This is a genomic window from Aureimonas altamirensis (assembly GCF_001463885.1).
Lineage (GTDB): Bacteria > Pseudomonadota > Alphaproteobacteria > Rhizobiales > Rhizobiaceae > Aureimonas > Aureimonas altamirensis.
Map to the genome: position 1 here is coordinate 167,580 of NZ_BBWQ01000012.1, position 57,671 is coordinate 225,250.

56 protein-coding genes and 1 pseudogene (2 of these 57 cut by a window edge) are annotated in these 57,671 nt (G+C 61.2%); 38 read left to right on the plus strand and 19 right to left on the minus strand.

Translation table 11 applies throughout. The features are described from left to right. The 7 genes from AUL31_RS10860 to AUL31_RS10890 form a co-directional block, all read left to right on the plus strand. On the plus strand, positions 1-146 hold the 3' portion of the coding sequence (locus tag AUL31_RS10860; protein WP_060605889.1) for a hypothetical protein. It extends 70 nt beyond the left edge of the window; only the last 146 of its 216 coding nucleotides appear in the window; the start codon falls outside the window, past its left edge; its stop codon occupies positions 144-146. A 339-nt stretch (positions 147-485) separates the two neighbouring features. After that, a complete protein-coding gene (locus AUL31_RS10865) occupies positions 486-1,208 on the plus strand; it encodes a hypothetical protein (protein ID WP_060605892.1) in 723 nt (240 codons plus the stop codon). Between the two features lie 319 nt (positions 1,209-1,527). Beyond that, a complete protein-coding gene (locus tag AUL31_RS10870) occupies positions 1,528-2,058 on the plus strand; it encodes a hypothetical protein (RefSeq protein ID WP_143190167.1) in 531 nt (176 codons plus the stop codon). Between the two features lie 733 nt (positions 2,059-2,791). After that, complete coding sequence (locus tag AUL31_RS20310; protein WP_143190166.1) at positions 2,792-4,147, plus strand: hypothetical protein; 1,356 nt, start codon at positions 2,792-2,794, stop codon at positions 4,145-4,147. 151 nt (positions 4,148-4,298) lie between these two features. Next, a complete protein-coding gene (locus AUL31_RS10880; RefSeq protein ID WP_060605901.1) occupies positions 4,299-5,141 on the plus strand; it encodes a type IV toxin-antitoxin system AbiEi family antitoxin domain-containing protein in 843 nt (280 codons plus the stop codon). Further along, on the plus strand, positions 5,141-6,055 hold the full coding sequence (locus tag AUL31_RS10885; RefSeq protein WP_060605904.1) for a nucleotidyl transferase AbiEii/AbiGii toxin family protein: 915 nt from the start codon (positions 5,141-5,143) through the stop codon (positions 6,053-6,055). The genes AUL31_RS10880 and AUL31_RS10885 overlap by 1 nt, the downstream gene beginning before the upstream one ends. A gap of 8 nt (positions 6,056-6,063) precedes the next feature. Then, positions 6,064-6,912 carry a protein NO VEIN domain-containing protein gene (locus tag AUL31_RS10890; protein ID WP_082646901.1) on the plus strand — a complete coding sequence of 283 codons (849 nt, stop codon included), beginning with the start codon at positions 6,064-6,066 and terminating at the stop codon, positions 6,910-6,912. 56 nt (positions 6,913-6,968) lie between these two features. Here the strand turns inward: AUL31_RS10890 and AUL31_RS10895 are convergent, their stop codons facing one another. The 6 genes and pseudogenes from AUL31_RS10895 to AUL31_RS10915 all read right to left on the minus strand — a co-directional run bounded on the left by AUL31_RS10895 (position 6,969) and on the right by AUL31_RS10915 (position 14,709). Beyond that, positions 6,969-8,117 carry a pyridoxal-phosphate dependent enzyme gene (locus AUL31_RS10895; RefSeq protein ID WP_060605909.1) on the minus strand — a complete coding sequence of 383 codons (1,149 nt, stop codon included), beginning with the start codon at positions 8,115-8,117 and terminating at the stop codon, positions 6,969-6,971. Between the two features lie 8 nt (positions 8,118-8,125). Continuing rightward, entirely contained in the window at positions 8,126-9,751 is a 1,626-nt protein-coding gene (locus tag AUL31_RS10900) for a GMC family oxidoreductase (RefSeq protein WP_060605912.1), read from the minus strand. A 210-nt stretch (positions 9,752-9,961) separates the two neighbouring features. After that, entirely contained in the window at positions 9,962-10,105 is a 144-nt protein-coding gene (locus AUL31_RS20495) for a hypothetical protein (RefSeq protein ID WP_159439791.1), read from the minus strand. Between the two features lie 16 nt (positions 10,106-10,121). Then, positions 10,122-11,768 carry an aldehyde dehydrogenase family protein gene (locus AUL31_RS10905; RefSeq protein WP_244489380.1) on the minus strand — a complete coding sequence of 549 codons (1,647 nt, stop codon included), beginning with the start codon at positions 11,766-11,768 and terminating at the stop codon, positions 10,122-10,124. 14 nt (positions 11,769-11,782) lie between these two features. Continuing rightward, positions 11,783-12,652: pseudogene (locus tag AUL31_RS10910) on the minus strand (amidohydrolase/deacetylase family metallohydrolase); the annotation flags it as partial. Positions 12,653-12,879: 227 nt separating this feature from the next. Beyond that, positions 12,880-14,709 carry an SLC13 family permease gene (locus tag AUL31_RS10915; protein WP_060605915.1) on the minus strand — a complete coding sequence of 610 codons (1,830 nt, stop codon included), beginning with the start codon at positions 14,707-14,709 and terminating at the stop codon, positions 12,880-12,882. Between the two features lie 290 nt (positions 14,710-14,999). On the opposite strand from AUL31_RS10915, the gene AUL31_RS20320 reads away from it, so the two are divergent. Together AUL31_RS20320 and AUL31_RS10920 are read left to right on the plus strand one after the other, a co-directional pair. Then, entirely contained in the window at positions 15,000-15,503 is a 504-nt protein-coding gene (locus AUL31_RS20320; RefSeq protein ID WP_143190165.1) for a hypothetical protein, read from the plus strand. A 765-nt stretch (positions 15,504-16,268) separates the two neighbouring features. Beyond that, on the plus strand, positions 16,269-16,736 hold the full coding sequence (locus AUL31_RS10920; RefSeq protein ID WP_060605918.1) for a MarR family winged helix-turn-helix transcriptional regulator: 468 nt from the start codon (positions 16,269-16,271) through the stop codon (positions 16,734-16,736). Between the two features lie 288 nt (positions 16,737-17,024). Here AUL31_RS10920 and AUL31_RS10925 read toward each other — a convergent pair whose 3' ends face one another. The 3 genes from AUL31_RS10925 to AUL31_RS10935 form a co-directional block, all read right to left on the minus strand. Next, entirely contained in the window at positions 17,025-18,506 is a 1,482-nt protein-coding gene (locus AUL31_RS10925; protein ID WP_082646902.1) for a Fic family protein, read from the minus strand. Positions 18,507-19,065: 559 nt separating this feature from the next. After that, a complete protein-coding gene (gene dmeF, locus AUL31_RS10930; RefSeq protein WP_060605924.1) occupies positions 19,066-20,013 on the minus strand; it encodes a CDF family Co(II)/Ni(II) efflux transporter DmeF in 948 nt (315 codons plus the stop codon). Between the two features lie 11 nt (positions 20,014-20,024). Beyond that, positions 20,025-20,303, minus strand: a complete 279-nt coding sequence (locus AUL31_RS10935) for a metal/formaldehyde-sensitive transcriptional repressor (protein ID WP_060605927.1) — start codon at positions 20,301-20,303, stop codon at positions 20,025-20,027. 83 nt (positions 20,304-20,386) lie between these two features. Between AUL31_RS10935 and AUL31_RS20000 the strand changes: the two genes are divergently transcribed. From AUL31_RS20000 to arsK, 8 genes are all read left to right on the plus strand, one after another. Next, a complete protein-coding gene (locus tag AUL31_RS20000; protein ID WP_073469106.1) occupies positions 20,387-20,578 on the plus strand; it encodes a DUF1289 domain-containing protein in 192 nt (63 codons plus the stop codon). A 308-nt stretch (positions 20,579-20,886) separates the two neighbouring features. Further along, a complete protein-coding gene (locus AUL31_RS10940) occupies positions 20,887-21,555 on the plus strand; it encodes a hypothetical protein (RefSeq protein ID WP_060605930.1) in 669 nt (222 codons plus the stop codon). Between the two features lie 127 nt (positions 21,556-21,682). After that, positions 21,683-22,033, plus strand: a complete 351-nt coding sequence (locus AUL31_RS10945) for an ArsR/SmtB family transcription factor (protein WP_060605934.1) — start codon at positions 21,683-21,685, stop codon at positions 22,031-22,033. Continuing rightward, positions 22,030-22,557, plus strand: coding sequence for an arsenate reductase ArsC (locus AUL31_RS10950; RefSeq protein WP_060605941.1), 528 nt, complete (start codon positions 22,030-22,032; stop codon positions 22,555-22,557). Before AUL31_RS10945 ends, AUL31_RS10950 begins: the two co-directional genes overlap by 4 nt. Before the next feature lie 10 nt (positions 22,558-22,567). Further along, positions 22,568-22,981, plus strand: coding sequence for an arsenate reductase (glutaredoxin) (gene arsC, locus AUL31_RS10955; protein ID WP_060605945.1), 414 nt, complete (start codon positions 22,568-22,570; stop codon positions 22,979-22,981). After that, the gene (gene arsH / locus AUL31_RS10960; RefSeq protein WP_060605948.1) at positions 22,978-23,703 is read left to right on the plus strand and encodes an arsenical resistance protein ArsH; all 726 of its coding nucleotides are present in this window, start codon (positions 22,978-22,980) and stop codon (positions 23,701-23,703) included. The genes arsC and arsH overlap by 4 nt, the downstream gene beginning before the upstream one ends. A 22-nt stretch (positions 23,704-23,725) precedes the next feature. Continuing rightward, positions 23,726-25,036, plus strand: a complete 1,311-nt coding sequence (locus AUL31_RS10965; RefSeq protein WP_060605951.1) for an arsenic transporter — start codon at positions 23,726-23,728, stop codon at positions 25,034-25,036. Continuing rightward, positions 25,033-26,280: an arsenite efflux MFS transporter ArsK gene (arsK, locus tag AUL31_RS10970; RefSeq protein WP_060605955.1), complete on the plus strand. Its 1,248-nt coding sequence runs from the start codon at positions 25,033-25,035 to the stop codon at positions 26,278-26,280. Before AUL31_RS10965 ends, arsK begins: the two co-directional genes overlap by 4 nt. 212 nt (positions 26,281-26,492) lie before the next feature. Here arsK and AUL31_RS10975 read toward each other — a convergent pair whose 3' ends face one another. Then, entirely contained in the window at positions 26,493-27,119 is a 627-nt protein-coding gene (locus tag AUL31_RS10975) for a hypothetical protein (protein ID WP_060605958.1), read from the minus strand. Between the two features lie 64 nt (positions 27,120-27,183). Between AUL31_RS10975 and AUL31_RS10980 the strand changes: the two genes are divergently transcribed. The 14 genes from AUL31_RS10980 (at position 27,184) to mnhG (ending at position 39,638) form a co-directional block, all read left to right on the plus strand. Next, on the plus strand, positions 27,184-27,816 hold the full coding sequence (locus tag AUL31_RS10980) for an undecaprenyl-diphosphatase (RefSeq protein WP_060605962.1): 633 nt from the start codon (positions 27,184-27,186) through the stop codon (positions 27,814-27,816). Next, the gene (locus tag AUL31_RS10985; protein ID WP_060605965.1) at positions 27,813-28,658 is read left to right on the plus strand and encodes a potassium channel family protein; all 846 of its coding nucleotides are present in this window, start codon (positions 27,813-27,815) and stop codon (positions 28,656-28,658) included. Before AUL31_RS10980 ends, AUL31_RS10985 begins: the two co-directional genes overlap by 4 nt. A 118-nt stretch (positions 28,659-28,776) precedes the next feature. Continuing rightward, positions 28,777-29,355, plus strand: coding sequence for a YqaA family protein (locus AUL31_RS10990; protein ID WP_060605968.1), 579 nt, complete (start codon positions 28,777-28,779; stop codon positions 29,353-29,355). Between the two features lie 171 nt (positions 29,356-29,526). Next, on the plus strand, positions 29,527-31,203 hold the full coding sequence (locus AUL31_RS10995) for a carbon starvation CstA family protein (RefSeq protein ID WP_060605971.1): 1,677 nt from the start codon (positions 29,527-29,529) through the stop codon (positions 31,201-31,203). Continuing rightward, positions 31,200-31,460: a cory-CC-star protein gene (locus AUL31_RS11000; RefSeq protein WP_060605973.1), complete on the plus strand. Its 261-nt coding sequence runs from the start codon at positions 31,200-31,202 to the stop codon at positions 31,458-31,460. Before AUL31_RS10995 ends, AUL31_RS11000 begins: the two co-directional genes overlap by 4 nt. Further along, positions 31,451-32,419 carry an ArsA family ATPase gene (locus AUL31_RS11005; protein ID WP_060605975.1) on the plus strand — a complete coding sequence of 323 codons (969 nt, stop codon included), beginning with the start codon at positions 31,451-31,453 and terminating at the stop codon, positions 32,417-32,419. The genes AUL31_RS11000 and AUL31_RS11005 overlap by 10 nt, the downstream gene beginning before the upstream one ends. Before the next feature lie 72 nt (positions 32,420-32,491). Further along, the gene (locus AUL31_RS11010) at positions 32,492-33,907 is read left to right on the plus strand and encodes an alanine/glycine:cation symporter family protein (RefSeq protein ID WP_060605977.1); all 1,416 of its coding nucleotides are present in this window, start codon (positions 32,492-32,494) and stop codon (positions 33,905-33,907) included. 130 nt (positions 33,908-34,037) lie between these two features. Beyond that, positions 34,038-36,353, plus strand: coding sequence for a hydrogen gas-evolving membrane-bound hydrogenase subunit E (gene mbhE, locus AUL31_RS11015; RefSeq protein WP_060605979.1), 2,316 nt, complete (start codon positions 34,038-34,040; stop codon positions 36,351-36,353). After that, a complete protein-coding gene (locus tag AUL31_RS11020; RefSeq protein WP_060605982.1) occupies positions 36,350-36,757 on the plus strand; it encodes an MnhB domain-containing protein in 408 nt (135 codons plus the stop codon). The genes mbhE and AUL31_RS11020 overlap by 4 nt, the downstream gene beginning before the upstream one ends. Further along, positions 36,754-37,134: a sodium:proton antiporter gene (locus tag AUL31_RS11025; RefSeq protein ID WP_060605985.1), complete on the plus strand. Its 381-nt coding sequence runs from the start codon at positions 36,754-36,756 to the stop codon at positions 37,132-37,134. The genes AUL31_RS11020 and AUL31_RS11025 overlap by 4 nt, the downstream gene beginning before the upstream one ends. A 14-nt stretch (positions 37,135-37,148) precedes the next feature. Next, positions 37,149-38,639, plus strand: coding sequence for a Na+/H+ antiporter subunit D (locus AUL31_RS11030; RefSeq protein ID WP_143190164.1), 1,491 nt, complete (start codon positions 37,149-37,151; stop codon positions 38,637-38,639). Beyond that, entirely contained in the window at positions 38,639-38,980 is a 342-nt protein-coding gene (locus AUL31_RS11035; RefSeq protein WP_060605991.1) for a Na+/H+ antiporter subunit E, read from the plus strand. Before AUL31_RS11030 ends, AUL31_RS11035 begins: the two co-directional genes overlap by 1 nt. After that, the gene (locus AUL31_RS11040; protein ID WP_060605994.1) at positions 38,977-39,258 is read left to right on the plus strand and encodes a monovalent cation/H+ antiporter complex subunit F; all 282 of its coding nucleotides are present in this window, start codon (positions 38,977-38,979) and stop codon (positions 39,256-39,258) included. Before AUL31_RS11035 ends, AUL31_RS11040 begins: the two co-directional genes overlap by 4 nt. Then, entirely contained in the window at positions 39,258-39,638 is a 381-nt protein-coding gene (gene mnhG, locus AUL31_RS11045; RefSeq protein WP_200801672.1) for a monovalent cation/H(+) antiporter subunit G, read from the plus strand. The genes AUL31_RS11040 and mnhG overlap by 1 nt, the downstream gene beginning before the upstream one ends. 61 nt (positions 39,639-39,699) lie before the next feature. Here the strand turns inward: mnhG and AUL31_RS20325 are convergent, their stop codons facing one another. The 4 genes from AUL31_RS20325 to AUL31_RS11060 all read right to left on the minus strand — a co-directional run bounded on the left by AUL31_RS20325 (position 39,700) and on the right by AUL31_RS11060 (position 44,024). Further along, positions 39,700-39,870: a hypothetical protein gene (locus AUL31_RS20325; RefSeq protein WP_156417291.1), complete on the minus strand. Its 171-nt coding sequence runs from the start codon at positions 39,868-39,870 to the stop codon at positions 39,700-39,702. Positions 39,871-40,957: 1,087 nt separating this feature from the next. Further along, positions 40,958-42,481, minus strand: coding sequence for a tripartite tricarboxylate transporter permease (locus tag AUL31_RS11050; RefSeq protein WP_060605997.1), 1,524 nt, complete (start codon positions 42,479-42,481; stop codon positions 40,958-40,960). A gap of 2 nt (positions 42,482-42,483) precedes the next feature. Then, a complete protein-coding gene (locus AUL31_RS20500; protein WP_060606000.1) occupies positions 42,484-42,978 on the minus strand; it encodes a tripartite tricarboxylate transporter TctB family protein in 495 nt (164 codons plus the stop codon). Between the two features lie 53 nt (positions 42,979-43,031). Further along, on the minus strand, positions 43,032-44,024 hold the full coding sequence (locus AUL31_RS11060) for a tripartite tricarboxylate transporter substrate binding protein (protein WP_060606002.1): 993 nt from the start codon (positions 44,022-44,024) through the stop codon (positions 43,032-43,034). Between the two features lie 162 nt (positions 44,025-44,186). Between AUL31_RS11060 and AUL31_RS20330 the strand changes: the two genes are divergently transcribed. The 6 genes from AUL31_RS20330 (at position 44,187) to catB (ending at position 51,137) form a co-directional block, all read left to right on the plus strand. Next, complete coding sequence (locus AUL31_RS20330; protein ID WP_060606005.1) at positions 44,187-45,089, plus strand: LysR family transcriptional regulator; 903 nt, start codon at positions 44,187-44,189, stop codon at positions 45,087-45,089. A gap of 81 nt (positions 45,090-45,170) precedes the next feature. Further along, the gene (locus AUL31_RS11070; protein WP_060606007.1) at positions 45,171-46,166 is read left to right on the plus strand and encodes an NAD(P)-dependent oxidoreductase; all 996 of its coding nucleotides are present in this window, start codon (positions 45,171-45,173) and stop codon (positions 46,164-46,166) included. 65 nt (positions 46,167-46,231) lie between these two features. Further along, a complete protein-coding gene (locus tag AUL31_RS11075) occupies positions 46,232-47,389 on the plus strand; it encodes an enolase C-terminal domain-like protein (protein WP_244489381.1) in 1,158 nt (385 codons plus the stop codon). 6 nt (positions 47,390-47,395) lie between these two features. After that, positions 47,396-48,493: an iron-containing alcohol dehydrogenase gene (locus tag AUL31_RS11080; protein ID WP_060606009.1), complete on the plus strand. Its 1,098-nt coding sequence runs from the start codon at positions 47,396-47,398 to the stop codon at positions 48,491-48,493. A 1,026-nt stretch (positions 48,494-49,519) separates the two neighbouring features. Then, positions 49,520-50,200: a thermonuclease family protein gene (locus AUL31_RS11090; protein WP_073469102.1), complete on the plus strand. Its 681-nt coding sequence runs from the start codon at positions 49,520-49,522 to the stop codon at positions 50,198-50,200. A gap of 298 nt (positions 50,201-50,498) precedes the next feature. After that, entirely contained in the window at positions 50,499-51,137 is a 639-nt protein-coding gene (gene catB, locus AUL31_RS11095; protein ID WP_060606014.1) for a type B chloramphenicol O-acetyltransferase, read from the plus strand. A 365-nt stretch (positions 51,138-51,502) separates the two neighbouring features. Here catB and AUL31_RS11100 read toward each other — a convergent pair whose 3' ends face one another. From AUL31_RS11100 to AUL31_RS11115, 4 genes are all read right to left on the minus strand, one after another. Next, a complete protein-coding gene (locus AUL31_RS11100; RefSeq protein WP_060606017.1) occupies positions 51,503-51,967 on the minus strand; it encodes a DUF805 domain-containing protein in 465 nt (154 codons plus the stop codon). 526 nt (positions 51,968-52,493) lie between these two features. Further along, positions 52,494-53,360, minus strand: a complete 867-nt coding sequence (locus AUL31_RS11105) for an ABC transporter permease (RefSeq protein ID WP_060606020.1) — start codon at positions 53,358-53,360, stop codon at positions 52,494-52,496. Next, positions 53,353-54,171, minus strand: coding sequence for a taurine ABC transporter ATP-binding protein (locus tag AUL31_RS11110; protein ID WP_060606023.1), 819 nt, complete (start codon positions 54,169-54,171; stop codon positions 53,353-53,355). Before AUL31_RS11110 ends, AUL31_RS11105 begins: the two co-directional genes overlap by 8 nt. A gap of 63 nt (positions 54,172-54,234) precedes the next feature. Next, positions 54,235-55,212, minus strand: coding sequence for a taurine ABC transporter substrate-binding protein (locus AUL31_RS11115; protein ID WP_060606027.1), 978 nt, complete (start codon positions 55,210-55,212; stop codon positions 54,235-54,237). 274 nt (positions 55,213-55,486) lie between these two features. On the opposite strand from AUL31_RS11115, the gene pdxR reads away from it, so the two are divergent. After that, positions 55,487-56,959: a MocR-like pyridoxine biosynthesis transcription factor PdxR gene (gene pdxR, locus AUL31_RS11120; protein WP_060606030.1), complete on the plus strand. Its 1,473-nt coding sequence runs from the start codon at positions 55,487-55,489 to the stop codon at positions 56,957-56,959. Here the strand turns inward: pdxR and pta are convergent. Beyond that, positions 56,956-57,671, minus strand: the 3' portion of a protein-coding gene (gene pta / locus AUL31_RS11125; protein ID WP_073469100.1) for a phosphate acetyltransferase. Its footprint extends 355 nt past the window's final position; the window shows 716 of its 1,071 coding nt (coding positions 356-1,071); its start codon lies off the right edge, out of view; it ends in the stop codon at positions 56,956-56,958. The two genes, pdxR and pta, sit on opposite strands and share 4 nt — an antisense overlap.

Sequence of the window (57,671 nt, forward strand, 5' to 3'; positions counted from 1 at the left end):
AAACCCTCGGCGTAATCGGCCCGATGGATGACCGCGACGCACTCATGAACGCTGCCATCGAACGCTGGCGGAACGTCGATCACATCGACCTGCCAGACTGCCGGACACCTGCCTTTGGTGAACGCGAATGGATCGGCGTCTTTTGACCCGAAACGTGCTTTGGCCTAACCACCGCATCCCAGCCAAGCGGTAGGGAGGGAACCGCAGCCAGATCGGCTTGACCTAGAGCCGCTGCCATTGCGGTCATCCGATCATGTGGCTTCAGTTTCCCGAAGCTGACTCGCATGCTCGCTTAGGTGGAGCGTGCCTGCGCTATCGAATGGCGGTAATCCAGCAGCCTACATCCCCCTGTCCAGCGCTTATACCGCCGATCAACGAGCAACCTCACTTGGCTGAAATAACGTTGGTGTACCCGGCATTGGTTCGAAGTTGTAGCGGCCGTCGATACGTCATGTTATTCGATGATCAAGGTGGGGGTGCGTTGAATGCAGAATGATCGTCGGCAATTTTACATCTATGACCTTGAAATCGGCGCGAGGAAGGAAGGCGCGTCCATTCCCACGATGGACGACTTGGTTCCTATTTTGCAGCGGATGAAAAACACGGGGCGAACTTATTCTATTCGCTCTGACACTGCTACGATGTTGGTAGGCGACATGCACGTTGATGCCGCCCAGCAATTCATCACGCTTCTTATTCGGTTGTCCGATAAGACAGCGCCGAACAGTGTTACATCTGACCCTCAGGCAGGTCTTTTCAATGTTCACGCCAAGGGACCGAACCAAGGTGCAGATTTCGCCTGTCACGTTCTGATTTCCACTGCGCAAGAACAAGGCTTTCCCAATGTCTACACGTGCGCCATTGAGCGCGTCGCGGGAATCGCCTCTAGTTTAGTGCAACGATTACTGTCAAAACTATTGAATTTCGAGTTCAAGGATGACGCCACGTCATTTTCCTATCCGCACCCAGCCGGCGGCTTTACCCGTCAAGGTTTGCCACGAACCGACCGTTGCTGCCCCCACGTCGAACTACGCGGACGGCCCTCCGACACGTTGATTAACGACATTAACAATGGCCAAATCACAGGGATATCACTTGTAAAAGCAGAGGCCGTGGCCCCGGTGGCTGGCGCGGCTTATCTCACGAAGAAGGAATCGGAACTGCGCCTTCAGATCGACCGGAACAACCTTCCAGCGAACCTTTGGTAATCACTACTTCAAACCTTTCAAGCAAATTCCGGAAATTACGGTGTTGCTAAAGTTAGTTATAAGATTCCCGGACAAGCACGATCAGTCACGGTCGAAATAGATGCAAATACCGGCAATCCATTGGAGGAAATGTACGTAAAATCCTTCGACGTAACGAACATACTCCCGTTCTTAGACCACTCTGCTATGCAGATTGTTGTTCATTTCCGAGACATGGCAATCCCGGAATTTTTGGATCAACGGACGATATAAGGTGCTCAAACAGCTTATATATGAACTTAGTCGGGGCTTCGCCTATAGGGGCATATCGCATGGCGAAATGCGAACCTATACGACGTGGCTCCCGCTAGCCCTCACGATCTTGGCCGCTGCGGTTTATGCCCTCTTGCCGGTGAAGCCTGCGCTTGTCGGGTCGAGCGGCCTTATCGGAAGCTTGCTGACGCTCGTTTCGACGCTGCCCGGCTTCTACTTCGCTGGCCTTGCGGCGGTCGCTACGTTCGGTAGCACGACGATGGACCATGAAATGCCAGCACCAGCACCCGAAGTCGAAATGCGAGTGCGCGGGCGACAGGTGCCGGTCAAACTGACGCGACGTTTGTTCCTGTCCTACCTGTTTTCGTACCTTGTTATTCTGTCGTTCGGCCTGTGCTTCGCGCTCATGGCTATCAACGCCTTCGCGCCGTCGATTGACGTGCTGCACGCTGCGATGGGCCGTTGGACGGGCGCGGCTTGGCCGTGGCTAATACTGAAAGGCGCGGTCGGCTTCGTCCTGACATTCGCGTTTGCTTCGATGGTCATTTCAACGCTGCATGGCGTTTTCTTCCTGGCCGAGAAAATTCATCAACCTTGAGGTAGGGTAAACCTATCTTGCGCCAGCCGCCGAGATAGCCGACCGCCTCCAGCCCCCTTTTCGGACATTCCGTCGTAGTCAGAATCGATCTTGCGCGTAACCGAGTATCGCGAAGCAAGGGAGGCCGATCGCCGCCTCGAATGCACTGAACATCCAAATACCATGCTCGCGTATGCCCTGAACGGCTGCTGAAGCAGAACACGAATATTCTGAATTTTCAGTGCGTTACCAAAGCATGCATGGCTTCAATCGAGCATTTGATACCATGACGGAGCCGGAATCCCGTTTATGGTATCGGCGGGAACTTCACTAGCACGCCGCTCTTATACCATGGAAAATACCATTTATGATTTGGGATAAGTTATTGTTTTATTGAATTTTAACAAGCAAAAACAATAACTTATAATCTCACCTCACTCCCACTCGAATATTTTTTTCGCCCTAAGCTTCTGATATATCTGCAAAAATAATTTCAGCGGCCGATTATGCCGTGTAAGGTACCGTCAAAAACCTAGCCTCTTGATTTTGCTGAGTTTTCAGGCGTCAACCTTGCTGAAAAAATTCTGTGAACTTTCGGCATCTATCGGCTGCTTCGCAGTGAGGCAGCAACCACAAACGTCGAATCTGATGCGTCGATAAAGTACCGTCAAAACCGGCAAAATCAATGCTCCCACTTGGTCGGGGATCGGCGGGCTGAGATCGAACACATCGCATGGACGGCAGAGGTTGAGAGGTGAAGACAGTTTCTCGGGAAGAGCTTTACGAGCTGGTTTGGTCCAAACCCATGACCAAAGTTGCCGCTGATTATGGCGTTACGGGTACGGCGTTGAAGAAGACCTGTGATCGCCACCACATTCCAACACCAGAACGTGGATACTGGGCGAAGCTGGAATACGGAAAGCGGGTCAACAAGGAAGCACTACCGCCACTGAGCCAACCAAACTTGGCTACGGTGAGGATATCAGGAAGTTCCGAGCAGCATCTGTCTCCGTCGGTCCGCGACGCCAAGGAAAAAGCCAGAGACAGGCTCCACAAGCACGCTGCGGCTAAGCCGCTTCTGGTCTGTGAATCCGAACCGACGCTAAGCATCGTTGAACCGCCGTCTCTCGCTGCTACAAGGCGCGCGATTTCGAAAGCGCGTCCTGACGACCAAGGTTTCGCGTCGGTCCGCTCGAAAGGCGTTGTCCCACTCAAAATTGCTCCTGCTTCCATTGAACGGGGAGTTCGGGTTCTAAGCCAGTTGTTCACTCTTGCGGAAACCCAAGGCCATTTGCCCAAGGCAACCGAAGACGGTTTGGTGCTCATTGTCGAGAATGAATCAATTGCGTTCGGCCTGGAGGAACAGCCCGAGAAAACCTTGCATCAACCAACAACCGCGGAATTGAAGCGGCGGGATGAAAGGATGCGCTGGGGCTACACCACCGATCCATGGCCCAAGTACGACCAATTTCCATCGGGCCGGCTCGCCATCGTCATTCACGCCAACCCATATTCAGGACTTCGCCGCACTTACTCAGACGGAAAGACACAAACCTTGGAAAGCATGCTGCCCGACATATTGGCAGGTTTCGCTGGGCACGCCGCGTGCATTAGTGAGCGCAGGAGAGAATCCGACGAGCGGCAGCGCCGCCAGCAAGAGGCCGAAGCTCGACGCCAGCGTGAAGAGGCATTCAATAGCCGCGAGAAGCGCCGCATGGAGTTTGCGGATGCAGTCCATGAGCAATTGACCCAACGGGACAAACTTACTGCAGTGCTGCATCATCTCGAAAATGCAACGTCTGAGGATGCTGCAAGAGTGAGCGCAATGACGACTTGGGTCCGGCAGCGTCTGAACCAGATCGACGCCCTGATCAGTCCCCATTTTCTCGACATTTCGGCGAGATCGTCGAAAGTCGATTTCGCCGAGCCAGATCCTGAAGAGGAAGCGGAAAGGGGCAGCTTTTACTATTCGCCCCCCATCACCCTCCAACTCTGGTCTATCGACGACGCAAAGGGGCTGGCCACCTCATGCTCGCCGCTGGAGTGGACAGACGCCTTGGCCTTGCCGATCGATGAAGCAGAGACGGACGAAGCCTCTCCGACCGACTGATACGAAACCAGTTTCAGCCATCAAAATTTGAGGATTTGTATCAACGCCAGGCCCTACGGTTTGCCATACGCTGTATTTGCTAACCGACGTGACGCTAACTGGGATATTTTCGAACTAGCCTGCAGTTTGAATATGAGCTAAAACGCTCACCATGAGTGAGCAAAGCGAAGGAAAGCTGAAGCAGCTTGAGCGCCTCCTTCCGGAGGGCTTGCTCGTCGATTCCGCGTGGCTCTCCGCGCGCGACTACTACACCTCCCTGCGCACCAAATATGTTTCCTCGGGCTGGCTCGAACAGCCGGCACGCCGGGTCTATAGACGCCCCCGCGGACAGTTGAGCTGGCAGCAGGTCGTTATCTCGCTCCAGACGCTCCTCGACCATCGCATTGCTGTTGGTGGCCGAACAGCTCTCGAACTGCAAGGCTATGCCCATTACGTCTCGCAAGGCGGTTCTAAGGTCTATCTTCACGGTCCAACGAAGCCCCCCAACTGGCTCGCCGCGCTGCCACTCAAGGAGGAATTCGTCTACCGCAACAGCACACCGCTCTTTGGGAGCGACCTACACGAGGTTGACTTCCCTCCCCTCGTTCCGGGTGCCGACAAGCAAGGCGACCGGCCGCTCCAGGAGGCCGGGCTGCGCTCCCTTGCCTGGGGACAATGGGATTGGCCGCTGACGGTTTCAGCACCGGAACGTGCCATCCTCGAGCTTCTCGACGAACTGCCCGATCATGAAAGCTTCCATCAGGTCGACGTGCTCATGGAGGGCCTGAGTGATCTTGCTCCACGACGGCTGCAGAAGCTGCTTGTCCGCTGTCGAAGCGTAAAGGTGAAGCGCCTCTTCTTCTTCTTTGCCGATCGGCATCGCCACGCATGGCTCAAACACATCGAGCGCGCTGCAATCGATCTTGGCTCGGGCAAGCGCATGCTGGTCAAGGAGGGGCGCTACGATCCCACCTATCAGATCACCGTGCCGAAAGAACTGGATGAGGCACCCTGATGGCTTTCGCTGATGCCTACCGCAACCAGGTGGCGCTCTTAATCCGCACGCTGCCTTCAGTCGCAGCGGAAGAGTGTTTCGCGATGAAGGGCGGCACGGCCATCAATCTCTTCATCCGCGACCTGCCACGGCTTTCGGTCGATATCGACCTCACCTATCTGCCGGTTCAGGATCGCTTGACCTCGCTAGCTGCGATCGATGCGGCGATGCTGCGCATCGCAGAGCGCATCACTGAAGCGGTTCGCGGTGCCCGCGTCACGCCATCGCGCTCGCGCGAAAACGTCGTCACCAAGCTCGTGGTTCGCAGCGACAGTGCGCAGATCAAAATCGAGGTCACGCCGGTCCTGCGAGGCTGCGTATTCGAACCCGACTTTCGTCCTGTCTCCTCCGGCGTCGAAGACGAGTTTGGTTTCGCGGAAATGCAGATTGTCTCCTTTCCCGATCTCTACGCCGGGAAGATTGTCGCCGCGTTCGACCGGCAGCATCCACGTGACCTCTTCGATGCGCGCGACCTTTTGGCAAACGAAGGCATCGACGACGCGCTGCGGCGGACCTTTCTCGTCTACCTCATCAGCCACGATCGACCCATGGCCGAGGTGCTGGCGGCGCGGCGCAAAGACATCAAAGCTGAGTTCGAGCACGGCTTCCTCGGCATGGCGCGGCAGCCGGTCGCACCCGACGACCTTCTGGCGGCGCGTGAAGCGCTGATCAGCAAAATCGTCGGCTCAATGCCTGATCCTCATCGCCAATTCTTGTTGGCGTTCGAACGAGGCGAACCCGATTGGTCAACAATCGGCTTGGAAGCGGCCGCCGATCTGCCGGCCGTGCGATGGCGGCAACAGAATCTAGATAGCTTGAGTGCTGAGAAGCGGGGGACGCTGGTGAAGCAGCTTGAAGATGTCTTGGCGAGATAGGCGAAGCGATGGCGGAGATGGGCGGTGTCTGGACCGAGGAGCAGAACGACGCGATCGTTGCGGATTACTTAGCGATGCTCGCCGACGACATCGCCGGCCGGCCATACAGCAAGGCCGAGCACAACCGGCTGCTGCAGGCGGTAATTGGGCGGCCTCGGGGTTCGATAGAATATAAGCACCAGAACATCAGCGCAGTGCTAAAGGGCCTCGGGGAAGATTGGATCCCTGGCTATAAACCGGCCTTCAATTTCCAAGCCTCGCTCGTCGACGCGGTGGTTCGCTGGCTGGATCGTCATCCGGATTGGCTCGCATCCACCGCACGGACGGCCGTGAATCCGTCGCTGACAGCGCTAAGGGAAGAGGCGATCCTATGGATCGGCCCGCCTCCGACGCACAGCAATGCGCCGCCGCCCAACGAACTCGAGCAGATGGCAGCTATCGCCCGAAAGTACGATGTGGCCGAGCGTGATGCCCGCAATCGCGCGCTGGGCCGCGCCGGCGAGGAGCGGATCCTCGCCCATGAACGTGCTAGCCTGCTTGCCGCCGGCCGAACTGATCTCGCAGGCCGCATCCGCTGGGTGTCGCAGACCGATGGCGACGGTGCCGGCTACGACATCCTTAGCTTCGATCCCGATGGCCGCGATCGGCTGATCGAGGTGAAGACGACCAAAGGCTGGGAACGAACGCCGTTTCACATTACGCGTAACGAACTGGCCGTTGCTGAGGGGCGCCGCGGTGATTGGCGGCTAGTGAGGTTGTGGAATTTCGCTCGCGAGCCCCGGGCGTTTGAGTTGCGGCCGCCGTTGGAGGCGCATGTGTCGCTGATGGCCACCAGCTATCAGGTCAATTTCTTATAAGGGGCCGGGAGAGGACTGTCCGGTTCTAGCGAAGATCTTCTATATGCCAAACCCACTCAACTTAGCGCGAGGCTGACCTGCCCCCATGCGGCATAGTCCTTCGATCCATGGCCGGTGATGATGCAGACAACAGTATCACCATCACGCAAGCGCCCATCGGCATAAAGCCGGCGCATGGCGGCCAGGGAAGTGGCCCCGGTCGGCTCGCTAAACAGGCCCGCCCTACGGGCAAGGTCGCGCATCGCGACGAGGATGTCTGCGTCGGGCACGGCGATGCCGATGCCGCCTGTGTCGCGCACCAGCGACAGCGTTAGGTTGCCCTCCTCCGGATACTGTGCCAGTGGATCGGAGATGCCGGATGCGACGGTTACGGGGTTCAGCCAGGGGGATACCGCATCGGCACCGGACGCATGTGCCGAAGCAATCGGCGCGCAGCCCGCCGATTGCGCGGCCACCAGACGCGGCATGGCAGCTCCATGGTCGGCGAAGCCTTGGTAGACGCCGTGAACCAAAGGCCCGGAGCTTGTCGGAATGGACACCCAGTCAGGTGTGTCGCCAACAAGCGCCAGCGCGATTTCCTGCCCGACCAGGCGTAGCGCGTCCACACCGTAGGCGTTCAGGTAGGTGGTAGTTAGGTTCGCGTAGCCGGTTTCCGTCGCCAGCACCTGCCCCTTGCGGAAGGACCTGGAGTAATCCCCCGGCTCACGGTGGAATGTCGCCCCATACGCGGCGATCTGCGCCACCTTGCCATCCGGTGTGGATTCTGGACAGACGATGATCGCCGGTATACCCGCATTAGCGGCATAACAGGCGACGGCCGCGCCTGCGTTGCCGCTGGATGCGCAGATGACACCCTCTACGCCCATTTCCAAGGCGCGGCTCATCGAGGCTGCCACCAGCCTGTCCTTGAAGGAGCCGGATGAATTTCGCGTTTCGTCCTTCAGCAGCAGAAGCCCGGTAAAGTCGGGGTGCAGCAGGCTTGGGCGAACCTCCCGCAAGGGCGTTTCGCCTTCGCCCAGCGTGACGGTATCGGAGACGAAATTCCGTCTTTCCCATCGCCCGGAAACGGGCATGGCGCGCTCAACCCGCAAGATCCCGCCGCATTGCGGACAGCGATAGGTGAGCGCGGCAGCGGACAATATCCCGCAGGAAAGGCATCGCAAGCCGGCGACGGGTGGCAGTGCAACGGATGTCGTCGCGTCCATGGCGGACCTTACGCCGCCATGGAGCGTGTCGTGGTCGACAGGCTCTGGAAGTTGTCGCGGATATAGGCGGCAGCTCGCAAGGCGAGGGCCGAGATGGTGGGCGTCGGGTTGACCACGCCGCCCGTGGCCAGCACGCTGCCGTCCACGATGAAGAGGTTGGGCACCTCCCAGCTCTGGTGCCATTTGTTCACGACGGAATTCTCCGCATCCTTACCCATGCGGCAGGTGCCGATCATTTGCCAGGCCGGCGTACGGTAAACGCCATCCTTGTCGCGATAATCCTGTAGGCGATACTCATATGCGCCGCAGGCCTTGGCGAGGTCTTCCAGCCGATCCAGCATGTAGTTCATCATGCGCTTGTCGTTTTCGCCGGGTGCATAATGTGTTTCGGCTGCCGGCACGCCGTCGCTGTCGGTGAGCGTGGCAGACAGCGTTACCCGGTTTTCCGGGTTGGGCAGATCGTCGCCGATGGCGAACACCCCAATAGAGTGGCCGAAATGGCTGCGGAACCAGTCGTGATGGCCCTTGCCCCATGGCGCGCGCGACGGGCTGAACCAGCCCGACGCCAGTTCGCCGGCCGACGCGGTCGACGTGATGCAGTTGAAGTTGAAGCCATTGACGAAACCGCGCGACAGGTCGGTCTCCGCAAACTGGCGCGAGATCAGCGAGGCGACGTAGCCGATATGTCCGTCAACGGGTTCGTCCACGAACATCTCGCACCCGACCAGCGTATGGTGCAGCAGATAGCGGCCTACCTGATCGTTCTGGTTCGCCAGATTGTCGGAGGCCAGCAAAAGCCGCGGCGTGCCAATGCCGTTGGCGGCGACGATTACGATCTTGGCTTTTTGGAACAGGATGCGGTCGGTGTTGCGGTCGACATACAGGGCGCCGCTCGCGCGGCCGTCCGGCCCTTTCTCGATCTTCAGGACACGCGCGTTGATGCGCAGTTCGCAGCCGGCATTCAGAGCTTTGGGCCAGATCGACATGGAGTATTTGCTCATCGAGCCGCGTGGGCATCCGTTGCAGGTGCCGCAATTATTGCAGGCCGGGCGACCGTCATAATCCTCCGAGACGGCGCCGGCCTCCACCGGCCACCAGTGCCAGCCCAACCTGTCGAACCCGTTCGACAGACGGCCCGCAACTTTGGAAAACGGCATGGGGCCGGTTGGCGACCGCTCACGCGGGGGCATGGCCGGATCGCCTGGCAGGCCGGAAACGCCCACAAGCCTGTCCGCAGCCTCGTAATAGGGCGCGATATCCTCGTAGGCGATGGGCCAGTCGGGTTGCAGGCCATGCTCCGTTCCCTTGCGGAAATCGCTGGGGCGGTAACGCGGCCAGATGGCGCCATAGACGTTGGTGGAACCGCCGACGGCATTCCACATCAAAATCTGGGACGAGTCCGACGTTACGGGAAAATCGTCTGGATGATCCCGCTTGTTGACGTCCGGACTCCAGTTGGTGCGTCGCTGCCAGCTCCAGTCCGCGTGCAGATGCGGGTGGTCCGCCGCTTCCACCCAGGACCCCTGCTCAAGGCAAACGACATCGAGCCCGGCCTCGGCAAGCACCAGTGCGGCCAGAGAGCCCGTCGCCCCTGCCCCGACAATCAGCACGTCGCATTCACGCGTTTCGGTCATCGATCGAGCCCCCAGCGTTCCGTTCTGGCTTCGTTAAGGCCGAGCGCGGAGATATCCAGCCGCTGCACGTCCTCTGTCTTCAGATAGTGGCCGCGCGTGGCCCGGCCTGCTGCGGTTGATGTCGAAAGGCGTCATCGGATAGCCGGTCACATGCGGGCGGTAGGAATAGGGGCGTCCCGTTGCCTGGATGGTACTGATGACGAATGGCGTCTAGTAATAGGCAAGATAGGTTGCGCTGCGTAGCGCATCGAACAAGTCGGGCTCAGCCTCCTCCAGCGCGGCGACGGCGGCGATACGCCTGTCCGGGTCCGGGCTGGAAAGGCCGTCCTGGTGCCAACCGAGCCCTGCTGCCAAGTGTTCGAAAGTAGCATCAGACCATTCCGCCATTACGCGGAGGGCCACCAGCCCATGCACACCCGCTTCCGAGGCCGAGGGCCAGATGCTGTCGCCGGGGATGAGTTCGTCCACCAGCGCCAGTATCAGCCGCGCCCTGTCGCGGCCGTCCATCGGAGTATTCCGGCGCTCCGGCTCCAGGGTCGCGGCGCTCATGACGCTTCCTTTGCTGGAGGGTAATGCTGATCATCTTCAGTTCGGTCATCGCCTCCATCGTGTATCGGCCGCCCAGCCGACCGATACCGCTTTTCGTGCCGGAGCCACCCCCGAACGGCAGGTGGATCTCCCACCAGGTGCTGCCTGCATTGACGTTGACGATACCGGCTGGGATAGCCTTTGCCATCTCCGCGCCCTTGGCGATATCGGCGGTGAAGACGCCGACAGACAGCCCGTATTCGCTATCGAGGGCAAGTTTCAGCGCCTCCTCTTGCGTATCGTAGGCCAGCACCGGAACGACAGGTCCGAAAGTTTCCTCACGGTTGATCTCCATGTCGGGGGTCACGTCCCGAACCACGGTCGGCTCGAAGAACAGGGCGCTGCCAAGGTCGGGGCGCGGCTTGCCGCCATGCAAAAGCTTTGCGCCGTTGGCGACGGCGTCTTCGACATGCTCGCGCACCTTGGCCGCAACCTTGGCGTTGTTGAGTGGACCCATCGTAGTACCCTGGTGGAACGGATCGCCTAGAACGTGCCGTGCGGCATGCTCCACCAGCCGCTCGCACAGTGGATCGACGACGGAGCGGTGAGCCAGTACCCGGCCCGTTGCCGCGCAAACCTGCCCCGCATTGAAGAAGGCGCCGCCCGCTGCAGCAGCTGCCGCCGCGTCCAGATCGGCATCCTCGAAGACGACGACCGGGCCGTTGCCGCCGAGTTCCAGTAGCATCGGCTTGCCGGCCCCGCGCTCCGCGATCCGCTTGCCGGTCGCGGCGCTGCCGGTAAAGCCGATAGCCACAACGCCAGGATGCGTTACGACCGCGTCCCCGGCGACGGCGCCCTCACCCATCACGAGGTTGATGACCCCAGCCGGCAGCCCGGCCTCCGCGATAGCCTCCATCAGCGCGACGGCGACGAGAGAGGTAGAGGGAGCCGGCACCCAGACGATGCTGTTGCCCGTCGCGATGCCGGGCGCCAGATACTCCACCGGTATCTTGACCGGGAAGTTCCAGGGGGTGATGACACCGTAGACGCCCCGTGGCTGGCGAATGGTCATAACCAGCTTGGTCGGGTCTTCGGCGGGCAGTGTTTCCCCGCCCATCTGCTTGACCAACTCGGCCGCAAGGCGAAAGCCGTCCGCCGCCTTGCCGACTTCGCCCATGGCCTCGGCAAGGACCTTGCCCTGTTCGGCCGATAGCACCCGGGCAATCTCCTCGCGATGCGCATCGATGGCCGCGCCGATCGCGACGCACAGTGCGGCCCTGGCAAAGACGGGCGTCGCCGCCCAGCCGGCAGACGCGTCGGATGCCGCGCGCACGGCAGCGTCCACCGTCACCGGGCTGGATTTCGGTAGGCGCGCGATCTCCTCGCCGGTGGCGGGGTTTACCACCGGCATCGTTTCCGCTTCCGCCAGCCACTCCCCGCCGATGAAATTGGCCGGCTCGCGCCGCGCCCCGATCGATCCGTCCATCATCCTGTCTCTCCCTGTCATTCTGCCGCGGCCGCGAGCGCCTTTCCGGCACCGCGATCCACTTCGCGTCCCGCCAGCACCAGCCCCGCCGCGAAAAGACGCTGGTTCGCCACGACGACTTCGCCGCGCACATCCTCCAGCGGGAAGCGCCCATCGCGCAGTTCCAGCACCGACGCATCCCCCGGCGCACCCACCGCGAAGTTGCCCAGTTCCGGTCGTTGCAGCGCTTTGGCGGCATTGACGGTAGAGGCGGCGATGACCTCTCCGATCGGAATGCCGAGAGCCAGGAACCTCGACAGCGTCGTCACCTGGTCGTAGGCGGGGCCGGTGATGCACAGCGAGTGAACATCCGAGGATATCGTGTCGGGGAGAAAACCCTCTGCCAGCATGGCGCGGGCCATGCGCCACGAGAAAGAGCCCATGCCGTGCCCGATGTCGAACAGCACACCGCGCTCCCGCGCCGCCAGGATTGCGGGCTTCACCTTGCCCTTGCCGTCGATCGGCGCATTGGGGAACGGGCGGTAGCAATGGGTGAGCACGTCGCCCTTGCGCAGCTTTGAGACGACGTCTTCGTACGATGGCGGCGGCTCGTCGATATGGGCCATCAGCGGCAAACCGGTTTCGTCGGCCACTTGAAGAGCGACGTCCAGCGGCTGGATGCCCGCCGGGCCCGAGGCATGGCGGCCGACGCGCACCTTCACGCCGATGATGACGTCGCGGTTCGCCTCGATCACCTCCACCGCCTCGCGGCCGGCCAGAAGCCGGATATCATGGCCCTCGCCCAGCATGATGTTCTTGGCGAAACCGTAGATGCCGGCAAACGAAACATGCAGATAAACCAGGATGCGCACTTCGCTGCGCTCGATAACATGCTTGCGGAAGCCCGCTCCGAATGATGCCCTTCGGCAATGACTTGGGTGAGACTGGCGTGATCTCCGGGACAACCGCCATGGTAACGCTACGATAAATCGTCTTATGCAAGGTGCGAACTTGGCCGCTTTTCTTCGCTGCTACCCCGGAGAGTTAGAGGCGCTCGTTGATACGTCGGGACGCGCCTAGTTTTCGCTGCTTCAGTTAATAACGACCTGACACCAGCGACATTCGGCCCTCATAATTAGAGGGTGAATGGCAGAAGGACCGGTACGAGTAGGATCGTTACGAGCAGCGCGACCATCGTAAACGGCACTCCGACCTTTACGAAGTCGCCAAACCGGTAGTTGCCAGGACCCACCACAAGGGTATTTACCGGGGATGACACCGGCGTCATGAAGGCTGCGGAGGCCGCCAAGGCCACTGTCATGGCGAGTGGGTAGGGTGAGACGTCGAGCGCGCTGGCCAGCGCTATTGCAATGGGTGCCATCAGTACCGCAGTGGCTGTATTGGAAATGAAGAGTCCCAGCGCCGCAGTCAGAACAAACAGCGTTGCCAGCACTGCACGAGGCGAGGCCCCGCCCACCATGTCCAGCAGCCAGTTGGCCACGATATCCACCCCACCTGTCTGCTGGAGGGCAATCGAAAACGGCAGCATGCCAACGATAAGGATAAGCGTTTGCCAGTGAACGGAGCGATAGGCTGCGTTCATTTCGATGCAACCAAACAGGCCGAACAGTAGGCAACCAAGGAGAGCAGCGACGACATTGGGTACGATGCCCGAAGCCATGAGCGCAACTGTGATGAGTAGGATGATGGCGGCGTGGGGAGCGCGATGGGAGGCGGGCGCCACATCTTCCATCTCTATGGGCGTGTTGAGTAAGATTAGCTGCTCCGCACCCTGAGGCACGCGAGAGATCGCTCGCCAAGGACCGATCACCAGTATCGTATCGCCGGTCTGAAGTATGATGTCGGTAACGGGCGCATCAACCGCCTCTTGCCCACGGCGAATACCGACCGCGACAAGGTCCGTCATGCTGCGCAATCGCCCATCAACGATCGTCTTGCCGATAAGACGTGAGTCCGGCGACACTAACAGTTCGGCCAAACCGATCTCTTGTGAGCGGTCGCCAAAATAAGTGTTGCCGAGCGCGAGCCGGTCAAGACCATACCGATCGGCGACATCGTCTATCCGAAGGTTTGGAGAGCAAGCGTCGATCAACATTATGTCGCCGGCTTCGATACGGCTCTCGGCCGTGGGGCGCATTAACCGCCGCCCAAAGCGGGAGGCACGTTCGATCGCGATGATATTGATGCCATCGCTGCCCCGCAGATCGAATGCACTGAGAAGCTTGCCGACGAGAGGGGAACCTAGCCGAACGGAAAGTCTGTGCTCTCTGCCCTCCAATCCGTAGGCTCTGGCGAAGTGACCGAGCGTCGGGCGCATCACCATATCCGATAGTCCCCCGGTTCGACCCAGGAACTGCTTCGCAATCAGCATATAGAGGATGGCTAGTGCAAGCAGTGGTAGGCCAAAAGGCGTGAATGCGAAAAAGCTGAAGCCTTCGAACCCGTTGCGCACAAGTTCACCATGAACGACGAGGTTCGGAGCGGTGGCGACGAGGGTCATCATACCGCTTAAGAGCGCCGCGACCGACAGCGGCATCATGAGCCGCCCCGCCGGGATTGATGCGTTGCGTGTGATCCGCAATACGATTGGGATGAAGATTGCCACGACACCTGTCGAACTCATGAACGACCCAATGCCGGCGACCACGATCATCAAAAGCACGATAAGGCGGGCCTCGCTACGTCCTGCTTTGCCTACCAACCAGTCACCGAGACGCTGTGCGATGCCTGTCCGAACAAGCGCCTCGCCGACCACGAAGAGAGCAGCTATCAGCACGATGTTCGGGTCGGCGAAGCCGGCCAGTGCGTCATCAATGCCGATCACACCGGTAAGCGGCAGGGCGACGATCATGATCAGCGCCACGACATCCATCCGCGGACGCCCCAAGGCGAACATGACAATGGCGGCCATCAGCAGAAGGAGAACAATTGCAAGGTCGGTCATGCGTGAGACCTACCCCAACCGACTTAGAATCCCAAGGCTACCGGAGGTCGGCGCCGAACTGCTTTCCGGCGCTTCTGCAGGTGCGCTGTTTGGCAATCGGTTTCGCGGGCGGATGGGGCCGGAGCACTAGGCAAGGAGATTGGATCGCGCTTCAGCGACTTGAACTGCTGGGGGCCTCTTAGCTAATTCCGCAAAAGCCTTGCCGAACAAGACTGTGCCAGGCAATTAATAGCGCTGAATTTGAGCAGGCGACGCCTTCGTTCAATCCAGTGCGACGACCGCGAGAATCCATGAAGAAGCCACCGAAGCCTTTCATCGTTGCGCACAAGCGCCGGGCACGACACGTTACGGTTGCACCAACCTCAATCTGGTCCAACCAGACTGGCCGTAAGATGCGCGGCCTGCTCAAAGAGGAGATGGCCAGCGAACAGGGTTCAAACTGTATAATGGAAAGCGCTTCGGCCACGTCCCAACCGAGGCAAGCGCCGAACCCTACTAAATCGACAGCTCGCATTCTCGAACTGCAGCCAAAGGTCAACGCGATTGAAGCAGATGCTGTCTCTGAAACTGAATTGGTCGAGCGTAAAACAGCAATCGAGACACCAGCTGCAACTGCGATCGAGAATTTGGCTTCGGACGACTTCGCGAAAATTGCCGAGACTGCCGGGGGCCCCGAAGCCACAATCGGTAGCTTAAGCGTAAAGCCCAGCTACTGTGAGCGCCGACGAGCGTTACGCAAGGCGATTCCTCTGGGTAAACGCTGGAAACGCCATCTGCCTCTGCATGGTACCTGACTTGCTGAGGCGCTTTCGCCGGAGCCCAGCCGCCTTTGCGCAGTTGTCTCGTCCGCGACATGGCCTTTGCACCGGCTCAGCTCGCTGATGTACTGCCGGTTTCTTGAACACCGCGATAAGGTGTTTGACGAAACTGGATAGCGGGAATGGGAGGGTTGTTCAGCCGTGAGTTCGAGCTTGAAGCAGCGCGATGAAGGATTGGGCCGTTTGTTTGCGCACGCGGTCCGGGATCTGAATTTGCACGAGAGTGTGCTGCGCAAATGGATCCCTGACCATCGTCGCCTGAGGCGGTCGCCTGCTACTCGATTGGTTCCCAGCTTTGGTCGGCCGGATGGACCAGGCCGCGCAGCGAATGAACTGTCCACGCTGTTCACGGATCGCTTCCCGCGCATGGTGCAAATGGGCGAAGGCCTCGATTGGCCTATGCGGGTTAGCTTGCTGAGGTGATCGGTCGCGTCGAATAGGCTGGGTCGGCTAGCTTGCCTGTGTTTTTGCGGCCTACCCTCTCGACCTCGATCCGACCTCCCTGCCTTCACCCGTACGAACAGGTTCTCGTTGGCAGTATTATGTGGGGCGCGAATGCGACGAACGCGGCAAAGCTAAACCCCGCTCCAGTGCGTCCTATCGCCCCCTTCATAGACATCACATGCTTCCGTGGATTTGTTCGGAAATCTGCAAAGCTAAGTGCTGTCGCTTTCAATCCATCCGACAATTGACGGCAAAATGAAATTCATCCTAATTTTCTAATCCTGTGGGAGGAAGGGGATGGACGAAAGAAGTTATCAGCTCAAGCCAGGGCCGCCACCGGCTTCCATCCAGTCGATGCTGATTTTATCAAAGGTGACGAGGCTCTACGTTGGCCTGAAGCTAAAAGCTTTAAAATTGGACAACGGACAGGATGAGTTGCTGATCGCACTTCATTCAATCGGATCAACGACTGTATCGCAGATCGCCGATTTGATTCACGTTAGACCGTCGACCGTCTCGAAATCGATCGACCGGTTAGAGGCGAAGGGACTGGTACAAAGGCACCGGAACGAAATTGATGGACGCGTAAGGGTAGTGAGGCTAACTGAGGATGGTCACGCTCTCGCGCTACGCATTCAGGCGCTCTACATGGAAATTGATCGCGAGTTAGATCTAGACAAGGCGATAGGACTGAAAGGTGATGCACTGCACACCATTCAAACCCTGCTTGACCGCATCTGTAAGAAGCTTCGACGAATACGATAGCAGCATGGCAAGCGGGCGGCGCCACATCCCTCGCAGGGATGGCCGCAAAGTATGTTTGAATCGTGGGCTAGCTCTCACTCTTACTTGCGTCCAGAGCAAGTAAAGATGGCTGCAGGCTTCCCTGTCCCGCTCTCGCGTAGTCTAACGCCATCATTTCTAGCGGAGGTAGCGATGGAAACGCAACGGCGGAACAGATCGCGCAAAGATGCTGCGCTTTTTACGGTGGTTGCCTGACGTTGCGGCCTGCATCGCACCAACCTGCCGATACGCAAACTCAAGAGCGCATATCTATGCCGACCACCCGTGCTGTTGATCGGCATAAAGCGCTTCGATCCTTGTGATCTCATCCTCCGTCAGTGCCGCGAATTCCTTATCCCGTGCTCGCCTTGAGAGCTTGCCGCCGTTCTGGTGCAAGAAGCGGAAAAAAAGATCGAGCAGACGATCCGGCATATCGATCATGAGCGACACGCTGGCCTTGAACCCATCATAGGCTTTCAGAAACCTGGCCTCCTCCGGCAGATCGACATCGATCGTCCGCGTCACGCATTGGAACAGAAACTCTGCATGCGGTGTGGCATCGAAATAGCGGTAGAAATCCGTGGTGTCGTTCAGCACTTCGACATTGCCACGGTCGGTCGGCCTCCAGCGGACATGAGGCAGCAGGCGTCGCGAGTAGCTTTCGAGGATGCGGCGATATTCGTCGATACGATCAAGGATGACGGCTGAGACGGGAAAGACCAACCCGGGCGGATTGAACCCTCGCTCGGCGAGCACGTGATGGATGAGATAGCGGTGCAAGCGACCGTTCCCGTCCTCGAAAGGATGGATATAGACAAATCCGAAAGCGAGCGCAGCAGCAGCGAGGACCGGATCGAGATGCCTCGCGGCCCCTTTGTCGAAAGCAGCCAATCCATCGGTCAGGTCCGGCAGGTCCTCATGGCGGGCGCTAATATGGTCTGGGATCGGTGCGCCGCTCATGCGGTCATGCTCGCCAACGAACCCACCTTCCTGACGCAGGCCAAGATGAACAAAGCGGGCATCGCCGATAACGATGCGCTGCAATCGCTCCAGTTCCCTGCGGTCCACCGGACGGCGTCCTGCCTCCGCGATAGCCTGGCCCCAACGCTGAATGCGATCTGGGGGCGGGTCTTCGCCCTCGATCTGGAAACTGGATCGGGAGTCCTTGAGCAGGAGAAAGGCGGCGGTGCGCGCCAAAAGGTCCGCCGGAACATCGGCGATCACCCGGCGAGCTTCCTCTGCGAGATCCCGGGCCACGAAGGCGTCCAGTTCCGACGTGCGGAAGATCATCGGACACCAGGCACGTGTCCCGGGCAGATTGTTCTTCACCCGGTGACGTGAAGAGGTCTCACCCTGCGATGCCCATTGCTGTTCGGGATCGACGACGAGGGCATAGGTGCCACGGGGGGCGTTGGGCAGATCGAGCCGCTCGTCGAGCAGCCATTCGTAGAGGAACCAAAGCCGACGCGCATAGGATCCGGTCGGAGCCGCGCGAACGATCTCGGCGATGGCTTCGGGCCCTGTCGCGCGAAAGAGCCTTTTCAGAACGGCAAGATCCAGCCCCTCGTAGCGCAACGCAAAGGTCAAGTGGCCGATCAGATTGGCTTCGGGCGCATGGCGGGGCGTATAAAGTTTCCATCTCTCGGCCTGATAAATCCTGTGGCGGGGGCCGATCGCAGAGAGGGTAAAGGGGATTGGCACTGACAGGTCGAAGGCGTCGATCAGGGCGGCATAGCCGACTGGCAGAGCCATCTCCGGTAACCAGCGGCCGTGAATGACGCTAACGGGTCCTGAAAAGGGATTCTTCTGTCCTTGCTCCACGCTCTGCAGTGCTCATGTTTGAAATGCCGTACTGATAAGAGCATTGCCTGAAAAGCGGTTACGTGCAACGAATTTTGGTTTTCAGGACCTGCAAGGGTGAATTTCGATACTTTCCTGATAAGATAAGTACGCCCAGCCTATGCCGATGCGGGCAAACAAAATCACACTATGACACTATTTCAACAAAGGGAAAGAATCCTAATTAACGAAGGCTCTTACGCAATCTCTCTTAAATTAGCTCATCGCTTTTGGTCGATTCAACCACAGCGCAGCAAGTAGGTTCGCCATCATTCCGAACAAATTAAATGCTATAAAACATAACTCAAAGTTCAATTCCTTCTGTATCGACCATTCTCGCACGACCGGTTTGGGGCCAAGTCCGGACTGTCCGGTTTCGGCGAGGAATTTGCGTAAGCTGACTTGCAGCATCCGACACCCTTGCGGCCGTTGGCAAGCGGGCTTTTGTTAAATCGTGAGCGGACGTTCCGTATCAGGCTGTCTCGACCTCCAGCGTCAGGTGCGACAGATCGTGGATATGGGCCAGCTTCGCCCTGTAGGCCGCGAGCGGCTGGGGCTGGGTCGTGCTGATGGCGACGATCGCCGCATGATGCCCCGGGCCGATCTGCCATACATGGAGGTCGGTGATCCGATCCTCTGCGTTTTCGATCGCCTCGCGGATTTCCTGCGGCAGGTCCTCGTCCTCCGGAACGTAGTCTAGGAGGACGGCGCCTGCGTCCCGCACAAGGCCCCAGGACCAGCGCGCGATCACCAAGGCGCCCACGATGCCCATGACCGGATCGAGCCAGATCCAGCCGTAAAAGCTGCCGAGGACAAGCGCCACGATCGCTAGGACCGACGTCAGCGCGTCGGCGAGAACGTGCACATAGGCGGCGCGCAGATTGTTGTCGTGCCCGCCACCCTGGACGCTGTGCCCTTCGTGGTGGTCATGCCCGTGATGATGGCCGTGGCCGTGATGATGGCCGTGGTCGTCCTTCAGGAGCCAGGCCGAGGCGAGGTTGACGATCAGGCCGACGACCGCCACGCCGATGGCTTGGCTGAAGGCGATCGGCACTGGGTTCGTCAGCCGCAGCAAGCTCTCATAGGCGATGAAGAGCGCGATGAGCGCGAGGATCACGGCGCTGGCAAACCCCGCCAGATCCCCGAGCTTGCCGGTGCCGAAGGTGAAGCGCGGATTGGAGACATGCTTGCGGGCGTAGAAGTAGGCCCCGGCGGCGATCAGCATAGCGGCTGCGTGCGTCGACATATGAAGTCCATCGGCGACGAGTGCCATCGAACCATAGGCGACGCCCGCCACGATCTCGATCACCATCATCGAGACGGTCAGGGCGATCACCGCCCACACCCGTCGCTCATTGCGTCCGTGGTCCTCTCCTAGGAAGTCGTGCGTATGGGCAGGGGAGCGGGACGCATCGGACATCGGTCGAGCTTTCATTTCAGGTAGGTCTTCAGAACCGCGATCAGATCGGCCGCGCCTTTGGCTTTGTCGGCATCGGCTTCGCGGTCCGGATCGACGACGTGATGGCGGACATGATCTTCGATCAGCTCGACGGTCAGTCCGTTCACGGCTCCGCGGATCGAGGCGACGAGCTGGAGAACGTCGCCGCACGGCGTATCGTTCTCGAGAGCGCGAGCAACGGCGTCGAGCTGCCCCTGGAGGCGACGGACGCGGGCGACGAGCTTCGTAGGATCTTTCGAAAGGTGTGCCATAGCATACCCCCTACCCTATATAACTGAGCAGGTCTACATGCTGCTTGCCTCAACCTGCCGAATCCGATCGAGGATGATCGTCCGTGCCCAAAGTACCGTCCCCGTGTACCGAACAATGCCTCTACGATCCGCGTAACCGGTGGTGCAGCGGATGCGGGCGAACTCGTGAAGAGATTAGGACCTGGCAGAAGCTCACACCTTTCCGGCGGACCGCATTGCAATCCGAGCTTCGACGGCGCCTCAATCGTCTGGCAACGCGGGAGGGAACCGAGTGAGAAAGGTCGGACGACGTCCGCTATCCCTCGACAAGCCTTGCGGAGCTGACTGTCCGGCTTCCACCCCATCGAAGCTATTTATGGCCCGTCTGGTTCGGGGCCGACAACGGACTGTCCGTTTCTGGCTCAGGTCATGGGAAAGCGGCCGTTCAGCAAACGACCCGGTTTCCGTTGTTCACGCAGACATCCGCTCTGCCTGGAAGCAGACATTGCTACTTGTTCCATACGGTTCGGTACCGCTGGCGATTGGCACGTCACTGAGGCATGCTCCAAGCATGAACCGACGGATCAGATCGGAACGAAGCCAAATGGACTTTATGAATCTTTTGAAGTCCGTTGAGGAGTTGCTCTACGAGATCGTCTCTTGGCTTCTGTTCTACCCTCTGACCTTTTGGCGCTGCATCCGACATCCCCTGCGAATGATGAGCTACGCCAGTACCGAGTTGGCGGGTGATCCGGAGTCCCGCTTCGCCGAGGCGCTCAGTCCGCCGATCTTCATTTTCCTGACGCTGGGACTCGCCCACCTCGTGGAATTGCGCTTCGCGATGCCGACACGCGAGCTGACCGGGGTGCTGGCGGATGGACGCAACCTTCTTCTTTTTCGTGCAGTCCTGTTCAGCCTGTTTCCGCTGCTGTTCGCGATCCAGAGCGTGCGCCTTCAAGACCTTACCGTCACGCGCGAGACGCTGCGCGCTCCCTTCTACAGCCACTGCTACGTTGCCGCGCCCTTCGTGCTCTTCTTCGATCTCGCGGTCACACTTGGGCGGTACGGCTTCAAGGGGGCGGCTGGGTGGAGCTATGCGATCTTCGCCATCGGTCTTGCATGGTACGTCGCGGTTTTGGTGCGCTGGTTGTTCGCGCACACGGTCGTAGGGACCGCAGGTGCAGTTCTAAGGGTGACAGGAACGCTTGGGGCTGGCGCGCTGATCATCGTCGCGCTGACCCTCGCCATGGCGTTGGCAAGCGGGAACATGTGACAGCTTGCACTGCATCTGACCGCTGCCGACCCCATTTAAGGCATTTGTGGACGCCGCTCTGACCAACCAGAGCGTACGAGAATGGCGGATTATTGAACATTACAACTAGATTTGCAATATTGCAGGGATGAACGACGACTCAGCCGTGGCCGCCCTGTCTGCCCTTGCTCACTCCGACCGTCTTGCTGCGTTCCGGATGCTCGTCCGCGCAGGCCCGAACGGCATGGCATCGGGTGAGATCGCTGAGGCTTTGTCCGTACCGCCAACGCGGATGAGTTTTCATCTGGCGACGCTGGAGCGCTCGAAGCTCCTGCGCTCGTGGCGCGACGGGCGCCGCATCCTCTACGCGGCGAGCTACGACGACATGCGCCAGCTCCTTGCCTTTCTGACCGAGGACTGCTGCTCCGGGAACCCGGAGATCTGCGGAAACCTCGGCGATGCGTTCGCTTCCAACTGCGCCCCGGAGGCCTGCCGATGAGTGCCCGACCCTTCAACGTCCTGTTCCTGTGCACGGGCAACTCAGCCCGCTCGATCCTCGCCGAAAGCATCCTGCGAAAGGATGGCGAGGGACGCTTCAACGCCTTCTCCGCCGGTAGCCAGCCCAGGGGAGAGGTCAATCCTCTGGCGATCGAGACCCTGCGCGAGTACGGATACCCGACCGACGGTCTGCGCTCCAAGCGGTGGGACGAGTTCGCTGGGCCAGCCGCGCCCGTCATGGATTTCGTTTTCACGGTCTGTGATCAGGCCGCCGGCGAGGCGTGCCCCGTCTGGCCGGGCCAGCCAATGACGGCGCATTGGGGCATCGAGGATCCGAGTCACGAGAACCGCGAGGGGCTTTGGAAGCAGGCCGCCTTCGCGCAGGCATTTCGCTACATGAGGAACCGGATCTCAGTCTTTGTCTCGTTGCCCTTCGAGAGCCTGGAGCGCACCAGCTTGAACGCGAAGATGGGTGGAATCGGGCAGCTCGAGGGCGCCTCCGCCCGCCGCCCCGACGTCGCCTGAGGACTATGCCATGACCGTCACGATTTACCACAACCCCGCCTGCGGCACGTCCCGCAACACGCTGGAGATGATCCGCCAGTCCGGCGAGAAGCCTCAGGTCATCGAATACCTGAAGGACCCGCCGAGCCGCGCGCGTCTGATCGAACTGATCGAGGCCATGGGCATCCGGCCTCGCGACCTCCTGCGCGAAAAGGGCACGCCCTATGCCTATCTCGGGCTCGGGAATGAGACACTGTCCGACGACGCTCTTCTCGACGCAATGATCGCGCATCCGATCCTCATCAACCGTCCGATCGTCGTGACGGACAAGGGAGCGGCGCTGTGTCGTCCGTCGGAGAAGGTGCTGCCGCTTCTCGCCAATCCGGTCGCAACCTTCACCAAGGAGGATGGCGAGTTTGTCGGGGTCGAGGATCCCACGGCGTGACCGACCCTGTCGTCCTCGATCTGCCGAATGTTGATCCGGTCCAGCTTCGCTCGATCAACGCGCACGCGCTGGCCGGCGCCGGGGCGCCGTCTCACCCGCCTCGCATCCTCGTCCTCTACGGCTCCATCCGCGAGCGCTCCTACTCCCGGCTGCTGTCCGAGGAGGCCAGTCGGCTACTCCGATGGTTCGGCTGCGAGGTGCGGACCTTCGACCCCCGCGGCCTTCCGCTCCCCGACGGGGCAGAGCCCGACCATCAGAAGGTCAAGGAACTACGCAACCTCGCCGACTGGTCCGAGGGCATGGTCTGGGTCAGCCCGGAACGCCACGGGGCGATGACCGGGATCATGAAGGCGCAGATCGACTGGATACCACTTGCGCTCGGCGCGACGCGGCCGACGCAGGGCAAGACTCTTGCCGTCATGGAGGTGTCCGGCGGCTCGCAGTCCTTTAACGCCGTGAACCAGATGCGCATCCTCGGCCGCTGGATGCGCATGGTCACGATCCCGAACCAGTCGTCGGTCCCGAAGGCCTTCTTGGAGTTCGACGAGGCAGGCCGCATGAAGCCCTCTGAACTTTACAGCCGCGTCGTCGACGTCTGCGAGGAACTGGTGAAGTTCACGCACCTCGTGCGCGGTCGCTCCACCTACTTGACGGACCGCTACTCTGAGCGCGTCGAGAGCGCCGAGAAGCTTTCCGAGCGCGTGAACCAGCGCACTCTCTGACCCTCAAGCTTCAGGACCTCCCATGCTCGCCCTCGCGATCTTCGTCGCCACCCTCGTCCTTGTGATCTGGCAGCCACGCGGGCTCGGCATCGGCTGGTCGGCGCTGGCCGGCGCCGCGGTCGCATTGGCGACTGGCGTGGTCGGCTGGGCCGACGTGGAAACCGTCTGGCATATCGTCTGGGACGCGACCTTCACCTTTGTCGCGCTGATCGTCATCTCGCTGATCCTCGACGAAGCGGGCTTCTTCGCATGGTCCGCGCTCCACGTCGCCCGTTGGGGCAAAGGCGACGGACGGCGCCTGTTCCCGCTCATCGTCGTACTCGGCGCGGCCATCGCGGCTGTCTTCGCCAATGACGGCGCGGCGCTGCTTCTTACCCCGATCGTGCTCGCCATCCTTCTTCGCCTGAACTTTCCACCCGCCGGAGCGCTCGCTTTCGTCGTTGCGTGCGGGTTCGTCGCCGACACGACAAGCCTACCGCTGGTGGTGTCGAACCTCGTCAACATCGTCACCGCAAATTTCTTCGGCATTTCCTTCGGCCAGTACGCTGTGGTGATGGTCCCGGTAAATCTGGTCTCGCTCGGCGCCACGCTCGTCGTGTTGTGGGCATACTTCCGCAAGGACATTCCGGCGACCTACGAGGTGAGCCGGCTGGAGGAACCGGCCGGCGCCATTCGCGACCATGCAGTGTTCCGGACCGCGTTCCCGCTACTCGGCCTTCTGCTCGTCGCCTACCTCGTGACGGGGCCGCTCGGCGTGCCGATCGCCTTCGTCACAGGGGCCGCCGCCCTAGTTCTAATGACGGTTGCCGGACGTTGGCTCACCGGCGGGCGGGGCGCGGTTGTCCCTCTGGCCAAGGTGCTGCGCGAGGCGCCGTGGCAAATCGTCCTGTTCTCGATCGGCATGTATCTCGTCGTCTATGGGCTCGGTAACGCCGGCCTGACGGACATCGCCGCGAGCGTGCTGCATTGGCTTGCCGACCGGGGGACGTTCGTCGCGACCCTCGGCACGGGCGTCGTCGTGGCGGCGCTCGCCTCCATCATGAACAACATGCCGGCGACGCTCGTCGGGGCGCTCGCCATTGACCGCGCTGATGTCGCGCCCCTGACGCGCGAGCTCATGATCTACGCCAACGTCGTCGGTAACGACCTCGGGCCGAAGTTCACGCCTATCGGATCGCTCGCGACGCTGCTCTGGCTCCACGTCCTAGCCAGAAAAGGCCAGCGGATCACCTGGGGCCAGTACATGCGGGTCGGGTTGGTGCTTACCCCGCCTGTGTTGCTGGCGACCCTTGTCGCCCTGTGGTTATGGCTTCCGGTCGTCTCCACGAGATGAAGGCTGCGCCGGGTGTCTGGGGCGACATCCTCGCCCTCGGGGTCAGCCAGATCGTCGGCTACGGCACGCTCTACTACAGCTTCGGCATCCTCGCCCCCGCCATGGCCCGAGATATCGAATGGCCTGTCGCATGGGTATTCGGTGCCCTTTCTGCCGCGCTACTCGCGGGTGGACTAATCGCTCCATGGACAGGGCGCTGGCTTGACCGCTTCGGAGCCAGACGTGTCATGGCGGCGGGGTCCGGCGCGGCCGCGACGGCGCTCGTCGCCGCCGCTTTCGCTCCTGCGGCCGCCCCGTTCGTGATCGCGCTCGTCGCGATCGAGGTCGCGTCCACGTTCGTCCAGTACGGGGCAGCTTTTCCGTTCCTGGTCCAGCGTCACCCGGGAACGGCACAGCGGAGCATCCTTTACCTGACGCTGATCGCCGGCTTCGCCTCGACGCTGTTCTGGCCACTGACGACGTGGCTTCACGCGACGATGTCGTGGCGGGAGGTCTACCTCGTCTTCGCGGCCATGAACGTCGCGGTCTGCCTGCCTATTCACCTGTGGCTGTCCAGTGGGCCGAATTCCACGCCACGCTCGGCGGCCGGGGCTGAACCAGTCGCTTCTGTAAACCCGGCGAGGGGCCTCGTGCCGCCGTCCCTTCGGTCGCGTGCCTTCCTCGTGATGGGTGTCGCTTTCGCCTTCCAGAGCCTCGTGATCTCGTCCGTGCTGGTCCACATGCTGCCGATCCTGTCGGCGCTCGGGCTGGGTCTCGCGGGCGTCATGGTCAGCGCCGTGTTCGGGCCGGCGCAGGTCGCGGGCCGCTTCACCCTCATGGTGTTCGGGCGGAACCTGTCACCGCTGGCGCTCGCGGTGATCTCCGCCGCCCTTCTGCCCGCCTCCCTGGTGCTCCTCGCGGCCACCGCGCCATCGCCAGTCGGGGCCGCCGGCTTCGCGGCCCTGTTCGGCCTCGGGAACGGCCTCTACAGCATCGTCGGGGGCACCCTGCCGCTCGCTCTCTTCGGCCCCGAGGGGTACGGCGCGTTGCAGGGGCGCGTCACGTGCATTCGGCTGATCGTCGGCGCGGTGGCACCGTTCGCCTTTGCCCTTACGGCGGACTGGATGGGTATGGGCGACAGTCTGCTGGTCACGACAATCCTCGGCTGCGGGGCGGTCGTCGCCTTCGCCGCCGTCGGGATCCTCATCAAGAACGCAGGCTGTGCACCGTCGAACGGGTCGGCAGATGTCAGCTCTGACGCGTGACTGATCCTGAGCGGACAGTCCCCTTTCCACCCCATCGAAGCCATTCATGGCCCATCTAGTTCGGGGCCGGTAGCGGTCTTTCCGGTTTGACTGAGCTTCCAGCTAAACCGGACATCAAGTGACCCTTAACAGCCCCGCGCTAAGCACCTGAACATTTGTGAAATGTTCCGGACGAGGCACAGTTCGACCATTGGACCTCGCGGGGATCCCCGCTAGATACAGGTTTGGATATCGAACCCAATGAACTTGCCCGTGACCCAGGTAGCGAAGCTGGCTCCACCGACGCCGATAACTCCAATCACAACGAACACAACTCGATGCCATAAGGCCCTGCTTGATAACTGGGTGAACGCGGTGTCAAAGTTTGCCTTCACCTGATCGAATTCCTTCAACAGCCGTCGCTGCTGGCGCTTGAACTCGAATGTCACGGCGTTCAGCGTCAGCCACTGGTTCACGATGGAGGCGATCAGGAAGAGCACGATGATCCACGCGCCACCGACGACCGCCAGATTGGTCCATACCTCGATGCCGCAATCGTCGGCTGGTTTGAGCTGCGAAGCCACCACAATGGTGGCCAAATGAATTGCCAGGATTCGGCCCTGAATGTCTACGAAGGTCTTGTGGACGCGGGCGATGAACTCGGCGTGGGCGCTTTCAACTTCTTGCCGGATCTTGGAGTAGGTGAAGCTCGATGCGAACAACACGTACCCGGCCGAGACCCGCTCGGCCAGGCCAACGACCTCACGGATTATGTAACGGAAGCGCTGTGAGGCCAGGAGGCCGGCGACAAGGTCGATGACGGCCTCGGACAGGATCGTCAGCTTCGGCTCAAGATGCACAGGGTCGGCGAGGCCTTGCTAAACGATGTTGCCTCCGAGCAGGGCATTGACCTAATACCCGTCGATGAACTCTTTCGATCAGTCGCTTTTCCTCGCCCTCAACGCATCGACGGAGCATTTCAGGTCCCTTGCCTGGGCAGCCTTCCTGGTCGCCAAGTTGGTGATCTATCTCGTCCCGGTGCACCTTATCCTGCTCTGGGTGCTCGGGGGCAGCGCGGCCCGAAGAGCAGCGCTTACGCTGTTTGCGTCACTCATCCTGGCCTTGGCTGCGAGCTATCTTCTCGGTGCGCTTTTTCCCGCGCAACGCCCCTTCCAGATCCCGCTCGGACATCAGCTGCTCGACCATCGCGGCAGCCCTTCCTTTCCGAGCAACCACGGGCTCATCATGTTCACCTATGCGATGACGCTGGCGCTCCTCGGCTGGGGACGGCTCGCCGCGACCGTCGCCATCGCCGGGATCGCGGTGGCCTGGTCACGCATATATCTGGGCGTCCATTTCCCCTTCGACATGGCAGGTGCGCTCATTTTGTCGCTTCCGGTCTCCTGGCTGGCCGTCCGGCTCAACATGGCCTTCGGCCGGACATGGACCGGGCTTCTCGAACACGCCTATCTTTCCGTGGCCGGGGCGCCGGACGGTTGGATCAAGCGGTGGACGGGAACCGCCCGTACACCGCATGGGCCGACACGCGGCCGATGACCCATCCAGCCTATGGCGCGCCGGATCGTGGCACCAATGGTAACGCCGCGCTCCCCGCCGACCGGCCGGAGCGTCGAAACCCGTCACAGGCCGTACGGCGCCTGCGCTGCCTATATCACGGACGCAGCAAGGGCGCCCTGCGCTACCAGCGCGCGGTCCTCCTCATCGATTTCGTGATCATTGCATTCTTCGTCGCCACGCCGGTTCTGCGCGACCAGGCCATCTTCCTATGGGTAGACTACGCCATTGCCCTCGTCGTTGCGGCGGAGTTGGCCGCACGCGGGCTCGCATCGCGTGATCGCCGGCTCTGGTTGCGCGAACCGGCGGTCCTCGTCGACATAGTGGTCCTGATCACGCTCATGTTCCCGTACACGTTCGCCAACTGGGGCTTCCTGCGGATCGTCCGACTGTGGACCATGTCGCGGAACGACGTGTTTTGGCGTGCTTTCCTGGGCGGATCACTGCGGCGGTGGGAGGAAACGGTTCGTGCGTCGCTCAACCTCGTCACCTTCCTGTTCGTGTCGACCGGCTTCGTCTACACCTTCTTCTTTCGTGACGGATCAGGCCTGGAAGGCTACGTCGATGCCTTCTACTTCACGGTCGCAACGGTGACGACGACGGGGTTCGGCGACATCACGCTGCCGGGTACGATGGGAAAGCTCACCTCGATCGTCATGATGATCTGCGGCATTTCCCTGTTCGTCCGCCTCGGGCAATCCCTCTTCCGGCCGGCCAAGGTCGTCTATCCCTGCCCGCAATGTGCCCTGCAGAAGCACGACCTAGACGCGGTCCACTGCAAGGCCTGCGGTCATATCCTGAAGATCCCCAATCCCGGGCGATGACAGGCTCCTTGCCAAGCGAGCCGCGGTAGAGCTGTGCAGGAGCGCCGCCAACTGAAAATGCTCGCACCCCCGCTGGGTCGAGCGTCAACTCCAATCATAATCGAACGAAAGCCGCAGGATGATTAGAGCTCTTTACGACTGGACCCTTCGCCTCGCCGCCAAACCACGGGCGAATTACGCGCTGGGCGCCGTCTCCTTCGCGGACAGTTCATTCTTTCCGGTTCCGCCGGATATCTTGCTGATACCCATGGTGATCGCGAATCGCCGGCGGGCTTGGCGGCTCGCCTTGATCTGCACGCTCACCTCGGTCCTCGGCGCCATTGCAGGATATGTCATCGGCGCCGCGCTTTTCGAGCAGGTCGCACGGCCCATACTTGCACTCTACGGCTACTCCGAACGCTTCGCCGAGTTCGCTATCACCTATAACGAGTATGGCGCCTGGATCGTGCTGATCGCCGGCCTGACACCGTTCCCCTTCAAGGTGGTGACGATCGCCAGCGGCGCAACGAGCCTGGATTTCGTCAGCTTCGTCCTGTTGTGCACGCTGGCACGCGGAACGCGCTTCTATCTGGTCGCAGGACTACTCTACGCCTTCGGCCCACCGATCCGGGATTTCATCGAACGCAGGCTCGGTCTCGTCTTCGTGGTCCTTCTGGTGCTGCTCATCGGTGGCTTCGCCATTCGTTACTTTGCCTGACTGGGGCGGCGTGGCGCGGCGAACCGCAACTCAAGATCCGGTCACAAGAGCGTGAGCTCGACTGTAGCAACGTTGCCATAACGCGGTTTCTGAAAGAGACCTGAACCAAGGAGAGATTCGCCACTTGCACAGATATGCTCGGGCAATCTCTTGCTGCAGGGGAGGGTTTGAGTGAGCGCGACATTACTAATCGTGATCGGGCTGGTGTGCTTTGCCATCGGCTATTTCGTTTACTCGAAGTTCGTCGCGGAAAAGATTTACGCGCTCGACCCGAACTACGTGACGCCGGCCCATTCCATGAAGGACGGCATCGATTACGTACCGACCAATCGCTTCGTTCTATGGGGCCATCACTTCACATCGGTCGCCGGTGCGGCCCCGATCGTTGGTCCCGCCATCGCGGTCATCTGGGGCTGGGCTCCGGCCTTCGCCTGGGTCGTGCTCGGCACCATCTTCTTTGCCGGCGTGCATGATTTCGGCGCCCTCTGGGCCAGCGTGCGCAACAAGGGCCAGTCCATCGGTGCGCTAACGGCGAACGTCCTCGGCCCGCGGGCACGCAACGTGTTCATGCTGGTCATCTTCCTGCTGCTGCTCATGGTGAACGCGGTCTTCGCCGTCGTGATTGCCGGCCTGCTCGTCCGTTTCCCCACATCCGTCATTCCGATCTGGGGCGCCATCGTCGTGGCGCTCGCCATCGGCCAGTTGATCTACCGCCACCATGTGGGACTGCTCTGGCCTTCGGTGATCGGCGTCGTCGTCCTGTACGCGATGATCTGGCTGGGCCAGGCCGTGCCCATCACCCTGCCCGATAGCGTCTTCGGCATGAACCCGACGACGCAGTGGATCCTGCTGCTCTTCATCTATGCCGGGATCGCGTCGCTCTTGCCGGTCTGGGTCCTCCTGCAGCCGCGGGACTACATCAACGGCCTGCAGCTCTTCGTCGGCCTGATTCTCCTGTACGGGGCCACGGTTCTTGCCGGCCCGAGCATCGTGATTCCGGCCTTCAACACCGACGTTCCTCCGGGAACCCCGAGCTTCATCCCCCTTCTGTTCGTGACGATCGCCTGCGGCGCTGTCTCCGGCTTCCACGGCCTCGTCTCGTCGGGAACCTCGTCCAAGCAGCTCAACAAGGAAACCGATGCCAGGTTCGTCGGCTACTTCGGCGCCGTCGGCGAAGGCATGCTCGCCTTGGCGGCCATCGTCTGCGCCACGGCGGGCTTCGCCTCGCTCGAAGCCTGGAAGGGGGTCTACACGCAGTTCTCAGCCGGCGGGGTCAACGCCTTCGTCGAAGGCGGTGCTAACATCCTGTCCAATGGCATCGGGCTCGACGTCGGCATCTCGGCCACAATCCTGACCGTGATGGCGGCGCTCTTCGCCGGGACAACCATGGATACGGGCCTGCGCCTGCAGCGTTACGTCGTCCAGGAAGTTGGAGAGATCACCGGTGCCGCGCCGCTGAAGAGCGGAATGGGCGCAACCTTCATCGCGCTCGCCTGCTGCTTGGCGCTTGCCTTCGGCGCGGGCTCGGGTGGTGCGGGCGGAATGCTCATCTGGCCCCTGTTCGGAACCACCAACCAGCTCTTGGCCGGATTGACCCTGTCCATCATCGCCGTGATGCTGATGCGGCTGCGCCGACCCGTCATCTACGTCCTTATCCCGCTCGTCTTCCTGCTGACTATGTCGATCTTCGCCCTGTTCATCCAGCTCGGCACCTTCGTGAGCAGCGGGCAGTGGCTCCTCGTCACGCTGAACCTTGCCGTGCTGGCCGCCGCGATGTTCGTCACCTTCGAGGCCGTGATGGCAATGAAGCGGGAGCGGGAGGCCCAGGCGGCGCAGGCGGCGAAATGACCCGGGACCTCTTCTCCGCCATATCCGACGGGCTGCGCGAGTTCTATGTCGCCCCGTACCGTCGGACATTCGCCCGCGCGGCGCGGGAGGAGGAAGACCTGTTCATGATGCTGGCCATGAGCGAGGCGCTCGGCGTACCGAACCCGGTGACCTACTATACGCTGGAGCTTCTGCCCGAGATGCTGGACCGGTACCACGACTGGCACCGCCGCATGGGGCTGCCCCACTCGCCCCTCGACGGGTTGCGATGCTGCTAACACCGCTTTCCAGCCGTAGGCTGCTCTTCTTCGGCGGCAAGGGCGGCGTCGGAAAGACGACGCTGGCATCCGCCGTCGCGGCGGGCCTGGCCGACAGTGGCAAGCGGGTGCTCCTGGCATCCACCGACCCTGCGCATAATCTCGGCCATATATGGGGGCGCGAGGTCGGCCCCCGGCCGGTTCGGCTGGCGGCGGGGCTGGACGCGCTGGAGATCGATCCGTCGGAAACGGTCGACGCCCATCTTTCGGCCGTGGCCGACACGTTGCGGCCGCTGCTGCCCGAACGCCTGCGCGCCCCGTTGCAGCATCATCTCACCCTGGCGCGCGATGCCCCCGGCATGGCGGAAGCCGCCCTTCTGGAAAAGATGGCCAATATCGTCGGCGCCGGCCTTTCCTCCCATGACGTCGTCATCTTCGATACGGCACCGTCCGGCCATACGTCGCGGCTCCTGGAACTGCCCGAGCAGATGGCGGCCTGGACCGAGGGCATGATGGGACGCCGAGACAGGGCCGACCGGTTCAAAGCGGCCCTCGGCCAGTTTCGGGCCGACAGTCCCGACACGGCGAGCGAGACGCGCGAGCATACGATCCGCCACGTCCTTTCGAAGCGCCGCGACACGTTCAACACCATGCGCGCCGCCCTGACGGATGAAGGGCTGACGGCCTTCCTCATCGTTCTGGCGGCGGAGCGGCTGCCTGTGCTCGAAAGCCTGGAACTCGACACCCGGCTTCGGCGCGCGGGCATACCGGTGGCGGGCTTTATCCTGAACCGCCTGGCGCCGGCCGATGCCGGCGCGTTCCAGGACGCGCGTCGCGCCGGCGAGCGCCCCTACGTCGCGCAGATGCAGGATGCCGCAGGCCCGCGCCTTCTGGCCCGCCTTCCCATGCTGGCATCCGAAATTGTGGGGCCGGACGCGCTGCTGCAATTCTTTCGTTCCGAAATTGCTGTACCATCCTGAGCCGCTAGACTCTGGGGGTGACCGCATCTATGCCCCGGTCCGGGGGGTGAACTTTTTCGGAGTTGCACAACAATGACAGTCCTTATCGACGCCTTGAACGGCGTTCTGTGGAATTACATCCTCATATACGGGCTTCTCGCGGTCGGTATTCTCTTCACCTTTCGCCTGGGCTTTCTACAGCTCCGCCACTTCCCCGAATTCTTCCGGGTCGTCTCCAAGTCCGAAACGACGGACAAACACGGCATCAGCCCCTTCCAGGCCCTGACCATCTCGCTCGCGTCCCGCGTCGGTACCGGCAACATCGCCGGCGTTGCCGTCGCACTGTCGCTTGGCGGACCCGGCGCCATCTTCTGGATGTGGGTCGTCGCGTTCCTCGGAATGGCGACGGCCTATGCCGAATCCACCCTCGCCCAGCTCTACAAGGTCGAGAATGCCGAAGGCCAATATCGCGGCGGCCCGGCCTTCTACATCGCCAGGGGTCTTCGTGCTCCCTGGGCGGGTAGCCTCTTCTCGATCTTCCTCATCCTGTCCTTCGGCCTCGTCTTCAACGCTGTCCAGGCGAATTCGATCGCCGATGCGATGGAAGGGGCCTTCGGCTTAAACAAGCTGTGGGTGGGCATCGCCGTCGCGATCCTGTCCGGCATCATCATCTTCGGCGGAATCCGTCAGATCGCCCGCGTCGCGGAGGTCATCGTCCCCGTCATGGCCGGGCTCTACCTGCTCCTGGCCATCGCCGTCGTGATCATGAACCTGTCGGAGATTCCCAGCGTCCTCGCATTGATCTTCAGCCACGCTTTCGGGCTTCAGGAAGCCGCCGGCGGTGTCACGGGCGGTGTCCTGGCCGCAATGCTCAACGGGGTGAAGCGCGGCCTCTTCTCGAACGAAGCAGGGATGGGTTCGGCACCCAACATCGCAGCCGTCGCAACGCCGCAACCACACCATCCGTCGTCACAGGGTTTCGTGCAGGCGCTCGGCGTCTTCATCGACACCATCGTCATCTGCACCTGCACCGCCATCATGATCCTTCTGTCGGACGTCTACCAGTTCGGCGGGCCGATCGAAGGCGCTACGCTGACGCAGAATGCGCTGAATGAGCAGTTCGGTGCCTTCGGACTGTATTTCATAGCAGTGGCAATCTTCTTCTTTGCCTTTACTTCGATCATCGGCAACTTCGCCTATGCCGAAAATGCGATGGCCTTCCTGCGCGCCGACGGAAAGCTCCCGATGACGCTCCTGCGGCTCGCTGCCATGGCCATGGTGGTCTGGGGCGCCTATGAAAGCGTGGCGACCGTCTTCAACGCCGCGGATGCGTCCATGGGACTGATGGCGACCATCAATCTTATCGCGATCGTGCTCCTGTCCGGTACGGTGGTCAAACTGACCCGCGACTACTTCCGGCAACGTACCGCGGGCAAATCGCCGGTCTTCGTAGCGGATGATTATCCGGAACTGCAGGGCCGCATCGATAGGGATATCTGGTCGAAGTGACGGCTGATAATGTTCCGGTTCCGGAACACCATCTCGCAATCTGCGTAAGCATAGATTCTTTGTGAGCGTGTTGACGCGGCTCGCTTCTGCCCGCTATCCCGCGTGGTGATAATTGGGGATCTGTGCTTACGTGGCGATAAGCTTAACTCTGCTATTCATCATTTCGGGCTTGAGCTTCTGGCTGCTGCGCCTGACCGGTGCGCGGCTCGGCGCGGCGGCAGCGCTCATCCCCTTCGCCCTGTTCGTATGGTTTTTTCTCTATCTGCCGGACATCGGCAGTGGGTTCGAAGTCGTCGAAGACATCAGCTGGGTGCCTTCACTCGGGGTTTCCCTGACCTTCCGGCTGGACGGGTTCTCCCTGCTGTTCACCCTTCTGGTGACCGGCATCGGAACCCTGGTCGTCTTGTATGCCAACGCCTATTTCTGCGATGCGCCCGCCACACGGCGCGCCAGCTTCATCGGCCTGATCCTCTTGTTCATGGCGGCGATGCTCGGCACGGTATGGTCCGACCATCTCATCGGCCTCTATGTGTTCTGGGAGCTAACTAGCCTCTTCTCCTATCTCATCATCGGCTTCGACGCCGCCAAGAAGGATGCGCGCAAGGCGGCCCTGCAATCGCTGATCGTCACGGCGGGCGGCGGACTGGCGCTCTTCGGCGGTATCCTCCTGATGGGCCTGGCGCTGGATACCTGGTCCCTGTTGCAGATCGCCATGCGCGGCCCGGAGCTTGCCGCTTCGCCGCTCGCACCGGCCATCCTAGTGCTCGTGCTCATCGGCGCATTCACCAAGTCTGCGCAGTTCCCGTTCCATTTCTGGCTGCCCAACGCCATGGCCGCGCCGACACCGGCTTCAGCCTTCCTGCACTCGGCTACCATGGTCAAGCTGGGCGTCTACCTTCTGGCCCGTTTGGACGCCCCCTTCTCAGCCATGCCCGCCTTCGGGCCGACGCTCGTCTTCTTCGGGGCGCTGACGCTGCTGGTCGCCGCGCTGCGCGCGCTGATGCAGGGCGGCTTCAAGGCCATCCTGGCGCAGTCGACCGTCGGCTCGCTAGGCCTGCTCGTCATGCTCATCGGCCTCGGCGGCACTGTCGCCAGCGTTGCGGTCGTCACCTTCATCCTCGCCCATGCGCTGTACAAGGCGGCCCTGTTCTTCTGCGCCGGCACGGCCATCCATGCGACGCACCAGCCCGACGTCCTTGCCATGCGTGGCCTCGGCAAGCGCCTGCCGCTCACGGCAACGGCTTGCGTACTCGCGGCACTGGCGATGGCCGGCCTGCCGCCTTTGTTCGCCTTCATAGCCAAGGAAACGATCTTCGAGGCGATGCTGGACGATCGTGCGGGTGCCTTGCTGCTGGTCGCCGCGGTCGTCGGCAACGCGGCCTTCGTGATGATCGGCCTGACGGCGGCGCTGCGGCCCTTCCTGCTGGGCTCGGCAGCCCCATCGAAAATCTATCATGGGGAATCGCCGGGCCTCGTCGCCGGGCCACTGCTGCTCGGAGCGGCGGGCCTTCTGTTCGGCCTTTTCCCCAATTTCGCCGAACCGCTGACCAATGCGGCGGCCACGTCGATCGCGGGCCAGGAGGTCGCCTTTTCGCTGTATCTCTGGCACGGCGTTACGCCCATGCTGATGCTCAGCCTTGCCGTGGTGGCGCTCGGCGTCCTGCTCTACCTGGCCTGGCCGCTCGCCGTGCGTTGGCTCGGCAGCAATGTGGTGCTGGCCAGGCTCCTTGGCGATGCCGGATACAACCGCCTGTTCGACGGCACGCTGGCGCTGGCCCGCCTGTCCACCCGCATGCTGCAGAATGGCGACCAGCACCGCTATACGGCGATCGTCATGGCAACGGTCCTCGCCGTGTCGGCAGGGACGCTGGTTCTGGTCGCACCGTCGACGCAACTGGACCTGTCCATGGAAGGCTTCCGACTAGCACCGACCGCCGTGCTGATCCTGATGGTGGCGGGCGGCATCATCGCGACACGTGTGCGTTCGCTCCTGACCGCTGTCGTGTCCATGGGCATGATCGGCTTCGGCTCGGCGCTGATCTTCCTCCTGAACGGTGCGCCGGACCTTGCCCTGACCCAGTTTTCGGTCGAAGTGCTGATCGTCCTGATCCTGACGGCGCTTCTTCTGCGCACTCCGGTTCGACGCGGTCATTCGCGCACCCGTTCCGAACGGGGCATGGATGCGGCGATGTCGGTGGGATTCGGCCTCCTGCTCTTCGCCGGCCTCCTCGCCATGACCGGCGCGCCGCTCGACCTCAGCCTTTCCGAATTCTACGGACGCGCCTCCTATGCCGAGGCCTATGGCCGTAACGTCGTCAACGTCATCCTGGTGGACTTCCGCGCCCTCGATACGATGGGGGAAATCGCGGTGATCTGCCTGGCTGCGATCGGCGTCTGGGGAATGCTGCGTGTCCGTGGCGCGCATCGCGGGGGGAAATCCGCATGAGCTCGCTCGTCCTGTCGGCGATGTCCCGCATCATCTTCGTGATCATGTTCGCGGTGTCGCTCTTCATCCTTTACCGGGGCCACAATTTCCCAGGCGGCGGCTTCGTGGGCGGCCTCGTGGCGGCTTCGGGATTTGCGGTCCTGGCGCTTGCGGATGGCGCGGTATCCGCACGCAAAGCCCTGTATTTCCACCCCGTGGCGCTGACGGGTTGCGGCCTGACCATGGCCATCGCCAGCGGACTGCCAGGGCTGGTGACTTCGTCGTCCTACCTCACCCATTGGTGGCTCCACATCGGAAGCTTCCACACCGGCACCGCACTCATCTTCGATATCGGCGTCTATTTCGTCGTGATCGGCGGCGTCATGGCCATGGTGCTGCGCTTCTACGAGGAATTCGAAGCATGAACCTGATCTACGCGCTGGCGATCTCGGCGCTGGCGAGCTGCGGGGTCTACTTGCTTCTATCGCGCCACGTCATCCGCATCATCATCGGCGTCGCCATCCTGTCGGCGGCGGTCAATCTGGTGATCCTGTATAGCGGGCGGATCGTCAGCAGCCTTCCGCCCATCATGCCGGCCGACGTGTCGGAACTGGGCATGGACACCGCAAACCCCCTGCCGCAAGCGCTTATCCTGACGGCCATCGTCATCGGCTTTGCCTTGACGGCCTTCGCATCGGCGCTTGCGCTCCAGCTGATGCGCTCGAACGGAGCCGACGACACGGGCGATCTGAACGATGCGGAGCGCCTCGGCAGCCCCTTCGACGGCGAGGAGCACCGTTGATGGGGAGCATGATAATGACGAACGCCGTCCTCTGGCCGGTCCTGGCGCCCGTGCTGGCCGCCGGCCTGACGGCGCTTCTTTGGAATTTCCGCAAGGCGCAGCGGATCGTTTCCATGCTCGGCACGCTGGCGACCTTCGTGGCCGGCCTCTACCTGTTACGGCGGGTGAATATGGATGGCGTGGTGGCCGTCCAGTTCGGTGCCTGGGCAGCACCCTTCGGAATCAGCTTCGTGGCGGATCGGCTGGCCGCCGCCATGGCCGCCATCACCGGCCTCATGGCCCTTGCAACGATGATCTTCGGATCGGCCGACATCCGGCAGCGGGAAGAACGTGCCGGCTTCCACCCGCTCTTTAACGGGATGCTGGCGGGCGTCAACGGCGCCTTCCTGACGGGGGATATCTTCAACCTCTATGTCTGGTTCGAGATCATGCTCATCACGGCGATGGGCCTGCTCGCGATCGGCCGCACCCGCGCTCAGCTCGACGGCGTCTTCAAGTATGCCGTGCTGAACCTTCTGTCGACGCTCCTGTTCCTGATGGCCGTCGGTATGCTCTACGGCGTTTCCGGCTCGCTCAACATGGCCGATATCGCACTGAAGCTGCGCGGCGCGGAACCCTCCCTGACGCTCGTAATCGTGGGCGTCCTCCTGTTCTGCGGCTTCGGCATCAAGGCAGGCTACTTCCCGCTGTTCTTCTGGCTTCCGGCCTCCTACCACACGGCGTCGATCACCGTAGCAGCCATCTTTGCCGGCCTTCTGACGAAGGTGGGCGTCTATGCCTGCTTCCGGGTCTTCACCCTGATCCTGCCCATGGAGACCTCGGGCCTCGGACCGGTGATGGCGGTGATCGCAGCCGGCACCATGGTGTTTGGCGTCTTCGGGGCCGCGGTGCAATGGGATGTGCGGCGGATCCTGTCTTTCCACATTGTCAGCCAGATCGGATACATGCTCCTGGGTCTGGCCTTGGCGACACCCGCAGCCCTGGCGGGCGGCATCTTCTATATCGTCCACCACATCATCGTGAAGGCGAACCTGTTCCTGATCGCCGGCGCCATCCATCGCGGCTCGGGCAGTTTCGATCTACGCAGGAGCGGCGGCCTCCTGGCGGCCCACCCTCTCCTGGCCGTCCTGTTCCTGATCCCCGCTCTGTCGCTGGGCGGCATTCCGCCCTTGTCCGGCTTCTGGGCCAAGTTCATGGTCATCGACGCCACGTTTGGCGCGGAGCGCTGGTGGCTTGCGGGCCTAGGGCTCTTCGTCGGCCTGCTCACCCTCTACTCGATGAGCAAGATCTGGGCCGAAGGCTTCTGGAAGCCCGCACCGCAGTGGCAGAAGCGCAGGCGCCCCGTTCCGGCGCCCTTCTACGCCGCGATCATGCTGCTGGCAGCCCTGACGGTGGCCATCGGGCTCTTCGCGCAGCCATTCGTGGCCTTTGCCGAAGCGGCCGCCCAGCAGTTGGTGGATCCCACGCAGTACATCGAAACCGTGTTGGGCATGAGGATCGGCTGATGGCAAACTCGCTCACGTCTCGCACCGTTGCCGGCTCGGAACTCTTCATCGTCTTCTTCCGGGAACTGATGATCTCGTCGTTGGCGGTCGCACGCGCTGCCTTTGCGCGCAACCCGGCAACGCGCTCGGCGATCGTGGCCGTGCCCGTTACGCTGAAGACGGACCTTGGTATCACAACGCTTGCCAATATGATCACCCTGACGCCCGGCACCTGCTCACTGCATGTCAGCGATGACCGCAACTGGATCTACGTCCATGCGCTCGATGCGCCGGACACAGAAGGCGTCGTCCGCGGCATCGTGTCGACTTTTGAGCAGCGGATACGGAGGGTGGAACCATGATCGAACAGCTCGATCACATACTCAGCATCGTCAACGGCACGCTCATCTCGTTGCTGGTCGTTCCGCTGGCCATGACCTTCTGGCGCATGGCGCGGGGCCCCGGCTTCGCCGACCGATTCATCGCCATCGATATGCTGACGGGCATCGCCATCACGCTTGCGGCGCTGACGGCCGATTTGACGGGCCGCCGGGAATTCCTGGATGTCGCGGTCGGCGTCGCGCTGATCTCCTTCGTGGCGACATGCGCCTTCGCAGCCTTCCTGGAACGGAGACGTTGATGAGCGCACTGCTTCTCGTCCTTACGGTCGTCTTCAAGCTGATTGGCGTCACCTTCATCTTCGCGGCCGCCCTTGGCCTCATCCGCTTCCGCGATCCGTTCCAGCGCATGCATGCCGCAACGAAGGCGGGTACTGTCGGCGCGATCTTCACGGTCCTTGGAACCATATGTTCGATGCAAGGTGTCGGACCAACAATCATTGGTGTCTTCGTCATAGCCTTCCTGCTGCTGACCGTTCCAGTCGCTGGCCATCTGCTTGGCCGCGCGGCCTACATGTCGGGCGGTAAGATTGACGGGCTCGTTGGCGATGACGCACTTACCGGCGTGATCGAGCGGCGGCAAACGTCACTTGAGGAGCGGATCGCAGCCGAACGGAAGTGATAGGTCTCGTCGACCATCGACTGTTTCGACGATCCGGAGGCGCAGACGCGTCCGGGCTCGTTCAGGGCACAGGAGAATCCTGGCGCAGTTTATTCGCGCACGCGTCCAGCCTTTTGGCCTTGGACGTCTTCTGTGCATCGATCCGGTCCTTGTGATGACGCCGGTTGGACCAGAATGCAAAGGCAATGAATGCTGCGACGGCAACAATGACGAGAAGGTCGATCGGGGTCATGCATAGTGTCTCTGACGCTGGTAGCCTGTCCAACGTTTTTCCAAGACCTGCATCCGCCTTCTGGCGCCTGCACTCGGCAGGGATATCAATCGCTTCCCCGCCGTTCGGCAAGATCGCATACTTCAAGACTTTGTGAGGGCTGCACGGCCGCAGCTACTCCTTCAATTGCAAGCTCTCGAGCAACCTGCGTGATCAAGCCGTAAAGGCTGTACAGTGTATCATCGGCATCGCGCGCCTTGGTATATACTGCAAAGGGCTCCTGTAGGCCCTGTGCGCAGCGATTCTCGGCGCCAACGATGGGATGGTCCCAGCCGCCCGCTTTGTTGTCGGCGCAGCTGCAGCTTCAGCATCAACGAGCGTTAAATCGTATTTTCGAAACCGCTGGCTTGGCTGCTGCCGCGATGTAAAAAGTCGCCAGCGAGTACGTTTCAGTTAGTTCGCGGTTGGATACGGAGAAGGCCAACATCCAACGCGAGATAGCCGAACTCCGCGAAGAGCTAGCTGCAGAACTGTAAGCTCGTAAGCTTTCACAAAAGGCGTGGATTTGAGAGGACCTTGCAGACGAGGTGTCGCGTCAGTTGTTTGAACATAACCCGCTCGGCGCGCACCTCCGGGATAATCTTGTCATATCTGACTGATCGAGCGAAAGTGCAACTCGCATTGACGTCTCGACTATATCAATATCTCCGGCGGCAATCACCACCGAACCGAGAACGGTCTGACGAAACGATGTTCTCTCTCAACGGCCAAAATGAGGGTGCGTTGCAGCTGTTGGTGGGAAAGGGCTGAGCGTCCGCTTTGTAGCGAAGGCAGAGTTCGCTTTAATGTCTGAAAAGGGGGCGCCAAGCTGCCGCCATTACGCCAAGCTCACACCGCTCCGACACAGTCTGAGGCGGCCTGGACCCGGGCGATGTCCTGGCGCGGCGGCGTGCCGTACAGGCGGCGATGCGACCGTTGTTTGGCCCCTTTCGGCACTTCGTCGATGCGACCAAGCGACAGAGTTTCACTAGCATTCTGATCAGGCTTCCTCGCGAAACCAACTGCTTATGGGTCGCGGATTCGACCTGCGTTCGGTGCAAACGCAGCATCAGTCTTTAACATCAAGAAGCGACGTATCTGGCTCCTCATCCTGCCGAACGCCAGTTGCATGATGCCAGCAGCGGAAGATGATCCAAGCAATCAGCAGAAGGCAGACAACAGCAAGGCCCACTGCAATCGGTCGTTGCAGGTAATATATGGGGTCCGTGGAACGCGCGAGCGCAATTGCCAGATTCGTCTCCAGAACGCTGCCAAGTATGAAGCCGAGCACGGCAGGTATTACGGGAATGTTCGTGATCCGCAGGGCGACGACTAGCGCGAAGGAGCCCAGCATCACCCAGATATCGAACATCGAGTTGTTCACGGCATAGGCGCCGAAGAACGAAAACAAGGTGATGTACGCGGCCAGGATCGACTTCGGCAACCGCAACAGCACGGCCAGATGCCTCGACAGGAACAAGCCCATCAGAACCACGAGTATGTTGACGACGAAGTAGCCGGTAAAGAAGGAGTACATCAATCCCGGTTGCTCGGTGAACAACAGCGGCCCCGGCTGAAGACCGTGAAGCGTCAGCGCACCGATGAAAACCGCGGCTGCCGCACTCCCCGGTATTCCAAGGGCCAGCAGCGGTATGAGTGATCCGCCGACATTGGCCGATGCCGAAGCCTCGGCTGCGAAGAGACCGCTTTCCGAACCCTTGCCGAACTCATCCGGCCTCGACGATAATTTGCGTTCGAGCGAGTGGGCGACGAACGGGCTGGATTCTGGCCCGATCGCAGGCAGGATCCCCATGCCAAGCCCGAGTAAGGAGCTTCGGAGCAGAAGCCAGCGGTCGTAGGCCACACGCTTCAGGACCCGCACGACGCTGGACGCGGCCACCGCACCCACGGCCACGCCTTTTTCCCCCCGGATAGCCTCAACGCCAAGCTGGAGCGCCTGTGGCAGGCAAAAGAAGCCGATCAGAATCGCGACGATGCCCAGCCCGGAATAAAGATCATAAAACCCGAAAGTGATGCGTGGCATCCCGTCGACGGGGCTTATCCCGACCGATGCTATCGTCAATCCTATGAAGGCCGAGGTGAGGCTTGCGCGTATCGGGGTTTCCATCATCGCGACGACGATCAGGAGGCTGAAGACGACGAGGAGAATGTATTCGGGTGCACCGAACCGTAACGCCAGTTGCGCCAGCATGGGCGTCAGGAAGATTAGCCCGATGGCGGAAACTATGCCGCCGATACCCGCTCCTACGGCGGAGATGCCCAGAGCTTGTGGCGCATCGCCACGTTTGGCCATGGCATGGCCTTCCCAGCCGCTGACGATGGACGCCGGGGTGCCCGGAATGTTGAGGAGGATTGCGGAGATCGAGCCGCCATAGATCGCACCGGCATAGATGCCGACCAGCATGATCATGCCGTGGTCGGGCGTCATCAGGAACGTTACGGGGACCAGAAGCACGATGCCGAACGTCGCGCTGAGGCCCGGGATCGCACCGATGATGATTCCGAAGAATACACCGGCCACGGCCGCAAGTGCGTTGCCGAGTGACAGTGCCTGCAAGAGGCCGTCGAGCATGGTCAGCCCTCCGTAAGCGTGTAGACGGCTTCGTCGATCCAGTAATCGACGGCAGCCTTCGGCACGGGGACGAATAGAACGGTGGTTACAAGGACGGCGAGCGCCAGGACGAAGACCACGGCTGCCACCGCAGCCCGCCATGAGAAACTGCCCATCGATATCAAGAGCGAGGCGACAAGCGCCGCGGAACTGGCAGCGACGAAGCCGGCCGACGTCAGAACCAGTGCGTAGGCGATCCAGATCGCACATAGCGCAACGATGCGCACCATCTGCTTCCGACCACCTGCCGGCGTCACATCGGCCACCCGGACCGCTGGCGCGGTCCGCGTCAGGCCGCCTTTTGCAAAAGCCGGTAGAACCGTCGATGCAGCGAGCAGAAATGCGATCGATGAAACGACGACCGGGTAGCTCAGAAGACTCGGCGTGTCGTTTATCGCGCCCCCTACCACGAGGGCGAGCGTAGCCAGCAGGGCGAAGGACGCGATTGGCTTTAACATGAGATCATTCCTGATGAACGTGATGAAACAGGCCTTGCTGCCTCTTCCCTTTGTCAGTTCGTCAGTCGACCCGTGCTGGTCAGGAAGGTTTTCAGCTCCTCGAACGTCTTTTGGTAACTGGCCTTCGTCGCCGCTTCATCGGCCGGCGTCAGCCTCAGGTTTGCGGCTTCGAACGCTGGGCCTGCCGCGTCGGACTGCAGGGTCGCCAGAAACTCCGCAGCCAACCAGTTCCTGCGATCTTCCGGAGTGTCGTTCGGCACAGCCAGAAAGCGCGTCGCGCCCCAGGTCTGGCCGGTCATGGGGACGCCGAGCTCCGGGAAGGTCGGCGTGTCCGGCAGGCCGGGGTGGCGCGCATCGCCCGTCACCGCCACGGCGCGCAAGTCGCCGTTACGGACAAACTGCTCGATCTCGCTGTAGAAGGCCGCGGTTGCATCGACATCGCCGGCCAGCAGTGCGGTTACACCCTGGCGTCCGCCATCGAATGGGACGAAGTTGAACTCAACGCCTTGCTGGTCGGCAAGATATTCACTGACGAAGAGAAACATGGAGTTTGGGTTCATACCCACCTGCAGGCGATTGGTTTTCGCATGCTCCATGATCTGCGGCAGTTCCATCCCGCCGATATCCGAATCCGTCCGCACGAGCCACACGACAGGGTCGAAGCTGATCGTCGCGATCGGGTCGAACTCGCCGATATCGAAGCTCGCGTCCCGCAGGAGCACGTCGGTGAAGAGAAATGGATTCGCGATGACGCCGATCGTGTATCCGTCCGCCGCCGCCTGCTTTGCTAGATAGGTGTGGGCCGCGATTCCAGCGCCGCCAACACGATTTTCGACGCGGAACTGGGTCCCGTTATGCTTCTGGGTCAGGTCGGCGACCGTGCGGGCCGTCACGTCCACGGCTCCGCCGGCCGGGTACGCCACCACAAGACTGATCGGCCGGCGCGGGAAATCGGAAGGCTTCTCCTGCGCCATCGAAAGCGCCGGTGCGAACATGATCGATGCTGCGACGAAAGCCGCCATGAGATGCGGTGTGACCGGCTTCATAGTGTGTTGCTCCTCCCAAGAACAGAGCGACTATGGGCAAGTGCGAAAATCGTGTCCAATTATTGTTATGAATTGACTGATTATAATAAGATATCGCTGAATGGCTCAGTATGGAACCGCACCGCCTCCAGCTTGGTGGGAGGTATCGTTACAAGGAAACCCATGGACCGTCGAAATCTCGAATGCTTCGTGGCCATCGCCGATGAGCGTCATTTCCACCGGGCAGCGGCGCGCTGCAACATCAGCCAACCCGGCATCAGCCAGCAGTTGCGAAAGCTGGAGGAGCATCTAGGCGTCGTGCTTATGACGCGCAGCAGTCGGCAGGTTTCGCTGACACCCGCGGGCGAGGCCTTCCTTCCGGAAGCGCGGCGCATCATCCAGGTGATGGACGATGCCAGCCGCACCGCCCAGCGGGTGGAGCGCGGGGAAAAGGGGACGCTCGTCATAGGTGCAACCGCCTCCAGCCTGTTTATCCTGGTGCCCGAGGTGATCGAAGCCTTCCGCCAAATACGCCCGGATATCGAGGTGGTGGTCCGGCACATGACCACGCAGGAGCAGGAAGCCGCGCTGGAGCGTTCCGAAATCCAGGCAGGCATCTGCCATCCGCCGGTCTCCAACGAACAGCTATCCTGCGAGTTGCTCGTCACGCTGCCATTCTCGCTGGTCATGCCAGCCGACCATCGCCTTGCATCGCGTCGGACGACCCGGCTTTCCGACCTGCGGGACGAAACCGCGATCCTGTTTCCAAGGCAGGTCGGACCGCTTCTCTACGACAGCATAATCGCCCTCTTTCAGCAGGAGGGCTTCGTCCCCCGGCAGATCATCGAGGCGTCTCCCGTACAGTCGATCATCGCGATGGCAGCATGCGGCTCCGGCATCGGTTTCGTAGCATCGCGCGTCCAGCAGATGCAGAGACGCGGCGTCGTCTACCGGGAAATCTCAGGCCATCGGCCGTATATTACCCTCGGAATTGCTTTCCCAAGCGCCGGGCCGAGCTCCATCGCCAGGGCATTCGGCGAATGCGCCAAGGACGTCAGCGCCGACGTCCTCAATAACGAAAAATAATCAATCAATTAAAAACAATCATTAGACGCTATGGGACGGCTGGCCTTACTTCGAAGTCATTGAGGCTCGGAGGAGGCAGGTATGCGTGTGGTTCTCGTCGGCGAAGCATCGGAGCACAGGGAAAACCTCTTGGCGGCGATGCCGGCTGCGCAGGCGGCCCGGACCGAGGTCGTCGACCTTCCACGGGAGGCCGCATACAGCTCTGATTTCGACCACGCATTCCATCCCGACGATGCCGTGGTGACACTGCGCATGCAACGGGGCGGCGCGCCTTTGCCGCCGATGCGAATGCTTCACGTACCGGGCGCAGGACTGGACGGTATCGATATCGTGCGGCTTTCGCCGGAGACGATCCTTTGCAACGTATTTGAACACGAGATACCCATCGCGGAATACGTACTCGGTGCGATGCTGGACTGGGAGATCGATTTCACCGCATTGCGGGCCAGCATGACCGACGGCGGCTGGTCGGACAGATATCGCAGCCGCACCCCTCACGGGGAACTCTTCGGCAAGACGGTGGCCATCCTTGGCTATGGCCGCATCGGCCAAACCGTTGCATGCCGCGCAGACGCATTCGGAATGCGGGTCATTGCGGTAGATCCGATGATGCCGGACAAGACCGACCCCTCGGGCATCGCCGAGCGCATAGACCATCCGCGCGATCTCGCGGAAGCGGCCCGGGAAGCCGACTACCTCGTGGTTACCTGCCCCCTTACGGACGACAGCACCGGTATCGTGGATGCCAGGGTTCTTTCGGCGCTCGGAACGAACGGCGTCGTTCTCAACGTTTCCCGTGCCGAAGTCGTCGATGAGGGCGCGCTTTACGCTGCCCTGCAGGATCGCACAATCCGCGGCGCCAGCCTGGACGTCTGGTACCGTTACCCCAAAGGGGCGGACGACCAGGTATCGCCGGCGAACCACGATTTCCTTGCGCTAGCTAACGTGAAGGCGACGCCTCACTCCTGCGCCTGGACGCGCGAGCTCTCACGCCGGCGCTACGCCCTCATCGCCGCCAATCTCGCCGCCCTGGAAGAGGGACGGCCGCTTTTGAACCGGATCCGGCGCGACGCCTGAACGCCGACCCCTTGGAATAGGCAAGACAGCGAATGCTAAGAAGCGACCCTATCAAGATAACCCGCGTGCGGACGATCGTCGTCAACGCGGAAATGCGTAACTGGATCTTCGTCAAGGTCGAAACAAACCAGGACGGCCTCTACGGCTGGGGCGAGGCGAGCCTGAACTGGAAGACGCGCGCCGTAACGGGATGCGTCGAGGATCTGGAGCCCCTGCTGCTCGGCCAGGATCCTCGCGACATCGAGCAGATCCTCCAGATTCTGAACAAGCACAGCTACTACCGGCTTGGCATAATCGGCGCTACCGCAATCAGCGGTATTGAGCATGCCTTGTGGGACATCGCCGGCAAGAGCGCCGGTCTGCCGGTATGGCGCCTCCTGGGCGGCAAGACCCGCGATTGGGTGCCGCTCTACACGCATCTCGGCCTTGGCGACATGAAGTCGGTTTACGAGAGCTTCGACCCGGGTCCGCTGCGCGAGGGCGCGACAAGGGTGGTGGAGAAGGGCTACGACGCCCTTAAGGTCGTGTTCATCCCCTATTCTCACTACATGGTCGACAAGGCATCCCGGCGTCGCGTCGAGGATCTGATGCGCACCGTGCGTGATGCTGTTGGCGACGACGTCGCGGTGATGGTCGACTTTCATGGCAGGCCGGCATCCGTATCCGCCGCCCTACAGTATATCGAGGCGCTTGCGCCATTCGACCCATGGTTCGTCGAAGAACCCGTGCAACCAGGCGATGCTGAGGCGATGCGCCTCGTCACCGAACGTTCCCCGTGCCCCGTCGCCACCGGCGAGCGGCTTGTCGGGTTCAAGGAGTTCGAGCCGCTCTTCGAGAATCGCGGCGCGCATATCCTGCAGCCGGACCTGAACCACACGGGCGGCCTGCTGGAGGGCAAGAAGATCGCAGCGGCTGCCGAGAAAGCGATGATGGGTATCGCTCCGCACAATCCGAACGGCCCGCTGGCCGGCGCCGCGGCGCTGCATTTCGCCGTTTCGACGCCGAACTTCGTGATTCAGGAGGAAATGTCGGGTGCCGTCCCTTGGTACGACGATGTCGTTTCCGCCCCGATGAAGCGCGAAGGGTCGCGTTGGCTCGTGCCCGATGTCATCGGACTTGGCGTCGAAATCGACGAAATCGAGGCAGCCAAGCACCCTTTCAAGCCCGAAGTCTTTCACAGCCGAACAGCCGTCCTCGAAGACGGCACCATCGTCGATTGGTGATCCCGTATGAAGCACACATCTTCTCTGGCCGTACGCCGGTTCACCACGAGGGACGGCGCCTTCAACGCCACGCCCGCCCGTATCGTCTTCGGCTCGGGTACGTCCCGGACCGTCAGGGACGAGGTTGCCCACCTCGGGTGTAAACGCGCGCTGGTCGTGTCCACGCCCGGCCGCAAGACGATGGCCAAGCAAGTGGCCCACACGCTCAGCGATCTGGCAGTCGGCGTTCTGCCAGAGGCGGTGTCTCAGGTGCCGGTGGAACTGGCGCGGCGTGGCCGCGTTGCCGCCCTCGAGGCTGGGGCCGATTGCATCGTGGCGATCGGTGGCGGGGCGTCCGTAGGGCTTGCCAAAGGCATTTCGCTCGAACTGGCGTTGCCCATCGTCAACATCCCCACGACCTATTCCGGGTCCGAGATGACGGCGTTCTGTGGGATGACGATCGACGGCGTGAAGATCATGCACGAGAGCCGCAACATGCTGGCCCATACCGTCATCTACGATCCCGAACTTTCGATGGGCCTGTCCCGTGAGAACAGCGCGGCCAGTGCGCTGAACGCCCTAGCGCATTGCATCGACGGAATTTACGTCACATCGTCCAGCCCCATCCATCAGATGGCTGCGATTGAAGGCGCGCGAGCAGTAGTGCAGGGTATCAGGGCCGTCTGGAACGACCCGAACTCACTTTCGGCTCGCTCGGAGCTTCTGTTCGGCGCCTATCTGGCTGGTGCAGCGCTGGCGGGCGGTTTCGCGCTCCAGCACGGCCTAGCCCACACGCTCGGCGGAAGTTTCGGCCTCCCGCACGGTAAGTCGCATGCCGTCGTCCTTCCCTACGTTACGGCCTACAACACGGCCTTCGCGCGGAACGGAATCGTCCGGGTAGCAGAATCTCTGGATACCCAGAACCTGGCCGGTACCATCCATGATCTGCTCGGTGAGTTGCAACTTCCGCAAAGCCTTCGGGACGTCGATATCACGGAGGCCGACCTCGATCGGATCGTGCAAATTACCGTGGAAACTGACAATGGTTTGAATCCGGGGCCCGTCACAAGCGATGCCGTTTCCTGTATCGTGAGGGCGGCCCTAAGGGGAACTAGACCGAACTAGCTCGCGGTTATCTGCTCTACGATCATCTGCCCCGGCTTGACCGCGACCGAGCTTGGAGACGACATCACCGATCGCACGTTGCCGCAGCGCCTAAGGTCTGGCGGCGGAAGCCGCTCACCACGGACAGCGCTCCGACCTCGAAAACGCGATTGGAAAGGCTAGGCCGGGGCGAGATGCGCTGGAGCGCGAAAGCTAGCCGTTCGGAGCGTACATGCCGCTCTCGGCCTCCAAGAACGCGATCTCACGGTTTTTCGGCGGCCAGCCCATGCTTATTGATCTTGGCGGCGTGGAACGCTTTGACGAGCGAATGAGCCCATAGGTGCGAAGACCCCGAGCCTGACCCCGGTACGATGTTCGTCACCAAGGGCTGGCAGATTGAGGATGATGTCTTGATGTCCGTCGCCTCGATCACTCATCATTGGTATCGCATCACATGGAAGTACGGCATTCATAATTCGCATACAAGGCGCGGCGCCGTCGACACAGCATTGCCACATGGTCCTCACAACGTTCGCGACATTCGGGCTACTCACGTACTGAAGGCCACAGGATCATACGAGATGGCGAGCTAAGCCGTCCACGACACTGCCGAGACGATCGAGAGGCACTCCGGGCGGTTCCTGCCAGGCAAGAAGGCGAAAAAAGCATCTGACATACTGAATGCTATATGGTCTAATGATACGTCTGGTGATAAGAGGCGTGGGAAATGAGGATCGCAGGCCCAACTCCGTTCCGCCGAGATCGCGTTGGCGAGTGCAGCCGAGTGATCTCGGAAGCAGTTGAAGAGATCGAACGGCAGGCTCTGGAGGCCGGTTGGACGCCTTCAGAAATTTCCGAAGCGCTGTCCCGGTACGCGGAAGGTGCCAAGCTCAGGGCGTTACCCAAGAGCCAATACGCCCAAGTTGCACAGCAGCTCGTCAACAGCATCGTAAAAGGCTAGCTGCGGCCGCACGGATTGATGCCCGAATGCATCCTCTTCATCGAGGGCGAGCTTTGAGAACCTCGGGCGGCACGCTATGACGCGCCATGCAAGTATTGATCTCATCGCTCATCATCCTCGCTTTGACTATTCCTGCCACAGCCGCTGACATCTCCGGTCGCATGACTGTCATCGATGGAGATACTATCGCTGTTGAAGGCACAACCGAACGCATCCGGCTGTACGGCATAGATGCTCCAGAGGGGCAGCAGACGTGCGAGATGGCAGCCGGGCAGCGCTACCTTTGCGGATCCAACTCAGCGCAATTCCTAGCCGACTTGGTTGGCCGCAACGGTCGTGTGGCCTGCATCGAGGATACCCGCGACCGCTACGGCAGGATCGTAGCCGAATGCACCATGCCGGACGGGACGGTCATCAACGAAGCAATGGTCCGCGGCGGCTGGGCCGTTCACTACACGCGATACAGCGATGGTCGGTATCAGGCTGCCGAGGATCATGCTCGAGAGAACAAGCTAGGTATGTGGGCCGGAGAATTCATCACGCCGGAGCGTTGGCGACGAGGCGACCGGCTTCCGTCAGAGCCGTCCGTTGGCAATGATGATGGTGACTGCCAGATTAAAGGCAACATCAGCCGCAGCGGTAGGATCTACCACATGCCTGAAAGCCGTGCGTACTCGAACGTTAAGATCGACCTCGACGCGGGCGAGCGGTGGTTCTGCACAGAGGATGAGGCATTAGCAGCCGGATGGCGCGCGGTGCGGGGATAGAAACGACGCCAGTATTACATTACAGCATCAACGATCGACCCTTTACTGGTCGATAGCCGCCTAAACGCTATGAGGCCCCGCCCCGCCGAAGCCATACGCTATGGCGCGCTTGGCATCTATCGATTGGGCCATGATGACGTAATGAAGTCCGCATACCGAACCACCAAAATCGCGCTTCCTCGTCTCTGACGATGGAAGCGGGAGCGGTGATCCGTAGGATCACTTGCTAAGTTTCACCCGCGAGATTTCGGGTGAACGGTCGCCGCATGCGCGGTTTTTGGAAAAAGCGGTACCTATCATGCACAAAATATTCAATCGCCCGTTCAAGGGCATCACGCTCGATCGCCTCGTCACCAATCCCAACATCAGAGTCGGACGTTACAGCTATTATTCCGGCTACTACCATGGCCACGGTTTTGATGACTGCGCTCGCTTCCTCCTGCCGGACGAAGGCGTTGACAAACTCGTAATCGGATCCTTCTGTTCGATCGGCTCTGGCACATCCGTCATCATGGATGGGAACCAAGGCCACCGGAACGATTGGATAAGCACGTTTCCCTTCTTCTGGATGCCAGACGTTTCCTCCTTCGAGGGTGCGAAGAATGGCTTTCAGCCTGCTGGCGATACGATACTCGGGAACGATGTCTGGATCGGGACCGACGCAATCATCATGCCAGGCCTTACGATCGGGCATGGAGCAGTAATTGAGACGAGAGCCCTGGTGAATAGAGATGTTGAGCCCTACGCCGTTGTCGGCGGTAATCCAGCCAAGCTTATCCGAAGGCGGTTCGCCGAAGACGAGGTTGAAAAGATCCTCGAACTTCAATGGTGGGACTGGAGTGACGATGTTCTAAAACAGGCCATGCCCATCCTAACCAGCGGCGACATTTCCGCTTTTAACCGTCGTTGGCAGACAGTCAAGAAGCCAAGGGCATAACGGAATCAAATATCAGCTCCTGCCCGTTCCATTACCAAAACCGGAACGGGCAGGCCTCGCCCCCATTGCGGTCGTTAAATGGCTTCCGTCGCCACCAAGAACTGCCATCCATACAGCGCCGCCAGATGGCGGGCTTAGGGCTGGAACTCGGAGGTTGGTCTCGGTGAGGCTATCGCGCGCGCGGAGCGCAGGTGCTGCTACATTGTCTTCTGGGAAGACCATGTAGCGATCCTCAAAGAATGCGTTACCGCGATTCACCTATGGCCAGACAATAAAGGCTGCCCCGCGGAGCGCTCAACGACGCAATCCGCCGCATCTGGTTGCTCCATGGCGAGCCGGCAGGCTGGCGGCGCTTTTGAGACGCGTTACGCGGCCGGGATTTCGCGGTTGTCCTCTAGCGATTTATCTTCGCTTGGTGGTTTAGAGAACCAGATGATCGCGATGATCGTGCCAATGGGGGTGAAGAAGGCAACGAGTTGCAGCCAGCCGGACCGGTTGGAATCGTGCAGGCGGCGGGCGCTGACCGACAGGAGCGGCAGGAACAGGACGAGGTAAAGGATCGTGGTGTATATATCGGGCAGGCGGAGAAACCCAATCAGGAAGAAAAGCAGGGCATAAAACAGCATCGCGTACCAGAATTCCGACCGGCTCGCGCGATCACGGAAATTCACGTAATTCGCGAAGAAGCGCTTCACCGCCTCGACAAAACCGGCCGGTTCCGCAGGCGAACCGAACCGGTTGGGGCCTTCCGGCACGCGGTAGCGTAGGAACAGAAGCGGTGCTGCGAGAAGCAGCAGCAAGATGACCCAGTGCCAGATGGATATGCTCACGGTCTCTCCTCACAATCAGGCCGCGCGGACGGATGTCCAGCGTTCGACAGACCAAGAATAAGGGCTTGGCGCGCCGACCAGAACCCAATGGGGGTTATTTGCGGGGGGCAAGGGGGATTTTCCAAGTAAGGGATGTAAGTGCGTGAAACAGCGTCGGCGTTTGCTCCTGTATCAGCGGGCATTATGGAGGTTTCGCGCCCCAATTGAACATCGGAGCAACCGACTTGCCGATGCACAACCATATTGACCGCGCTCTTAAAGAGCGCATCGTGGCAAACCTACCGACACGCCGCACGGGGCGTCCCGTGGATACGGAAGAGGTTGTCCTGTTCCTTTGCGCGCCCTAGGCTGAGTTCGTCTACAGGTCTGCCATGAAGGTCAGTGGCGTCTCCAGCTTCAGATCCAAGTTGCAGCTCACAGGTTGTCGCTCACAGGTTGCATATGCGCTCATGTACCTCCACCATTCGTCATTGGATAGTAGTCGGGACCGGGCTCATGCAACACCATTTGGCCTGGTGTTTTCGCGTCAGACCTTGCCCCGCCAAGGCACCAGCACGCGCTCGAGCCACCGCATGACCAGTTCGATCGCGTAGCCGATGATGCCGATGATGGCAATGCCAATGACGACCGTGTCAGTCTGCAGGAAGTTCTTGGCGATCATAATCATGGATCCGACACCCCGGTCGGCCGCGACCAGCTCGGCCGCGACCACGGTGCCCCAGCACACGCCGATCGCCGTGCGCAGGCCGGTGAAGATTTCCGGAAGCGCGTTGGGCAAAATCACATGGCGCAGGATCTGAAAGCGGGTGGCGCCGAGCGAATAGGCGGCGTGGATCTTGGAAACGCGCACATTGGCAACGCCCGACCGCGCTGCGATCGTCATGATGAAGAGGGACGCCAGGAACAAAAGGAATATCTTGGCGAACTCGCCGATGCCGAACCACAGTATGATTAAAGGGATCAGCGCAAGCGGCGGGATCGGTCGCATGAATTCGACGATTGGGTCGAGGAGCCCACGGGCAAAAGACGATAAGCCCATAGCAAAGCCCAACGGAATGCCGATCAGGGCGCCGTAGATGACCCCGGACAGGACGCGGTAGACGCTGATGCCGACATGCTGCCACAGCGAAACGTTCCGGAAGCCGTCGGTCAACAGCGTCTGCAACCGCTCGATGGCCGCGCCGATCGGCGGCCAGAAGAAGGGTTTGATGCTGCCGGTGGCGCTCGCGATGATCCAGGCCGCAAGCAGGATCAGCACGATCAGAATGGAATAGAGCCGGCCGGAGTTGACCGCGCTCGCATCGCCGAACTTGACTGTCTTCTGCCGCGTAAAGGCATTGTCGGAAATGCCGAGCCAGACTGCCAGGCCGGAGGGTTTGGGATGTTCACGCACCGGCCATCTCCGTACGCAACTCCCGTCCCATGATTTCCTCCTCCATGCTCCAGATCATCGACAGGATCTCCTCGCGCGTGCGCACAAATTGCGGCAACGCCTTCACCTGACGCGCGTCCTGCGCCAAGGCACGCTCGGCGAAATCGAGCCTGTATTCCTTGAAGATTCGCCCCGGCCGCGGTGCCATGATGATCAATCGCTCTCCCAGAAGCAGCGCCTCCTCCACCGAATGGGTGATCAGGATGACGGTCTTGCCGGTTTCCTTCCAAAGCTTGAGCACAAGCCCCTGCATCTTCTCGCGCGTCAAGGCGTCCAGCGCGCCGAGAGGCTCGTCCATCAGGATCACGGCCGGGTCGTTGGCAAGACATCGGGCCAGGGCCACACGCTGCTGCATGCCGCCGGACAATTGGTAAACAGGCTTGGACGCAAAGCCCGCCAGCCCCACCACGTCCAGTAGGTGGCGTACCTTCTCGTCCGTTTCGCGCTTGGGCTTGCCCATCATCCGCGGGCCGAAGGCGACATTGCCTTCCACGCTCAGCCATTCGAACAAGGCGCCCTGCTGGAAAACCATGCCGCGATCGGGCCCGGGCCCGGTCACCCGCCGCCCGTTGACGGACACTTGTCCTTCGGACGGCGCCAGGAATCCGGCTAGGATATTGAGAAGCGTGGTCTTGCCGCAGCCGGACGGACCGAGGATCGATACCAGTTCGCCGGTCTGGATTTCGAGCGAAACACGCTCAAGAGCATGGACCACGTCGCCCGTCGTAAGCTCGTATCGCATCGATACGTTGTCGATGGAAATGGAAGACAAGCGCCCTCTCCCGTCACGGACCGTCGATGATGAGCCCGACCGCCGAGACGGCCGGGCCAGGGGTCATTTCGTCAGGTATTGCGTCGTCACGAAAGGCCCGTAATCGTCGAGCGTACGGTCGATGTTGCCGCTTGACTTCATCAGCTCCGCGACACCTTTAGCCGCCTGCTGGAGACCGCCGCCCAGCCAGTTCGGACTGAGTTGTTCCTCCACCGTCGGGAAGCCGAAGAGCGACAGCATCTCAGCGGCCGCCTTTGTGTCCATGCCCGCCGCATTGGCGATGACGTCGATCTCGGCATCAGGGCTCTTCTCGTACGCGGCGTTCGCCTCAGCCGTGACGCGCATGAACGCCTTGACCATCTCCGGATTCTCGGTGGCAAAGCTCTTCTCGACAGAGACGATGTCGAAGGTGTTGATGCCTGCGGCCTCCTGCTCGGCGCCCGTCATCAGCGGCTTGCCCACCTCGCGCATACGGTCAAGCGGTCCGCCGAAGGCGCAGGCCATCGGAACGTCGCCGCGCATCAGGGCGACCGCCGCGTCGGCCGGGTTCATTTGCACGAGCTCAACCTTCGTCGCATCGACGCCAAGCACTTCCAGGCTGCGCAGGAGCTTGTAATGGGTCACGTTGCCGATGGGGGTAGCGACGCGCTTGCCTTCAAGCTCCTTGGCATTCTCCTTCGTGATGCCGGCATCATCACGCACGATACACAAATCGTTCTCGGCATAGGTGACCGCCACGCCGACGAGTTCCAGCGGCGCGCCGTTCGTCACACCGACGATGAAAGGGATGAAGCCCTGGCTGTAGGCGATTTGGATGTCACCGGACACCATGGCCTGGGTCATCTCGTTGCCGTTGCCGAAGGCGCGCCATTCGACGGGCACGCCAAGCGCCTCCTCGAAGGCGTTGTCGGCCTGGGCGGCCTGGTTGGCGGTGGGCCATTCCAAGAAATACGCGACCGTCACCTTGTCGATTGCAAGAGCCGGATGTGCGGAGAGCGTGATCGCTCCCGCCAGCAAGGCAAGTTTCAGATCGGATCGCATCCTAACCTCCGTCACGTTTTCCCATTATTCCCCTTGGAATGGGACATTTCGCGCCGCCTCCACGTAGTTCCAGTTCGGCCATATTGATAAGGCCAGAATGCCGCTTTGCCCAAGGTTTGTGCGCCGTGGTAGTCAATTGACTAGGAGCCGTAACATCAGCATAATACGGACCATATTCTTTCTATTATACGTATTTCCGGCTGAACGCGCTTCTCCAACACCGTAACCTGCTCGTCGTGCAAAGCAACATACCCATTAAGGTGGTCTTTCAGGAATGGCGACGGCGCCGACTTACTTCTACCTCGACCATTCATCGCAGGAGACGCTCCAGCAGCAGATTCAGCGGCTGATGTGTGAGGCCATCCTGGACGGGCGCTTCCCGCCAGGTGAACGGCTCCCGTCCAGCCGCCGGCTCGCCGATCAGCTAGGCGTTAGCCGCATCACAGTGACGCTCGCCTATAGCGAGCTCGTCGCCAACGAATTCGTCAACTCGCGCGGGCGTTCGGGCTACTTCGTTTCCGACAAGGCGCCGCGGCAGGCGCGCTTTCCCAACCGGGCCGAGGTCCCGGCTAGCGGGGTGGACTGGTCCAAGGCGATCGGCCAGCGCTATTCGGACGCCGTCCTGCCGCTGAAGCCCGCGCATTGGCGGGATTATACCTACCGCTTCATCTACGGCCAGTCCGACGATACGCTATTCGACCACCGCAACTGGCGCCGTTGTGCCATCCAGGCGCTCGGCAAAAGGGACTTTGCCTCCACGTCGGCCGATTACTTCGAGCGCGACGATCCGGAACTTATCAAATACATTGCAATGCACACGCTGCCCAAGCGCGGCATCCGTGCCCAGCCTGATGAAATTCTGATCACAATGGGCGCACAAAATGCATTATGGCTTGCCGCGCAGATTTTGTTGAATCAGCGCCGCACCGCCGTGATGGACGATCCGGGTTACCACGGCCTACGCGCCATATTGAGCCAGACGCGCTGCGAGCTCGTCACCAATCCCGTGGACGCGGACGGTACCGTCTTTGAGCATCTCCCGGAGCGCACAAACGTGCTTTTCGTGACGCCGAGCCATCACTGCCCAACCAACGCGACCATGCCGCTGGAACGCCGCGCGGCTCTTCTGCAACATGCCCGTCGGCACGATTACCTGATCGTTGAGGACGATTACGAGTTCGAGATGTCGTTCCTGCGCTCGCCCGCCCCAGCGATCAAGTCGCTCGACGACGACGGCCGCGTCATCTATGTCGGCTCGTTCTCCAAATCCATCTTTCCCGGTCTTCGCATGGGCTATCTGGTAGGGCCGCAGCCATTCATTAGCGAGGTTCGCGCCTTACGGGCGGCGGTCCTGCGCCATCCGCCCGGCCAATCGCAGCGGGCCGTCGCCACCTTCCTGTCGCTCGGCTACTACGATGCACTCATCTCCCGCATGGCGAACGCCTTCCAGGCCCGCCGGAACGCCATGATGCAGGCGCTGCGGGAATATGCCCTCACGCCGGTAGAGGTGAGCGTATCAGGCGGATCGAGCGTCTGGATGAAGGCGTCCGATGGTATCGATACACGCCAGCTTGCGACCGAGCTCAGTGCCTGCAACGTTCTGATCGAGCCGGGCTACGTCTTCTTCGCCGATCAGAGCCGCCCCTGCCCCTATTACCGCCTGGCCTATTCCTCAATCGACGAAGCGGTGATCCGCCCGGGCGTGGAGCTGATCGCTCGCACGCTGGCTGGTATGACCTCCCCTTAAGCGTGGTGCTCCTCGACGCACTCGCTCGGTCCGGTTGCCGCGACCACGTTCGAATGCGCGGCGGCGTCTTCTGCACAGAGCGCCTGGACGACGGTAACGGCGATCATCGCATGGACATCGGCCGCGTCGCAGCCGCGGGACAAATCGTTGGCCGGCTTGGCGAGCCCCTGCAGAATGGGACCGATCGCGATGGCGTCGCCCATGCGCTGCGCTACCTTGTAGGCAATGTTCCCCGCCGTGAGGTTCGGGAAGACGAAGACGTTGGCATCGCCCTGGATATGCGAGGTCGGCGCCTTGGCGGCGCTGATGGCGGGCACGAAGGCCGCGTCGAACTGCAGTTCTCCCTCGACGATGAGGTCGGGATCGGCCGCACGCACGAGTTCGGTCGCGGCAACGACCTTGCCGATGCTGGGGTGGCTGGCACTGCCCATGGTGGAAAAGGACAGCATAGCAATGCGCGGCTCCTCCTGAAGGAGCGCCGCGCAGGAGCGCGCCGTGGCAAGGGCGATGGCGGCCAGCTCCTCGGCATCAGGCTCGATCACGAGCCCGCAGTCGGAAAACAGGAAGGCGCCCTTCTTCCGATGGTCCGCGGCGCACAGCATCATGAGGAAAAAGCTGGAGACGATCCGTGCATCGCCCGCCCGCCCGATGATCTGCAAGGCGGTGCGCACCGTGTGGGCCGTCGTCGCCACGGCGCCCCCGACCATCCCGT

Coding starts and splice junctions, on each gene's coding strand:
- AUL31_RS10870 (WP_143190167.1), top strand. CDS start 1,528: ATGCGAACCTATACGACGTGGCTCCCGCTAGCCCTCACGATCTTGGCC.
- AUL31_RS10890 (WP_082646901.1), top strand. CDS start 6,064: ATGGCGGAGATGGGCGGTGTCTGGACCGAGGAGCAGAACGACGCGATC.
- AUL31_RS11000 (WP_060605973.1), top strand. CDS start 31,200: ATGACCCGGGACCTCTTCTCCGCCATATCCGACGGGCTGCGCGAGTTC.
- pdxR (WP_060606030.1), top strand. CDS start 55,487: ATGGCGACGGCGCCGACTTACTTCTACCTCGACCATTCATCGCAGGAG.
- AUL31_RS10935 (WP_060605927.1), bottom strand. CDS start 20,303: ATGGCACACCTTTCGAAAGATCCTACGAAGCTCGTCGCCCGCGTCCGT.
- AUL31_RS11010 (WP_060605977.1), top strand. CDS start 32,492: ATGACAGTCCTTATCGACGCCTTGAACGGCGTTCTGTGGAATTACATC.
- AUL31_RS11070 (WP_060606007.1), top strand. CDS start 45,171: ATGCGTGTGGTTCTCGTCGGCGAAGCATCGGAGCACAGGGAAAACCTC.
- AUL31_RS10950 (WP_060605941.1), top strand. CDS start 22,030: ATGAGTGCCCGACCCTTCAACGTCCTGTTCCTGTGCACGGGCAACTCA.
- AUL31_RS10865 (WP_060605892.1), top strand. CDS start 486: ATGCAGAATGATCGTCGGCAATTTTACATCTATGACCTTGAAATCGGC.
- AUL31_RS10940 (WP_060605930.1), top strand. CDS start 20,887: ATGGACTTTATGAATCTTTTGAAGTCCGTTGAGGAGTTGCTCTACGAG.
- AUL31_RS11030 (WP_143190164.1), top strand. CDS start 37,149: ATGACGAACGCCGTCCTCTGGCCGGTCCTGGCGCCCGTGCTGGCCGCC.
- AUL31_RS11115 (WP_060606027.1), bottom strand. CDS start 55,212: ATGCGATCCGATCTGAAACTTGCCTTGCTGGCGGGAGCGATCACGCTC.
- AUL31_RS11035 (WP_060605991.1), top strand. CDS start 38,639: ATGGCAAACTCGCTCACGTCTCGCACCGTTGCCGGCTCGGAACTCTTC.
- catB (WP_060606014.1), top strand. CDS start 50,499: ATGCACAAAATATTCAATCGCCCGTTCAAGGGCATCACGCTCGATCGC.
- AUL31_RS10990 (WP_060605968.1), top strand. CDS start 28,777: ATGATTAGAGCTCTTTACGACTGGACCCTTCGCCTCGCCGCCAAACCA.
- AUL31_RS11025 (WP_060605985.1), top strand. CDS start 36,754: ATGAACCTGATCTACGCGCTGGCGATCTCGGCGCTGGCGAGCTGCGGG.
- AUL31_RS11020 (WP_060605982.1), top strand. CDS start 36,350: ATGAGCTCGCTCGTCCTGTCGGCGATGTCCCGCATCATCTTCGTGATC.
- AUL31_RS10945 (WP_060605934.1), top strand. CDS start 21,683: ATGAACGACGACTCAGCCGTGGCCGCCCTGTCTGCCCTTGCTCACTCC.
- mnhG (WP_200801672.1), top strand. CDS start 39,258: ATGAGCGCACTGCTTCTCGTCCTTACGGTCGTCTTCAAGCTGATTGGC.
- AUL31_RS10925 (WP_082646902.1), bottom strand. CDS start 18,506: ATGGCTCTGCCAGTCGGCTATGCCGCCCTGATCGACGCCTTCGACCTG.
- AUL31_RS11040 (WP_060605994.1), top strand. CDS start 38,977: ATGATCGAACAGCTCGATCACATACTCAGCATCGTCAACGGCACGCTC.
- AUL31_RS10965 (WP_060605951.1), top strand. CDS start 23,726: ATGCTCGCCCTCGCGATCTTCGTCGCCACCCTCGTCCTTGTGATCTGG.
- AUL31_RS20330 (WP_060606005.1), top strand. CDS start 44,187: ATGGACCGTCGAAATCTCGAATGCTTCGTGGCCATCGCCGATGAGCGT.
- AUL31_RS20500 (WP_060606000.1), bottom strand. CDS start 42,978: ATGTTAAAGCCAATCGCGTCCTTCGCCCTGCTGGCTACGCTCGCCCTC.
- AUL31_RS11080 (WP_060606009.1), top strand. CDS start 47,396: ATGAAGCACACATCTTCTCTGGCCGTACGCCGGTTCACCACGAGGGAC.
- AUL31_RS10905 (WP_244489380.1), bottom strand. CDS start 11,768: ATGATGGACGGATCGATCGGGGCGCGGCGCGAGCCGGCCAATTTCATC.
- AUL31_RS11090 (WP_073469102.1), top strand. CDS start 49,520: ATGCAAGTATTGATCTCATCGCTCATCATCCTCGCTTTGACTATTCCT.
- AUL31_RS11005 (WP_060605975.1), top strand. CDS start 31,451: ATGCTGCTAACACCGCTTTCCAGCCGTAGGCTGCTCTTCTTCGGCGGC.
- AUL31_RS10895 (WP_060605909.1), bottom strand. CDS start 8,117: ATGGACGCGACGACATCCGTTGCACTGCCACCCGTCGCCGGCTTGCGA.
- AUL31_RS11050 (WP_060605997.1), bottom strand. CDS start 42,481: ATGCTCGACGGCCTCTTGCAGGCACTGTCACTCGGCAACGCACTTGCG.
- AUL31_RS10880 (WP_060605901.1), top strand. CDS start 4,299: ATGAGTGAGCAAAGCGAAGGAAAGCTGAAGCAGCTTGAGCGCCTCCTT.
- AUL31_RS20325 (WP_156417291.1), bottom strand. CDS start 39,870: ATGACCCCGATCGACCTTCTCGTCATTGTTGCCGTCGCAGCATTCATT.
- AUL31_RS10985 (WP_060605965.1), top strand. CDS start 27,813: ATGACCCATCCAGCCTATGGCGCGCCGGATCGTGGCACCAATGGTAAC.
- AUL31_RS10920 (WP_060605918.1), top strand. CDS start 16,269: ATGGACGAAAGAAGTTATCAGCTCAAGCCAGGGCCGCCACCGGCTTCC.
- dmeF (WP_060605924.1), bottom strand. CDS start 20,013: ATGTCCGATGCGTCCCGCTCCCCTGCCCATACGCACGACTTCCTAGGA.
- AUL31_RS10980 (WP_060605962.1), top strand. CDS start 27,184: ATGAACTCTTTCGATCAGTCGCTTTTCCTCGCCCTCAACGCATCGACG.
- AUL31_RS11060 (WP_060606002.1), bottom strand. CDS start 44,024: ATGAAGCCGGTCACACCGCATCTCATGGCGGCTTTCGTCGCAGCATCG.
- AUL31_RS10900 (WP_060605912.1), bottom strand. CDS start 9,751: ATGACCGAAACGCGTGAATGCGACGTGCTGATTGTCGGGGCAGGGGCG.
- AUL31_RS10915 (WP_060605915.1), bottom strand. CDS start 14,709: ATGACCGACCTTGCAATTGTTCTCCTTCTGCTGATGGCCGCCATTGTC.
- AUL31_RS20320 (WP_143190165.1), top strand. CDS start 15,000: ATGAAGAAGCCACCGAAGCCTTTCATCGTTGCGCACAAGCGCCGGGCA.
- arsC (WP_060605945.1), top strand. CDS start 22,568: ATGACCGTCACGATTTACCACAACCCCGCCTGCGGCACGTCCCGCAAC.
- arsK (WP_060605955.1), top strand. CDS start 25,033: ATGAAGGCTGCGCCGGGTGTCTGGGGCGACATCCTCGCCCTCGGGGTC.
- AUL31_RS10885 (WP_060605904.1), top strand. CDS start 5,141: ATGGCTTTCGCTGATGCCTACCGCAACCAGGTGGCGCTCTTAATCCGC.